A 54,456-nucleotide genomic window follows, 5' to 3' on the forward strand; every position below is an offset into this window, starting at 1 on the left:
TAAGTACTGATGATTGAATCTTTCTGGTTTTTCTGTTCTTCCAGTTTCTTGTCAATGTTGTTCAGTTCGTCTTTTTCGCTTGTTGGAATTTCTTCGTCTTTTTTGCCTTCATGTGCTTTGTGCAACTCGCTTTGACGCAGTTTCAACATCGCAATTTCCGATTCAACAGGAACCAACTGTTCAGAACAAGAACTTTCTGCATTTTCCAGTACTTGTTTAATCAGTTTGTGGTCGCTGTTCAATACAAGGTTGAACATATCCGGCATTTCTCCATAGAAACTCATACCTGGCTGTATAGAAGCCATTTCTTTCATACGTCGCATATATTCGGCCTGAGTAATGATAATCGGAGCTGCAGTTTCTCCCATGGCTTGAGTTTCTACATGGAATTCTGTTTTCTGTACCTTAGGAAGTTGTCCTTTGAATACAGTTGCCAGCATTTCACGTTTATCAGCAGCCAGTTCTTCGCCTTTTTGCTCTTCTTTCACAATCAGACGGTCGATTACATCGCTGTCTACACGAGTGAAACGACTCTTTTCCAACTTCTGTTCCAACATATTAATCATAGGAACATCAAGCTGACCATCCATAATTAATACGTTGTAGCCTTTGTTCTTTGCACTATCAATGTAAGTATACTGGTCGTCTTTATTGGTTGCATACAAATAAATAAGGTTTCCTTCTTTATCTGTCTGGTTGTCTTTAATCAGCGTCTGATACTCTTCGAATGTATAATATTTTCCGTCTGTATCCTTGAGTAGGGCAAACTTGTTTGCTTTCTCATAGAAATCTTCCTGAGTAAGCATTCCGTAGTTGATGAAAATCTTTAAGTCATCCCATTTTGATTCAAACTCATTGCGGTCGTTCTTAAAGATAGACTGCAAGCGGTCTGCTACTTTTTTAGTGATATAGGTAGAGATTTTCTTCACATTCGAATCGCTTTGCAGGTAAGAACGTGATACGTTCAGCGGAATATCCGGAGAATCGATTACTCCATGAAGCAGTGTCAGGAAGTCGGGTACAATACCTTCTACAGAATCAGTTACATATACTTGATTGCAGTACAATTGGATTTTGTTCTTCTGTAAATCAATATTGCTCTTGATTTTCGGGAAGTACAGCACTCCAGTCAGGTTGAATGGATAGTCTACATTCAGATGAATCCAGAACAAAGGTTCGTCCGACATTGGATACAAGTCACGGTAGAACTTTTTGTAGTCTTCGTCTTGCAGTTCGCTTGGCTTTTTAGTCCAAATAGGGCATGTATCGTTTATCAGATTATCTTCTTCTGTTTCTACCTGCTTTCCGTCTTTCCATTCCTTCTTCTTTCCAAATGCTACCGGTACGGCTAAGAAACGGCAGTATTTATTCAGCAATCCCTGAATACGAGATTCTTCAAGGAATTCTTTGCAATCATCGTCAATATACAGGATAATATCTGTACCTCGGTCTGCCTTTTCGGTTTCTTCCAGTGTAAACTCAGGACTTCCGTCACAAGTCCATTTTACAGCTTGTGCCCCTTCTTTATAAGATTTAGTTACGATTTCTACTTTTTTGGCTACCATGAATGCTGAGTAGAATCCCAAACCAAAGTGTCCGATAATGGCATTGGCATCGTCTTTATATTTTTCAAGGAAATCGTTGGCACCTGAGAATGCAATCTGGTTGATGTATTTTTCGATTTCTTCAGCTGTCAGACCAATACCTCTATCCGAAATGGTAATTGTTTCCTTGTCTACCTTTACATGGATGGTAAGATTGCCCATTTCTCCTTTGAATTCACCTTTAGAAGCATATGTTTTCAACTTTTGGGTTGCATCTACGGCATTTGATACTAATTCGCGAAGAAATATTTCATGATCGCTGTACAAGAACTTTTTGATGATGGGGAATATGTTTTCAGTAGTAACCCCAATGTTACCTTTCTGCATATCTTTAATAAGTTTTAATTATTATGTTTTCTAATTTACGTGGTATTTATCGCAAAAAAAATGCCAGACGAATATCGTCTGACATTTTGTCTGTATTCAAGCCAATAAAACTTATTTCTCTACCTTCATGCGGATTTCTTTTCCGTTTTCATCCATGTAAACATGTAATGTATCACCGCTTTGAGGGTCTTCATTCAGTATCAGTTCGGCCAAACCATCTTCCAGATTGTTTTGGATAGACCGTTTCAAAGGACGTGCACCAAATTGTACATCATATCCTTGAGAAGCTACGTAGCGCTTTGCTTCTTCGTCGATAGAAAGCTTATATCCCAGATTTTCAATACGTTTATATAGCCCTTTTAATTCAATTTCGACAATTTTCTGGAGTGCTTCTATATCCAGCTGGTCGAAAGTGATGATTTCGTCCAAACGATTGATGAATTCCGGAGCAAACGATTTATTGAGTGCTTTGGTGATTACGCTGCGTGAATGCTCTTTTTCGTCGATGCGTGTTTGGGCTGCAAATCCAATACCTTTTCCAAACTCCTTAAGTTGACGGGTGCCAATGTTGGAAGTCATAATAATAACTGTATTTTTAAAATCCACTGTCCGTCCGTAACTGTCGGTCAGTCTTCCTTCATCCATTACCTGAAGTAGAAGATTGAATACATCGGAGTGCGCTTTCTCTATTTCATCCAGCAATACGATGGAGTAGGGTTTGCGTCGTACTTTCTCTGTCAGTTGTCCACCTTCTTCGTAGCCTACGTATCCCGGAGGAGCTCCTACAAGACGAGACACTGTAAATTTTTCCATGTACTCGCTCATATCGATACGAATCAGTGCATCGGCAGAGCCAAACATAAGTTTAGATAATTCCTTGGCCAAGTGTGTCTTACCTACACCGGTAGGTCCTAAGAACAAAAATGTTCCTATAGGCTTGTTAGGGTCTTTCAGTCCAACACGGCTTCGGCGGATAGCTTTCACCAGGGTGTCTACGGCTTTATCCTGTGCAATGACTTTAGACAGCAACTCCTCTTTCATTCCACGAAGCTTGATTCCTTCGGCTTGTGCCATGCGTTGTACCGGGATACCAGACATCATTGAAACAACATCTGCTATCTGTGTTTCGTCTACTGTTTCTCGGTTTCCCTTCAAGCTCTCTTCCCACGCATGCTTCATCTCCTCCAGTTTCTCTATATATTTCTTTTCCTGATCCCGGAAACTGGCAGCTAATTCGAAGTTCTGTAAACGTACTGCCTCGTTTTTATGGTTACGGGTTTCTTCAATCAGCTTTTCCTGCTCTTCCAGTTCTTTGGGCGCGGTGATATTGGTCAGATGCACACGTGAACCTGCTTCATCCAAAGCATCAATCGCTTTGTCGGGGAAGTTGCGGTCGGTTATATAGCGGTCTGCCAATTTGACACATGCCTCAAGGGCTTCCTCTGTATAGTTTACGTTGTGATGCTCTTCGTATTTTTCCTTAATATTTTTCAGAATCTGCAATGTCTCTTCGGGAGTAGTAGGCTCTACTAATACTTTTTGGAAGCGTCGCTCTAAAGCTCCGTCTTTTTCGATATTTTGTCTGTATTCGTCCAATGTAGTAGCACCGATACATTGTATTTCTCCTCGGGCTAACGCCGGTTTCAGCATATTGGCTGCATCCATAGAACCGGCAGCAGATCCTGCACCTACAATATTGTGGATTTCGTCGATAAACAAGATGATATCCGGGTTCTTTTTCAACTCATTAAGGATAGAACGGATTCGCTCTTCAAACTGTCCGCGGTATTTGGTTCCTGCTACAACGGCAGTCATATCAAGGGCTATCACGCGTTTGTCGAACAGGATACGTGATACTTTCTTTTCCACAATGCGTAATGCCAGTCCTTCTACAATGGCAGATTTACCGACTCCCGGTTCGCCTATCAGAATAGGGTTGTTTTTCTTTCTTCGGCTTAGAATCTGTGCTAAACGTTCAATTTCCTTTTCGCGTCCTACTACCGGATCTAGTTTGCCTTCTGAAGCGGCTTTTGTCATGTCGGTACCGAATGAATCGAGTACAGGGGTGTCGTTAGTAGGTTTTTGTTGGCGGGTACGGGTAGTTTGTTGTGTATCAGATTCAAAAGGGGAGTTGTTCTCGTTTCCATGTCGGCGGATTCCTTCCTCTTCTTCCTCTTCTTCTCCAAAATCAAGACCACTTTGAGGTTCTGATTTAGGAATAAGACGATCTCTTATTTTCTGATAAGTAACTTCATGTTCTTCTAATATTTGACATGCTTTGCTTTGGCTTTCTCTCATAATTGCTAATAAAATATGTTCTGTGTCAGCGAACTTACATTTCATAAGGCGAGACTCCAATAGACTCATTTTAAGCAGCTTGGCTGTAAGATCGTTGAAACCAATGTTCTCGTTGTATGTATCTGTTTCATCAACTTCTTCGCGCAAAGAGGCTTCAAGTTCCTTCTTTACAGTTTTCAAATCAATGTATAAATCTTGTAAAATTTCAATAGCCTTTCCTGTACCTTCACGTATTACACCTAGTAACAAATGTTCTGGGGTGATATACTTGTTACGTAGTCGGTTGGCTTCCTCTTTGCTGTATACTATGATATCGGATACTCGTGGCGTAAATTGATTTTGATTGTCCATAAAATTCATGTTTCTCCAATGTGCAAATATACATTATAAATATAGAACCAAAGTTCTATTATTTGTATTTAACAAATAGTGTGCCATTTTGTTGTTTTTTTTGCTGTAATTTGAAAATTGCGTTTTTATGTTCTGAAAGTTAATTTTTTGATTGTTTAATCTTCGTGTAGTGGCTCTTTTGTTTACTTTCTATGTGTAGATGTTTAAATGATTTAGAATGAAGTGGTTTGTTATGCAACGAGATTTTCGGGGTAGGAAAGAATGTGTATATTGTACGTGTTTTTTATGGTGGAAGTTCTTTTTTATGTTCGTAAACAGTGTTTTTCTTTCTTCTTTTGAAAAATAGAATGCTTCTTAAAACTTGGAGCTTTTGTTTTGCCAATTCAATAAAAAGTCGTACTTTAGCATGGTTTTTAACAATCGAACTAAAGAGATATAATAATAAATTTAATTTAAATGCAAGAGCAAGACAGAATTATAAAAATCAACATCGAAGAGGAAATGAAGTCGTCGTACATCGACTACTCTATGTCTGTAATCGTAGCACGCGCCCTCCCAGATGTAAGAGATGGTTTTAAGCCTGTGCATCGCCGTATTTTGTACGGAATGATGGAACTGGGAAATACTTCAGACAAACCATATAAAAAGTCTGCGAGAATCGTAGGTGAGGTATTAGGTAAATATCATCCGCATGGAGACTCTTCTGTGTACGGTGCATTGGTACGTATGGCTCAGGATTGGGCAATGCGTTATCCGTTGGTAGATGGACAGGGTAACTTCGGCTCGGTTGATGGTGATAGTCCTGCTGCCATGCGTTATACGGAAGCTCGTCTGAAAAAAATAGGTGAAGAGATGATGCAGGATCTTTATAAAGAAACTGTGGACTTCCAGAATAACTTTGATGATACCTTACAGGAACCAACTGTGATGCCAACCCGTATTCCGAATCTTTTGGTAAATGGAGCATCTGGAATTGCTGTGGGTATGGCTACCAATATGCCTACACATAATTTGGCAGAGGTTATTGACGCTTGTGTTGCTTATATCGATAATAATGAAATAGATGTAGACGGCCTGATGCAATATGTAAAAGCACCGGACTTCCCGACTGGAGGATACATTTATGGAATCAGTGGGGTACGTGATGCATACGAAACCGGTAGGGGACGTGTGGTGATGCGTGCCAAAACAGATATAGAATCACACCCTACACACGATAAAATTATCGTTAATGAAATACCTTATAACGTAAATAAGAAGGAGCTGATTGAAAATATTGCTTCTTTGGTAAACGAAAAGAAAATTGAAGGTATTTCGTATGTAAACGATGAATCCGACCGTGAAGGTATGCGCATCGTAATTGATGTAAAACGTGATGCCAACGCTAGTGTAGTATTGAACAAATTGTTCAAGATGACTGCATTGCAGACCTCATTTGGTGTAAACAATATTGCATTAGTACACGGACGGCCTAAGCTGCTGAATCTGAAGGATTTAATTCGTCTGTTTGTAGAACACCGCCATGAAGTGGTTATTCGTCGTACACAGTTTGATTTGCGTAAGGCGAAGGAACGCGCTCATATTTTGGAAGGTTTGATTATTGCATCGGATAATATTGATGAAGTAATTCGTATTATTCGTGCGGCCAAAACTCCTAATGAGGCTATATCTAATTTGATGGCACGCTTCCAGTTGTCTGAAATTCAGGCACGTGCTATCGTAGAAATGCGTTTGCGCCAGTTGACTGGTTTGATGCAGGATCAGTTGCATGCTGAATATGAGGAACTGATGAAGCAAATTCAATATTACGAAGAAATCTTGACTAATGATGAGTTGTGTAAGAAAGTCATTAAGGATGAATTGATAGAAGTGAAAGAAAAGTACGGTGACAAACGTCGTTCGGAAATTGTCTATGCTTCGGAAGAATTTAATCCGGAAGATTTCTATGCAGATGATGAGATGGTTATTACAATTTCTCATTTGGGATACATCAAACGTACACCACTTTCTGAATTCCGTGCCCAAAATCGTGGGGGAGTAGGTTCGAAAGGTAGTGAAACTCGTGACGAGGATTTCATCGAACACATCTATCCTGCTACAATGCATAATACGATGATGTTCTTTACGCAGAAAGGTAGATGTTACTGGCTGAAGGTATATGAAATTCCGGAGGGCAATAAGACATCGAAGGGACGTGCTATTCAGAACTTGCTGAATATTGATGCTGATGATATGGTAACAGCTTATCTGCGTGTGAAGAATTTGAATGATACAGAGTTTATCAATAGTCATTATGTATTGTTCTGTACAAAGAATGGTGTTATTAAGAAAACACTGTTGGAACAATATTCTCGTCCACGTCAGAATGGAGTTAATGCAATTACTATACGTGAAGACGACCGCGTAATTGAAGTTCGTATGACAAACGGTAACAATGAAATTGTAATTGCGAACCGCAATGGTCGTGCCATCCGTTTCCATGAAAGTGCAGTGCGTGAAATGGGACGTACAGCTACTGGTGTACGTGGTATTACACTGGATGAGGATGGAAAAGACGAGGTAATAGGAATGATTTGTATTAAAGATCCTCAGAAAGAAACAATTATGGTTGTTTCTGAGAATGGATATGGAAAACGTTCTGATATTGAAGATTACCGTAAAACGAATCGAGGTGGTAAGGGCGTGAAAACTCTGAATATTACGGATAAGACAGGTGAATTGGTTGCCATTAAATCAGTAACAGATGAAAATGATTTGATGATTATCAACAAGTCTGGTATTACTATTCGTCTGAAAGTAGCCGAAGTTCGTATAATGGGTCGTGCTACTCAAGGAGTTCGTCTGATTGACCTTGAAAAGCGAAATGATCAGATAGGTTCTGTTTGTAAGGTTACTTCTGAAGCTGAGGAAGAAAGTGTTGCTGAATCTTCTTCGGAACAGGTATTACCAGAACAGAATGAAGAGCATATAGACAAAAACTAAAACGAAAAATTGTATTACTAAATTAAAAACACAATTATGAAAAAAGTATTATTAAGTGCAGCTGCTTTATTGTTTTCTGTATATGCAGCCAACGCTCAGGAAAGCGTTGTGAAGGAAGCGAAATCTGCAAAGAGTGACCCCGTAAAAGCAGCTGAAATTTTGGAACCAGCTTTGGTTGATCCATCTACTGCTAATGATCCAGAAACTTGGAAGTTGGCTGGTGATTTTCAGAAATCTATTTATGATGGAGAAAATCAAAAATTGTATTTCTTGAGAAATGGTTTGCCAAGCGACAGCCCAGTAGATACATTGAAATTGGGAAATAGTATTGCTAAAATGTACGAATACTATTTGAAGTGTGATGAAATTGAGCAGGCTAAAGTAAAAAGCGGTGAACAAAAGAAACCTAAATTGAGAAAGAAAATTATAAAGGTTTTGGCCGATCCTAGCGTACGTGAAAATATGTATGTATTGGGTGGTACTGCTTTGAATAATGGCGATTATGCTAATGCAGTGAAAATCTTGGGATTGTATATTGACACTTCTAAGAATCCTATTTTCGAAACAGAAGATGCCGTAAAAAATGATACTTTAGTTCCTTTCTATGCTGCATACGCTACATATGCTGCTTACTCAATCAAGGATAAAGATGCAGTAATCAAATATGCAGCTGTAGGTAAAGAGCACAAGGAAGAAGGTTTCAGAGCATTGTGGGCTTTGGCTGAGTTGTATAAGAGTGAAGAAGCTGCTGATTCAGTACAGTGGTTGGCTACAATCAAAGAAGGTGTAGAAAAATTCCCAACTCAGGAATATTTCGTAGCAAACTTGATGGATTACTATATTCAGAAGAATAAAGTAGATGAAGGTTTGACTCAGATTGACGCAATTCTTGCTAAAAATCCAAGCCCATATTTCTTGTATGTAAAAGGTGTACTGCAGTATACAAAACAGGATTATGAAGCTGCTATCAAAACATTTAATGAAATAATTGCTCAGGAAAGTGATTATAAGGCAGAAGCTTATTCTAAGATTGGAGATTGTTATTTCTTCCCAGCACAGGTTATCGTAGAAGAAAATTCTAAACTGTCTATGGATGATCCTAAATATGCTACAAATGAAGCTAAAATTAAGGAATTGTACGAAAAAGCTAAACCTTTCTATGAAAAAGCAAAAGAATTGAAACCGGATAACAAACAATTATGGGGTCAGTTCTTGTTGAATATCTATTGGAAGTTGAATAAAGCAGAATACGATGCTTTGGAAAAAGAATTAGGTTATTAATATGAATTAAAGCTATCTCATTATGAGAGTAGCAATAATATAAATATCCCTTTTAGAGGTTATAGGTGACGGTAATTTGCTTCCTATAACCTTTTAAAAGGGATATTTTTGTTTATTACTGGTGGTGCTTTTGTGAATATTAATGTAGCATCAATTATTGGGTAATAAATGTAATGATACCAGATGGATATTTGGCAAACTATATGAATGTAGATGGAAATTAAACTTGATGATCTGCAAATAGAAGAAAATAGAGTTACATTTCGAGTCCTGTTTTTATTTTTACATTTATGTCTCAATAATATTAAGTTATAATTGGTATTATGTTTAATTATTGTTATCAGTATTTCCATTAATATCTTCCCTTTTCAAAAGAAAATTAAGATTAAAAATGAAGTGAACGGAAATTTCCAAATAAATAAGAAAGCCAGAATTTCAGAAAAAATTCTGGCTTTCTTATATTAAAAGTGAATTGCTTTAGCATTTGATTTTTAGTTCATCCAAAATTCTACGCATTTCTTCGAAAGTTGTAATTCGTGTAGGAACTAATGGTAAACGAAGACGGTTCTTAATCATTCCCATCATGTTTAGCATGGCTTTTACTCCGGCAGGATTACCATCAACGAATAAAAGCTTAAACAGCTCTGTAAATTTATGGTGAATAGTTAGGGCATTCGCATAATCACCAGCTAAAGCTAAACGTGTCATACGGCTGAATTCGCGTGGAAAAGCATTTCCGATAACTGAGATTACTCCTACAGCTCCCAATGTGATTAATGGGAAGGTAATACCATCATCACCAGAGATAACATCAAAATTTTCAGGTTTGTTCTTAATGATATCATCCATTTGTGTAATGTCTCCAGAAGCCTCCTTAATTGCTACAATGTTTTGAAAATCACGTGCAAGGCGAAGGGTTGTAGCAGCTGTCATGTTTACCCCTGTACGACCTGGTACATTATAAAGCACGATCGGTAATTGGGTCGCTTCTGCAATCGCTTTATAATGCTGGTAAATACCTTCTTGTGAGGGCTTATTATAATAAGGTACAGAAACCAAAACTGCATCTACCCCTGTAAAATCATCGTTTTTCAATGTGTCTACTACAGTTTGCGTACAATTACTTCCGATACCTAATAAAATAGGTACACGCCCATTAACGCGTTCAATAATGACCTGCTTTATTTTCTTTTTCTCATCAGCGGTAAGTGTCGGGGTTTCGGCTGTAGTTCCCAATACGCAGAGAAAGTCTATGCCGTTTTGAACTTGATATTCTACTAATCTGATAAGTGCGTCGTAGTCTACACTTCCGTCTTCATTGAAAGGAGTTATCAGAGCTACTCCCATTCCGCTAAGTCTTCTTCGTATCATAAATGAATTATAAACTCTTGTACAAAATGCAAAAATACGAATATTTTCTATTGAATTATTATTTTTATTATCTTTTTGCTTTTAAAAAGCCTGCTTTTAGTTAATCATGGCTAAAAATTCATCTTCATTGAGAATTGTTATGCCTAATTTCTGAGCTTTTTCTAGCTTACTGGGACCCATATTCTCTCCCGCCAACACGAAACTAGTTTTCTTGGAAATGCTTCCAACATTTTTTCCTCCATGTTTTTCAATCATCTCTTTGTATTCATCACGTGAATGATGAGCAAAAACTCCACTGATAACTATAGATTTACCTTGTAGCTTATCTGTGTAGCCTGAATAGTCTGTTTCATCAGCTTCCAGTTTCAGACCAGCTTCGCGAAGGCGTTCGATCAAAGCACGATTCTTCTCATTTGTAAAATATAGCAAGATACTTTGGGCTATCTTTTCTCCTATTTCATCCACATGAATTAAGTCGTCAAGAGTTGCAGACATCAATGCATCAATAGACCGGAAGGCTTTGGCAATTTTCTTTGCTACAGTTTCGCCTACAAAGCGAATGCCAAGAGCAAACAAAACTCTTTCGAAAGGTACTTCCTTTGAACGTAAGATACCTTGTATAATGTTTTCTGCTGATTTTTCGCCCATTCTTTCCAATCGGCAGATATCTGTAGCCTGCAGATGATAAAGGTCAGCTACATTGTGTATCATTCCTTCCTGGTAAAACAGGTCTACAGTTTCCGGTCCAAGTCCTTCTATATTCATCGCTTTGCGACTGATGAAATGCTCTATTTTCCCTTTGATTTGTGGAGGGCAAGCCGTTTCGTTTGTACAATAATGAGCTGCTTCGTCTTCATAACGTACCAATTTGCTTCCACATTCCGGACAGTGAGTAATGAAAGTTATCTTTTCACTATCAGGTTTGCGTGAAGCTGCATCTACCCCTGTAATCTTAGGGATGATCTCTCCTCCTTTTTCTACATATACCATATCGCCTACATGTAAGTCTAGCGAAGCAATAATATCTGCATTGTGCAAAGAAGCCCGGCGCACTACAGTTCCTGAGAGTTGTACAGGCTCAAGGTTAGCTACTGGTGTGATAGCACCTGTACGTCCTACCTGATACGTTACCTTGATGAGTTTTGTAAGAGCCTGTTCGGCCTGAAACTTGTAGGCAATAGCCCATCGGGGCGATTTGGCTGTATATCCCAAATTCCGTTGTTGACGCAGAGAGTTTACCTTTAAGACAATACCGTCGGTTGCAACAGGTAAATTCTTTCGTTCTATATCCCAGTATTTGATAAATTCGAAGACCTCATCCAAAGTCCGTACTTTACGAGTGATATGAGATATTTTAAATCCCCATTCGGCCGCTTTTTGAAGGTTTTCATAATGTCCGTCACAAGGCAGATTCTCGCCTAACAGATAGTAAAGATAAGCATCCAATTGCCGGCTAGCCACTACTGCAGAGTTTTGAGATTTTAAAGTACCCGATGCAGCATTGCGAGGATTGGCAAAAAGCGGTTCTTCACGTGCTTCACGTTCGCGGTTTAATTTCTCGAATACATCCCATGGCATCAGAATTTCACCGCGTATTTCAAAGTTTTGAGGATAATCATTACCATGTAATACCAAAGGGATGCTGCGGATGGTTTTAACGTTGTCTGTGACATCGTCTCCTTTCACTCCATCACCACGTGTTACGGCACGTACCAACTTTCCGTTTTCATAGGTTAAAGAAATAGAAGTCCCGTCGAATTTCATTTCGCAACAGATTTCAAATTCTTCATTCAAAGATTTGCTGACCCGTTCATAAAAGTCGGTTACTTCGGCTTCCGAATATGTATTTCCCAATGATAACATCGGATACTTGTGCTCCACCTGGGTGAAATTTTTATTGATATCACTTCCTACGCGCATGCTCGGAGAGTTCTCATCGGAATGCTCCGGATGTTTGGCTTCCAGATCCTGTAGCTCTCGCATCAGTTTATCGAATTCGATATCTGAAATTTCCGGGGCGTTCAAAACATAGTAATTGTAGTTATGAAGATGCAACTCTTCGCGTAGTTGGTCTATTCTTTCTATTTCAGTCATGATGTTTTTGAATGATGTTTCGTGCAAAAATAGCAAAAATGTAGTTTGGGGAGATGTGGGTACGCCGGAATATTCTTACTTTTGCAAAAAATAACAAGACATTATGAGAATAGATATTATAACGGTTTTGCCGGAAATGATAGAAGGTTTTTTCAATTATTCTATCATGAGCCGGGCGCAGAAGAAAGGTATTGCCGAAATTCATATTCACAATTTGCGTGATTATGCTTACGACCGCTATCGGAAAGTAGATGATTATCCCTTTGGCGGATGTGCAGGTATGGTGATGAAGATAGAGCCTATCGACCGATGTATTTCGGCATTGAAGGCAGAGCGTCATTACGATGAGGTGATTTTTACTACTCCCGATGGAGAGCAGTTTAATCAGAAGATGGCAAACACGTTATCGATGACTCAGAATCTGATAATTCTCTGCGGGCATTTCAAAGGAATTGATTATCGTATCCGCGAACATTTTATTACGAAAGAAATCAGTATTGGCGATTACGTGCTCACGGGAGGAGAACTGGCAGCTGCTGTGATTGCCGATTCGATTGTACGTATTATCCCGGGTGTAATATCCGATGAGCAGTCGGCTTTGTCTGATTCTTTTCAGGATAATTTACTGGCTCCTCCAGTCTATACCCGTCCGGCGGAGTACAATGGCTGGAAAGTGCCTGATATTCTTTTATCCGGTCATGAAGCAAAAATACGTGAGTGGGAATTTCAGCAATCCTTAGAGCGTACACAGCGTTTGCGTCCGGACTTGCTGGAAGGGAAATAATCTTTACAAAAATAAGAGGTTGTCAAAATGAAGATGCAGAGCTTTCTTCTTTTGGCCATAAAAAGTAAGCTCTGCATCCTGTCATAAAAGCGGATGCAGAGCTTATTCTTTTATAAAGCAAATATTGTAAAATATTTTCTTATACTTCTAATGCTCCGATAATGTCGCGTACTGATGAATATCCATGACGGTTCAGGTAATCATCGATACCTTCTGCTACCTTTACTGTGATAGCCGGATCGATAAAGTTAGCTGTACCAATCTGAATAGCCGATGCACCAGCCAAAAGGAATTCTACTGCATCTTTCCAATTCATGATACCTCCCAAACCGACAACTGGAATTTTCACTGCTTTTGCTACCTGCCATACCATTCGTAAAGCAATAGGTTTCACAGCGGCTCCACTCATACCACCGGTAACGGTAGAAAGAATAGGCTTGCGTTTTTCTGCATCAATAGCCATACCCAAAAGTGTATTGATAAGCGATACGCTATCTGCTCCGGCGCCTTCTGCAGCACGGGCAATTTCGGTAATATCAGTAACGTTGGGAGACAGTTTTACAATGAGGGTCTTATTGTATACTTTTCGTACAGCACTGACTACTTCTGCAGCTCCATGAGCTGTTACTCCGAAGGCCATACCACCTTGCTTAACGTTCGGGCATGAGATGTTTAATTCAATAGCCGGTATATTTTCCAGCTCGTTGATGATACGTGCAGTTTCAGCATAATCTTCTACCTGAGATCCCGATACATTGACAATCATGTTAGTCTTGATATCTTTGATTTGCGGGTAGATGTGATCTACGAAATAATGTACACCTTTGTTCTGTAATCCTACCGCATTGAGCATTCCCATTGGGGTTTCTGCCATACGAGGATACGGATTTCCTTCACGGTGGTGTAAGGTAGTACCTTTTACAATGATACCTCCAATTTTTTCCAAGTCTACAAAATCCTGGAACTCAAGTCCATATCCAAATGTACCCGATGCAGTCATGACCGGGTTCGACATTTTCAAATTACCGATGTTTACGCTTAAATCTGCCATAATAGTTTCTTTATATTAAATACCGGACCTTCTTTACATACACACACGTGTCCTTCATCTGTTTTTTCTACACAGCAAAGGCAAGCACCTACGCCACATGCCATAGTGTTTTCCAAAGATACTTCACATTCAATATCGTTGGATTTGGCATACTTGGCAACGGCCATCATCATAGGTTTTGGTCCACAAGTGTAAATCATATCAAACTTGTTGTTTGCCAGTACACTATGCTGAGTGACGTATCCTTTTTCTCCCATACTCCCATCTTCGGTAGTGGTGTATACGTCACCAAATGCAGCAAATTCATCCAATTGTAACAGGTCATTTTTGGAACGGGCACCTAACAAGAAAGTTGGTTTGCAGCCCATTTTAAGAAGGGCCTCTCCTAAATATAACATAGGAGCTGTGCCTACACCGCCTCCAATCAGTAAGACTTTCTTTTCTGGTGTTTCTGGCATTGAGAATCCGTTTCCTAAAGGCAAAACAACATTTACAGTATCACCTTGTTTTACAGTTGCTAATTTACGGGTACCATCGCCAACCAATTGTACGAGGAACCAAACTTCATTAGTACGACGGTCTACGTAGTTGATGGAAATAGGACGGCGTAAGAAGGTAGTGTTAGAGCCGTCTATACGGATTTCAGCAAATTGTCCCGGCAACATTTCGGGCAATGGATCTGACTGGGTTAATTTAATGAGGACATAGTTGGCATGCAAACGTATGTTCTCTGTAACCGTTAAATCTAAGATGTATTTTTTCATAAAAAATTAGGGTAAGTTCGTTTTACTTGCAAAGATAGCGAATTTACCCTAAATACATATAGAGAAAACAAAAACGATACTTGTATCGTGAGCTATCGATACAAGTATCGTTTCCTTTCGTGACTTGTATCGTTAGCTTGCGATACAGGTCACGTTTTTCAGCTGTCTTTTTCTTATTTATCAGGCTTGAAGACTTCGTACGTTCCGTTATCGAAGAAAATCCTGATTTCTGTAATTTTTGGATGTGGCTTTTCAATATACTTAATTTCCTCACGTACAATCTCTTTAGTGGGATAAATGGGGTTGTTACCCCCGTTTTTTTGCCCAAAATCGGAAGCGTCTGATGGATTGGCCGCAATTTCGGGCTTTTCTGAGGTGTTATCCCACATGAAATCTATTCCGCTAATAGCCTCTGGTTTTTCTTCTTGCGATTCTTCCGTCATCGGACCCTCTCCATAAAGCAGCCAATTGAGGTTTATATGTGGATATGCCTTATGTATACGCATTACTACTTCCAAACTCGGCTTATTGCGCCCGTTGAATATATGTGATAAAGAAGAAGTTGAAATGCCAATCTTTTCTGCAAATTCAACGTTACTTAGTCCTTCTTTTTGCATTATTTGAGCGATACGGTCTTTCATTTACAAATGGAATTAGAAGAATTTCGATATACAAAAGTAATTGATAGATTTTAATATTGCAAATTATACGTTTATAAAATTAAATAAAGTTGTAATTTAGTAATGTAAACTTCATATTAACAAGTGTAATTTATATATGTAAACAGAGAAGGCTATATATTGGAATAAACTTTAATGATTTACATTAACAATTTGGCATATAGATGTATTAATAATTGACTGGGTTTAATTTCTATTTTATAGTATAAATACAGACATAATAAATGTTAATTCGTGTATATAAGCTTTACTTTATTTTTGTAAGATATTGGTTCATAGAATATAAATATAGTTATGCGTCATGGAATAAATATACATGTACAATAATAAAGTAATACAAATATACATGTATATAAAAAGGTATCCCCTACTCTATTATTGTGAAATAATAAAGAAATATACAATTATATATACGTTTGTATAGCATAATACTATATTTGTATATCATTACAAATGTAATATTGATTAATGTGTATTACATTTGTATTGTGAGGTGAAAGGATTAGCAGTTTTATATCCTATGTCTACTTTAGTATTGTATGTCCATGCTCTTTTCGTTTACGAAGATATACCCTATATAAAATTGAAAATGCATGTAAGAGGATGTGTGAACTATAAGATCGGAAAACCTCATAAAACGGCCGTTTTTGTGTGGCGTAATCAAGTTGTGAGTAAATTTGCCGTATTTTTGATGGTCTATATGATACATATAGTTAGTTCTACTTATGAAATTCCTGCCTAAATTTCTGCAATTCGCCTTTAAATATTTTATTGTGTAATGTAAATGATGAAATATTTGCCTATATGATATTGGGGTATCTATAAATATTATAAAAAATTAGTGTATTTCCTTTTGTATTTCCGTTCTATGAATTTTAAAAGAGTTTTTAAAGGCTATTATACATGATGGATTTGCAATAGCGTAGAGAGAGAGGATTCTATCATGCAAAGACAAGAAATATGAGATGGGAAGTGTTATGTTTCTGATGTTTGTCTTATGTAAAAATCCCCCTTTCCGATTAAAAGGAAAGAGGGATCTTTGTATAGGACTTATTGTACAAAAAGGAAGATTAAAAGAGTCTTTCTTTTGTTTATTTTAGCTGTTAAAATTGCAGATCGATAACAGTGTCTAGTGGATATGAAAAGCTTTATAAAGCTTCTTTTTTTAGTTTCTTTTCGATGTCTGCTGGAAGCAACTTTAGGAGTTAGTGCAAGATCATATAGACCAGACTTCGTAGCAGTTCTCCATCGGGCGTAGAAGGATTGCCTATGCCTTTGGATTTAGCATCGCATTCGCGGATTGCCCCAATAATCTGCATTACTTTAACTCCGCTGTATTTTTGCATTGCTATCATATAATCTTTGGATTGCCAGGGTGAACGAAGGCCAAGTTGAGCTGCGATTCCCTGATCTGTTTTTTCCGGTGCATAGTAAGCGAGCATAAGATTTGCAAAGAAATTAAATAAAACAGCCAAGGTCACCTGCAATGGATTATTCTTGGGATTTTCTTCAAAATATTTTACTATCAGATTCGCTTTTAAGACGTCCTTTGCTATTAAAGCATTCCGTAATTCGAAGTTGTTGTAGTCTTTACTTATGCCAATGTTTCGTTCAATCAGCTCAGGGGTAATACGCTTTTGTCCGGCCGGAAGAGTGATAATTAATTTTTCCAATTCTCCCGCCATTCTATTTAAGTCTGCTCCTACAAATTCAGCCATCATTTCGGATGCCTTCGGCTCTATTTCTACCTGTTTTCTTTTCAGATAGGAAGAAATAAAGCCTGGCAGCTGAGCTTCCTTTAGTTTCTTCGATTCAAAGAGTACTCCGGCTTTTTCTATTTCGGCTGTAATTTTTTTTCTTCTGTCTAATGCTCCATGCTTGTAGCAAAAGACCAGAATAGTTGACGCTAAAGGTTTCTGGAGATAGTAAGTCAGCTCTTCTATATTACGTAAATGCTGAGCCTCTTTTACTACCACTACCTGGTATTTAGACATCATGGGGTAACGTTTGGCTGCATTGATAACCGTTGCAATGTCTGTGTCTGCTCCATACAGAACAGTCAGATTAAACTCCTTTTCAGTCTCTGTGAGCGCATGATTTACGAGGTAATCGGATATACGGTCGATGTAATAATCTTCTTCTCCCATCAGAAAATAGATGGGAGAATAGACTTCATTTTTTAAGTTGCGGACAATCTCTTCGTAAGTAACTTCTTTAGCCATTTACCAATCAAACTTCAAGTGTTTTACTGTTTTCTTTTCATCGATAATCATGCGTAAGGCAGCGATACCTATTTCTACATGTTCATGCACAAAACGGCGTGTAACCATAGAATCGCTTTTGTCTGTCTTTACTCCTTCCGGTATCATGGGTTGGTCGGATACCAAGAGCAGAGCCCCTGTAGGGATATGATTCGCAAATCCTGTTGTAAAAAGCGTTGCAGTTTCCATATCTACGGCCATGGCACGTGTTTTGAGAAGATACTTCTTGAAGTCATCATCATGCTCCCAGATACGTCGGTTGGTGGTATACACAGTTCCGGTCCAATAGTCGCGGGAATGGTCACGGATAGCTGATGAAACGGCACGCTGTAGCATAAATGCCGGAAGGGCCGGTACTTCAGGGGGATAATAATCGTTCGATGTACCTTCTCCCCGGATGGCTGCAATCGGCAGAATCAGGTCGCCTATCTGGTTCTTCTTGTCTATTCCTCCGCATTTTCCCAGGAACAGGCATGCTTTAGGCTTGATAGCACTTAGTAAATCCATGATAATTGCCGCATTGGGGCTTCCCATTCCGAAGTTGATTATGGTGATTCCTTCGGCATGGGCAGAAATCATATTGGCGTCACGTCCTAAGATCGGTACATTAAACTTTTCGGCAAAAATTTCGACATAATTGTTGAAGTTGGTCAGCAGAATATATTCACCAAAATCCTCTAAGTTCCGTTTGGTGTATCGGGGTAGCCAGTTTGCTACAATTTCTTCTTTTGTTTTCATAATGTTTTTGTTTTTTAGAGTAAAATAGAAAGCGATTCGGTATGGTCAAACTTGAAAAACATTGCTTTTCGTTTGCCGCTACACCCGCCTTTCACTACTTTTGTAAGAAATGTATGACCTATATATGCAAATGTACGAAATGTTGCCATTAAATTTACCACACTATTCTCATAAAGTTATCACAAAGACAGGTAAAAACTATATTTTTGATGATTTACGCAAGAAGTATGTAGCCTTGACACCTGAAGAATGGGTGCGTCAGCACTTTATTCATTTCCTGTTAGAGCAGAAAGGTTATCCCAAGGGATTATTGGCCAATGAGGTACAGATCTGCTTAAACGGGACGAAAAAACGGTGTGATACGGTGCTCTACGGGCGCAATCTGAATGCGCGGATGATTGTGGAATATAAAGCACCTTCGGTGGAGATTACGCAGGCTGTATTCGATCAGATTACCCGTTATAATATCGTATTGAAGGTAGAATACCTGATTGTGAGCAACGGGCTTCGTCATTATTGCTGTAAAGTGAACTATATGGATGGCACGTATGCGTTTTTGCCGGATATTCCTCCATACGATATGTTATAGAATAAAAAAATCCGCAATACACGGAAAAGGTAAATGCCTTTTTATGTGTATTGCGGAATATAAGGAAGAGATAAAATGCTTTTATTTAATCTTGGTATCCAAGTGCTTTTCTGTCACTACTCCTGCCAATTCCGGGTCGATCATGATACGTCCGCAGTATTCGCAAACAATAATTTTCTTACGCATACGGATATCCATCTGTTTCTGAGGCGGAATCTTGTTGAAGCAACCTCCACAAGCATCACGCTGTACATAAGTGATACCCAAACCGTTGCGTGAGTTCTTACGGATACGTTTGAATGCCTGAAGCAAACGAGGTTCGATAGTAGTTTCGAGGTTTTTGGTTTTTTCTCTCAACTTTTCTTCTTCCTGTTTGGTTTCAGAGATAATTTCGTCCAGTTCGTTTTTCTTCACTTCCAGGTCTTTCTGGCGTTCTTCCAAAGCATGAGTACTTTTTACAATTTCCTCTTCTTTTGCTGCGATAGAAGCAGTATATTCCTTGATACGTTTTTCGCACAATTCTACTTCCAATGACTGGAATTCAATTTCCTTAGTCAATACATCGTACTCGCGGTTGTTACGTACGTTGTCTTGTTGAGCTTTGTATTTTTCGATAGAAGTTTTGGCTGTTTCGATTTCGATTTTCTTTCCAGCAACATTCGATTTCAGATCTTCTATCTCACCTTTGATTTTTTCAATACGTGTTCTCAAGCCGGTTACTTCGTCTTCAAGGTCTTGCACTTCGAGAGGAAGTTCACCTCTTAAAGTTTTAATCTTGTCGATTTCCGACAGCATGGTTTGCAACTGGTACAATGTTTTCAGTTTTTCTTCCACGCTCAATTCTGTAGAATCTTTTTTTGCTTCTTTAGCCATAGTTCTTATAAATATTTAATAGGATTCGTATTTATATGGGTTATCTGAGTGTTGAGGCTTGGGAAATACTCTTTAAGGAGATTCTGGAATATTTCCGTGGTATACTGTTCACTCTCGTAATGCCCTATTTCTGCAATTAATATTCTTCCTTCGTAGTTGAAATAATCGTGATATTTCACTTCTCCGGTAATAAATACATCTGCCTGAGCAGAAACTGCGTTAGGCAAAAGGAATGCTCCTGCTCCTCCGCATAAAGCTACCTTCCGGATAGGCCGGCCTGTAAGTCGGGAATGCTTTACGCATCCTGCTCCAAATATCTGCTTTACTTGTTGGAGAAAATCACCTTCATTGATTTCTTCCGGAAGTTCGCCTATCACTCCAGCCCCGGTTTGTGTCCATTGGTTAGCCAGTGGGTAGAAATCGTATGCCGGTTCTTCATACGGATGCGCGCCGATTAATGCCCGGGTTACAGATTGCTTTAGAAAAGCCGGCAGAATAGTTTCAATTCTTGTCTCATTTTCTTCGTGCAACTCTCCTATCGCTCCACAATAAGGATTTGTTTCCTCTCCTGCACGGAAAGTTCCCTTTCCTTCTATGTTGTAGCTGCATTTGTCGTAGTTTCCTATACATCCACAGCCGGCTGCAAACAATGCTTCCCGTACTTCTCCAGCCCGTTCTGTCGGAACAAAAGTGACCAGTTTAAGTAAGGCGTTTTCTTTAGCTTCGAGTATGGATGCATGGCGTAAACCCAGTTTCTCGGCTATTTTATAGTTTACTCCCTGTGGAGCATTATCCAGATTGGTATGCATGGAAAAAATCACGATGTCGTGCTTGATTGCTTTCATCACGCAGCGTTCTACATAATCTTTCCCTGTCAGCGACTTGTAGCCTTTGAAAATAAGCGGATGATGCGATACAATCAGATTGTATCCCAATGCAATGGCTTCGTCTACTATCGCTTCGGTTACGTCCAGACACAACAATGCCCCTGTAGCTTCCACGTCTGTCAATCCAACTTGCAGTCCGGCATTATCAAATCCGTCTTGCAAAGGCAGAGGCGCGAACATCTCAAGGGCACTAATTACTTCCTTAATTTTCATATGTCGCGAAAATTTATGGCAAAGATACAAATAATTTTTAGAATATCCGTCAATCTCGTTTTAAAAAAGCAAGGTAGCGATACAACTAGAGTTGTTTCGATGGACACATGGTTTCTACTCGCGGTTCTGATTAAGAATGAAAATAAAACAAGGAGCCTGCTATGGAGGTATTATTATTTTTGCCAGTCCTTTCAAGTAAGTACTGGAGTTTTTCCTTGAAAGTATTGTAATACTTACGGGCAAAAACTGCACTCATTACAGGTAATGAGTGCTAAGAGTCCGTGTATATATACGGAAAGACTTCTGTTAATTCGCAGTCCTCTCTATTTCTGATTTGCCAGTTTTACATATCCCAACCGTGTGTATTGTACTCCCCGGCTTTCGTAGTGCGACATAATTTTGGCTGAGGCCAGATGGAGAACTTCCTGTATGGAAATTTTGCGAGTATAGCAACTCAGTATTTCAGGAGACATACTTTTCCCTTTTGCCTTTATCAGTAGGGTAAATCGGTTTCCGTCGCGGTCGGCAGCCAATACTTGCTGGTCTACATAGAAATCAGGCTTATACCGGTCTACTTGTAAGCGTACATTGAGAACAGTGAGGTATTGTTCCCTAAGGGTTTCTCCTATTTGCCCCACAAAGCGACTGACGGATGAGATTTTTCGTTTTTGTGCAGTCAGTTCAAAGTGGACGGTAGAAAATTGCTTGGCGAGTTCCACAATACGCTCATACCGTTTTGTGGAAACCTCGAATTTATTGGCTAGCCAAAGTACGTAGGAAGGGTCTATATAATAGATTTCAGCCAGTCGTTTTCCCCGGTATTTTCCGAAAGGCATCAGGTCGTCTGTCAGACCATAATAAGCTTCAAAATAAGAATTATCTACTATTTCTACTTTGACATTGCAGTTTTGTAATAAGGTGAAAGCTCTTTCGGCTGCAACATCGAAAGTCATGGCCAGAGTACGGATAAAAAGCGGTGTGGAGTTGTCGGAAAAGAGTCTCCAAAGGGCATAATATGGGCGGTACGGCGTGGCAGTACTGATAGCGTATTTCCCATTTTGAACCGTTCTCCCTTGATTAAACGAGTCAATTTTTGTCTGTATGCCCGCAATCAGTTCTGGAGGTAGTTGGTAAAATACGGGACTATTATTCATAAAATAACCTCCTTTCTTCATTATCTTTCGTGTAAGTTAAGAAGAAAGGAGGAAAAAAGCAAGTAATTTTATCAAAAATCAGAAAGCAAGTACCGGACGTACATAACAACTTTTTACTTCTTTAAAATAAGAGTTGATATAATCGTATCCAGCTCCTACACCTAATACAATATCTTGTGGTTTCTTTTCAGATTCAGAAGAAGACCAAAAATAATCATTATTACTCAATGTTGCTGTTTCTATAGTAGAGGTATTTATAATTTCTTTTTGAGAAAAAACAGCATTGCGTAGTTGACCGATAGCAGGAAGAAACCAGCCGCTACTTTTTAAAGGAGCTGGGTGACTGTTCTGATATTCTACAATTGCTTGATAGGCAGCCGGAAAACTATTTTTGAAGTTCCCTTCACTAGATTGAGCTTTTATTATCTGAGAATACTTATAACCACTCCAGTCTGTGTTGTCATTGTTTTGAGTATTTCCTTCTGCAGAGGTGCCTATACTGAATCCTTCTTCTCCCCACTGGTACAAAGTGTCATCTCCTGCATTGCTTGTGGCTATTACATAAGCATGGCATTTCGTCTGACCAATGCAGGGCACATTGTCTCCATTGGTTAAAGGTTGGGAATAATCTGAAGCATCTTTTTCATGCGGCCCAACCTTATATACAATTCCAATACAACTTTGTTTTAGTCCTTTGTTTAAGACCGTACCTGTAGGGATAATAGAACCGTTGCTCATATAAAAGTCTCCTATTTGCAAGTCTCTGGGAATAGCTTCTTCTGGATTTTTATCTTCAATAGTTAGAACTTTGCAATAACCTGTTTCCAAATTGACTCCTGTTTCGCTATGTCTCAATATTTGTTCTCCTATTTTTACTTCCATTTCTATATCGAAAGTCTGGTTCGGAGGTAAGAGGTAGCCATATGTGTTATTGTATATGTTGCAAGGAATGATGTCGTCACCATTTAATGAAAAATGAGTTTCATTGGCGGCTATATAGTATTCGTATGTTCCACTTTCCGCCTGAGTAGTACTGCATTTTTGCATAGGCACTTCGGCTCTAAACAGACTGAATAGGTGACCAAAGTCAAGTGTAAGAGTTTTTTCTTGGTCGGAAACCGGAGCAGGTGAATAAGCGGTCATCAAATCCAATGTATAGAAACTTTCGCTCTGATTTTTAGTTTGCAATAGTTTATCGGAAATTCGTTGTGTAATCTCTTCGGTGGAGATAATTTCATCGAATTCTTTTGAATATGGGTAATACGCAAAGTAAGTGGTGTTTTCTATAAAGGGTAGGTTGCCTTCCCATATTCCGTTCCTATAAGTTAATGGCAAATTCTTGCATTCTTCAATGATACTTCCATCTTCTGTTGTCAGTGCAAAAATTCCTATTTTATCTCCTTCTGTAAATTCATCTGGATAACTTTCTGTATCCGACAGTTTGAAACCATTCTTGGTGGTATGTATAGTCCATCCATTCCATGGGACTTCGGGAGTCTCTGGGTTTGTAGGGATGTCGTGTGCATTTTCGTTGCTACACCCGTAATTTACTGTCAGAAGAATCATCAAACTGAATCCTGCAATGATCTGTCTTATACTTATATTTACCATATCTTTGTTATTTTATTGGAAGAATACATCATCCAAACGGCTTGTGTTTTCTTCCTCTATTTCGGTCAACTTGTCTTTGCAAGGGTCAAAATCTTCAGGAATTTCAAAACATTCTTCCTGTGAGTATCCTAATGATTTGTCCTTATATACCTTATTCATAAATATGCCCCATACCGGAAGAGCCATAGAAGCTCCTTGTCCGTCGCGCATGGTATCGAAGTGGATGTCACGTTCTTCACCTCCTACCCAGCATCCCGATACCAACGAAGGAGTGAATCCCATAAACCATCCGTCGGAGTTGCGGTTGGTAGTTCCTGTCTTTCCACCCATGTCTGCTGTAATATTATAAAGACGGCGAACACGTCCACCTGTTCCTTCATTGATGACCGCACGGAGCATAACCAGCATTTTGTAAGCACTCGATTCGCTGATTACTTCTTCTACCTGTGGGGTGAAAGTAGCGATGGTATTGCCTTCGTTGTCTTCGATACGCGAAACAAACAAAGGTGCAGTGCGGATACCTCTGTTGGCAAAAGCAGTGTAAGCACTTACCATTTCGCCTACTGAAATTTCACAAGGACCCAGGCAGAGGGAAACAGTAGGCTGAATGTCTTTGTTCAATACTCCGAATGAGTGGATAAGGCGTGCCAATGCATATGGACTCAGTTTACTCATCAGGTAAGCCGAGATCCAGTTATTAGAGTTGGCAAGTCCCCATTTTAATGTAACAATTTCTCCGTAATGCGATTTGGAGCTGTTGCGCGGAGACCATGCTTTTCCGTTTTCATCGAATAATGTTTGTTCTACGTTACGTACTTGGTCGCATGGAGAAAAACCATTCTCCATAGCCAATGCATACAGATAGGGCTTGATAGTAGATCCTACCTGGCGGCGTCCTACCATTGCCATATCATATTGGAAATAATTATAGTTTGGTCCACCTACATAGGCTTTCACATATCCTGTAATCGGGTCCATTGACATGAAACCTGCACGAAGGAAATGTTTGTAATAACGGATAGAATCCATTGGTGTCATAATGGTATCTTTTTCTCCTTCCCAGGTAAATACAGACATTTCTTCTTTTGTATTGAAAGCTTTACGTATTTCGGCTTCTGTAGCACCGCTTGCTTTCATCAGACGATAGCGGTCTGTCTGGCGCATAGATCGGTCTAAAATCTTGTCTACCTCTTCTTTGGTAAGCTCGTTGGTATATGGGGCAGTACGGCGACCTTTTTTCTCTTTAAAGAATCGTGGCTGCAAATATTTTGCTACATGTTCGTATACAGCTTCTTCTGCATAGCGCTGCATACGGGAGTCGATGGTGGTGTAAATTTTCAGACCATCGGTATAGAGGTTATAATTAGAACCGTCTTTCTTTTTGTTTTTTGCACACCATCCATACAGAGGATTGGTTTCCCAAGCCAGTGAGTCTTCGTAATATTTCTGCATCTGCCAGCCACGATATTTGCTCCGGTCTGGTTTTTTTGCAGTCATTACTCCACGCAGATATTCGCGGAAGTAAGTTGCCAGACCATCCTTATGGTCTACAGGCTGAAATTTCAATACCAAGGGTAACTGCTGTAAAGAGTCACATTCTGCCTCGGTCAGAAAGCCTGCTTTACGCATTTGGTCCAATACGGTGTTGCGGCGTCCGCGAGAACGCTCGTTGAAACGGCGGGGATTGTACAGTGAAGGATTCTTGCACATTCCAATCAATGTAGCCGCTTCTTCTATAGTCAAATCTTTTGGATCTTTAGAAAAATAGGTCTTGGCTGCAGTTTTGACTCCCACGGCATTGTTTAGAAAGTCGAATTTGTTAAGATACATCGTAAGGATTTCTTCCTTAGTATAATATCGCTCCAATTTTACGGCAATCACCCACTCTATTGGCTTTTGCAACAAACGTTCCATTACATTGTCGGCCGTAGGCGAATAAAACTGTTTAGCCAGCTGCTGGGTAATGGTACTACCTCCTCCGGCATGTTTCTGCATGAAGATACCTCGCTTTATCAAAGCACGGAAGAAAGCCCGTATATCGATACCCGAATGTTCGCTAAAACGCACATCTTCTGTAGCTACCAAAGCATTCACCAGATGAGGGGATAAATCCTCGTAGCCTACATATACACGATTTTCCTTACTCAGCGACCAGGTGCCGAGCAACTGTCCATCGTCGGATATGATTTGGGTTGCAAACTTCAGATTTGGATTTTCAAGTTCTTCTACAGGAGGGACATAGCCTATCCATCCTTTTGAAATAGCTGTAAATACCGTAGCAACGGATAGAATACCGAGCACCATGAGTGCCCAAAGTATGTAGATGACTTTTTTTCTCATTGTTTTTGAGTTCGATACATTTGTGCAAATGTATGAAAAACTTTTTGTATGACAAAAGGTTGACGATATCGGCGTGTAGAAAAAACGTTGCTATTAGCGTAGACTGTATTATCAGTACCGCTGGTCTGCGTTTATAGCAATACAAATCTATGGTAATAGAAGTATTTGTAGTGATAATAGACTTGATGTTTTTGCTCACATTTTTTTGTAAAAATATATTTGGAATTCTTCTTTTTTCAAACGTTTGACATTCAACTGATAAAACCACAAAGTGATTCTGAAAACTGTTTTTCTTATCTATGTAAAACCTGCTTATTCGCATTTATTTTTGACAGTTCCGTTTTTTGCTGTTCCGTTTTTTTTGTTTACCTTTGAACTCCGGTTAAATAAAAACAAATATAAAACCGTTGATATGGAAAAAAGAAGCTTAGTTACTATTGCCGAACATTCCAAGGAGAAGATACTTTACTTATTGGAAATGGCAAGAGAGTTTGAAAAGAAGCCAAATCGCCGTCTGTTGGCCGAAAAAGTAGTCGCAACCCTTTTCTTTGAACCATCTACCCGTACCCGTTTGAGCTTTGAGACTGCAGCCAACCGCCTGGGGGCTCGAGTAATTGGATTTACCGATCCGAAAGTTACCAGTTCGTCGAAAGGAGAAACGCTGAAAGACACCATTATGATGGTGAGTAATTATGCTGACATTATTGTAATGCGCCATTATCTGGAAGGTGCAGCAAGATATGCCAGTGAGGTAGCGCCAGTGCCAATCGTAAATGCCGGTGATGGAGCAAACCAACATCCTTCACAAACTATGCTCGACCTTTATTCCATATACAAAACACAGGGAACACTGGAAAATCTGAATATTTATATGGTAGGTGACCTTAAATATGGTCGTACCGTACATTCTTTGCTGATGGCCATGCGCCATTTCAATCCTACATTCCATTTTATTGCTCCAGAAGAATTGAAGATGCCTGATGAATATAAATTGTACTGTAAACAGCATCATATCAATTATGTAGAGCATACTGATTTTACAGAAGAAACAATTGCCGACGCTGATATTTTGTACATGACTCGTGTACAGCGTGAACGCTTTACCGATCTGATGGAATATGAGAGAGTGAAGGATGTATATATTCTTCATAATAAAATGTTGGAACATACTCGTCCTAATCTGCGTATCCTGCATCCGCTTCCTCGTGTAAACGAAATTGCTTATGATGTGGATGATAATGAAAAAGCATATTATTTCCAGCAGGCACAAAATGGTTTGTACGCTCGTCAGGCTATTTTATGCGATGTCTTGGGTATTACCTTGGACGAAGTGAAAGCCGATACATTAAAATAAAAATAAGAAAGTCTTATGAATGAAAAGAAAGAACTGCAGGTTGCCGCTTTAAAAAACGGTACTGTGATTGACCATATACCTTCTGATAAATTATTTACAGTGGTTTCGCTGCTTGATTTACCTCATCTGGATACAAACATAACCATCGGTAATAATTTTGAGAGTGCGAAATTGGGGAAGAAAGGAATCATTAAAATTGCCGACCGTTTCTTTACTGACGAGGAAATCAGCCGTTTATCGGTTGTGGCTCCTAACGTAAAACTGAATATCATCCGCAATTATGAAGTGGTAGAGAAAAAACAGGTGGTGATGCCCGATGAGTTGAAAGGCATTGTAAAATGCAATAATCCTAAATGTATTACTAATAATGAACCCATGCAAACCTGGTTTCATGTAGTAGATAAGGAAAACGGAATATTGAAATGCCATTATTGCGAAAAAGAACAGCATAAAGACAATATAAAGCTGATTTGATGAAGCAGAACTGGAAACCCGGAACAATGATTTATCCGTTGCCTGCCGTTTTAGTTACATGCGGAAGCAATGAGAGTGAATATAATATTATTACCATAGCGTGGGTCGGTACAATTTGTACCAACCCTCCTATGTGTTATATCTCTGTGCGGCCGGAACGCCACTCCTATCCTATTTTGAAGAAAAATATGGAGTTTGTCATCAATCTGACAACGAAGGATATGGCTTATGCAACCGACTGGTGTGGGGTACGTTCCGGAAAATCTTTCAATAAGTTTGCTGAAATGGGACTTACACCTGGTAAGTGTGAGGTAGTAAGTTGTCCTCTTATTGAAGAATCGCCGCTGTGTATAGAATGTAGGGTGAAAGAGATTATTTCTTTAGGCTCGCATGATATGTTTATTGCTGATGTGGTAAATGTGAAGGCGGATGACAAGTACCTGAATACGGAAACTGGAAAATTCGAACTGGCGCAATCCAATTTGCTGGTATACGCTCACGGAGGATACTATGAATTGGGAGATAAAATTGGCAAGTTTGGATGGTCGGTAGAAAAGAATAAGATAAAAAATACCAGATAGCATGAGAAGAATAGCCTTACTTATATTACTGTGGCATTTCTTTGTGTGTGCAGACTTATGGGCACAATCGGCAAAGAATTTGCAAAGTGGTGTGCACGATGCCAAGGTTAATATAGGAGTAAAGGCAGGATTCAATTCGTCCATGTTTTTTATTGATGAATTCAAGTTGGGTGATTATTCACTTGATCATATTCAAAACAATTATAAAGTAGGATATTTTGCCTCTTTTTTCGTCCGCTTCAATCTTAAGAAGCATCATTTTCTTCAGACAGAAGCTTCCTATCATATTGCAAAAGGAAGTATTTCTATTAATCAGACTACAGAAAACATTGATTTTTTGAAAAGTAATGCATTGGTCAAGACGACAATTCATTCTGTCGATGTTCCTTTGCTTTATGGATATAAATTTGTAGATGTTTATCCTTACGGTATGGCTTTTTTCGTTGGCCCTAAAGTTGCCTATACGTGGGACAAATACACGAAATGTGAATATACCGGTTTTCATCAACAGGATATACAGGAGTCTATACGCCCATTTAATTTCAGTGCGGTAATAGGACTGGCTGTTAATGTCTCCAATATCTTTTTCGATTTCAGATATGAGATGGGGTTACATAACATGTCTGAGGGAGTTGATTTCAATCGGGGAGCTACAGAAGCCCCGTATAACGAACAGGAAATAATAATCAAACGCCGGCGGAATGTGATGAGTTTTTCTTTAGGCGTGATTTTTTAATATTCATTTATCTTTAAAAGACAGGATTATATGAAACGAGACGATTTAATTTTTGACATTATTGAGAAGGAGCATCAGCGTCAGCTTAAAGGTATTGAGTTGATTGCTTCCGAGAATTTTGTAAGTGATCAAGTGATGCAGGCAATGGGTTCTTGTCTGACAAATAAATATGCCGAAGGTTATCCGGGAAAACGTTATTATGGAGGATGTGAAGTAGTCGATCAAAGCGAACAGATTGCTATCGACCGGTTGAAACAGATCTTTGGAGCTGAATGGGCAAATGTACAGCCTCACTCTGGAGCACAGGCTAATGCTGCTGTTTTTCTCGCTGTATTAAATCCTGGTGATAAATTCATGGGCTTGAATCTGGCACATGGAGGTCATTTGTCTCATGGTTCTGCAGTTAATACATCGGGCATCATCTATCATCCGTGCGAATACAATCTGAATAAGGAAACCGGAAGAGTAGATTATGATCAGATGGAAGAAATTGCATTGCGTGAACGTCCGAAGATGATTATCGGTGGTGGTTCTGCTTATTCTCGTGAGTGGGATTATAAACGTATGCGTGAGATAGCTGATAAGGTAGGAGCTATTTTTATGGTAGACATGGCTCATCCTGCCGGATTGATTGCTGCTGGTTTGCTGGATAATCCTGTGAAATATGCACATATCGTAACTTCTACTACTCATAAGACTTTGCGTGGTCCGCGTGGTGGTGTAATTATGATGGGTAAAGACTTCCCTAACCCATGGGGAAAGACAACACCTAAAGGCGAAATTAAGATGATGTCTCAGTTGCTGGATTCTGCTGTGTTCCCGGGTATTCAGGGTGGTCCTCTGGAACATGTGATTGCTGCTAAAGCTGTGGCTTTTGGAGAATGTTTGCAGCCAGAATATAAGGAATATCAGAAACAGGTACAGAAGAATGCTGCTGTCCTGGCTCAGGCTTTGATGGATCGTGGTTTCACTATTGTATCGGGTGGTACGGACAATCATTCCATGCTGGTAGACTTGCGTAGCAAATATCCGGACTTGACTGGTAAAGTTGCAGAAAAAGCTCTTGTATCGGCTGATATTACTGTGAATAAGAATATGGTACCGTTTGATACTCGTTCGGCATTCCAGACTTCAGGTATTCGCTTAGGTACACCGGCAATTACTACACGTGGAGCAAAGGAAGACCTGATGTATGAAATTGCTGAGATGATTGAGACTGTATTGTCGAATGTAGAAAACGAAGAGGTTATTGCATCGGTACGCGCACGCGTCAATAATACAATGAAGGATTATCCTATTTTCGCGTATTGATAAAAGGAATCTGTATTTTAATTAGCGAGGAAACGCACACACGGAAATTACCCGAATGCCCGTGTGTGCGTTCTTGTTTTTAGAATATTCGTACAGAGATATAGAATCTAGAATAACTTTTCCTTTTGCTGATGAGGCATGAAGCAAGTGTAATTTCCCTTTTATCCAGCATGCAAAGCCCATGTGTACTACGTCTAATCCTTTAATGGAAGTGGTTAATGCCAGTATCTCTCCATTCTGTATAGAAAGTTCTTTTATAGGTTGGTTCAACCGTCGTTTGGGGATATAAAATATGATTTTATCTTGCCATTGAGCTTCTATTGTGCGCATCTTCTTTACCTCTAAGGGGTTGTCCTTCAATGCTGGATAAGCCTTCGGATGGCTTGTCATAAAAGACAATGTCAGTGGGTATGAAGAATGGCTCAAATCTTGGGTACGTTCATGTAAAAAGCCTTTTGATTCGTTGTTTTTTACCCAATCGCTGAAATAGTGCAAACGGGAAGAATATCCATTTATAATTCCGTTTCGGTAGCGTATACGTGTCAGGTTATGTATAAATGCCTTATAAGTCAAATTGTTCTCTTGCTCGGTCAAAACGAGAGCCAGTACAGTTTCTACGAAGGTAGTACAATCCAAAGAGTCGAGGCGTACGACCAGCCTCTCCTCTCCTTTTGTTTCTAAAGTTCCAGCTGCATAAGGTTTGTCTAAAAATGCTTGGCCGTAAAAAAGAGTTCGACAGCTATCACTGGGAAGTGATGCTCCGGTATGAAGCAACCTCTCTACCTTTATGCTGTCTGGGTATATAGAAGCCTGTGTGGGGAGGTTAAATATAAAAGCACTCCATATCAGGAAAAAGCTAAGCTTCATTTTCATGCTCAGGATCGCCTTTTAATATAGGAAGAGTAATATGATATTTTACAGCCAGTACACGAGTCAGAAATACGGTAGAACCACTTACGATTTGAGAAATATATGATTCTACACCTGCCAAGGCACAAATCCAGTAAGCAATGCCGCCTACTACACAAGCCATAGCATAAATCTCCTTGCGGAAAATAAGAGGAATCTCATTGATGAATACATCGCGGATAACTCCACCGGCTGCTCCGGTCATACTGCCCATAATAATGGCTACCCAAAACGGATATCCTGCAGCTATACTTCGTTCTACACCTACGACGGTGAAAAGGGCTAAACCAATGGTGTCGAATATGAAGAACGTATTGTTTAGATGAATAAGGTGTTTGCTAAATAAAATAACGAATAACATGGCAAAAGCCGTACATATTACATAGAACGGGTCCTGCATCCAAGCTGGAGGTACATCTAAAAGGACATCACGCAAAGTTCCACCACCAATAGCGGTTACCAATCCTACAACATAAGCTCCAAACCAGTCGAAACGTTTGGCAGAAGCCAAACGAATTCCACTGATAGCGAATGCAAAAGTTCCGATAAAGTCTAATACTTGTACAAATGAGGGCATTGTGTTTATGTTTCTTTTGGGTTAGAAGTATTGTATTGTTTAGAGATTACCATGCATAGCTGAATCCCAGACTCAAAAGTTCCTGTAATTGGAAGTAGCTATCTCCTTCAGCTCTTGTTACTGAATCGTCGAAACGAGTGTGTACAAAGAGTTTGGTTGAGAAAAAGCGATTGAACACGAAAGTGAAAGTGTTTTCCCAGCCGGACAATACTTTTTCGTAGTTAGTGGTATATGAGAATTTTGAATCCCACATCAAATTAGAAAGAATTTTATAGTTCAATGTTACTTCCAAACGAGAACCCAACTGATTTTCTACTTTCTTTCCTGCTTTAATGTTATACTTTGTCGGGTCTACCTTGCTGCTTGCTACACTGTATCGGGTGTAGTTGAAAGGGTTGACCAGTACAGATAAATTGCAAACGCCATCTTTATTATATTTATAGTCCATACCAAGACCGAGGTTCAATTCGGCCGGAGAGAATAAAGCTGCAATCAGATTATCTGAATTGGTGACATAGTTGGAGAATAATTGAGTCTTGAATTCTCCAGACAAAGTATAATACCAGTTGGAAATGGCTTTGTATCCTAACTTGGAGCTTAAACGAACCATATCGTTATTGGGCTTGAACTTATGTACGGTATCAGAAGGAGTGGTAACAAATCCCATCTTCCACTCTATCTTGTTTTCAAACTGAACCTTTTGACGATCATCGTAATTGAACTGCCATAACAAGTTTCCCAACAAAGTTTTTACACTCTCACCTCCGTTATACCAGTTATCAGATACATAATTTTGAGAGAACTGCACGTCTGCATTACCAGCAATCTTCCAAAAATTAGGTTTGACAACAGATAAATTCTGTTCTTGTACTCCATGTACGCGTGTCGGGGTAGTCAGAAGGCCATATACATATTCTCTTCTTGGTCTTTTTATGATTAGTTCTTCCGACAGCGGTTCTAAATCTTTTAATTGCATTTCGTTTTTATTTACCAAGTTTGGGTATTGTAAATAAAAACTAAGTAATTGTTTATTGATTGCACGGTCAATATCAGCTGAAGTCGTTACATGAGGAACTTGAAACAAGGAATCGTGTTCCACATTTTCTTTGATGAACGGAATTTTCGGTGTCCATCCTTCTATACTCATAGCTTGTTCTATGGGAGCGCTATAATAAGTTGCCGGCATAGACAGTTTATAATAGTCTGCATTCGAGCGGATATTAGGGGCTGGTAAATAAATGTCATCCCAGCGTTCGCACCACTCTTTCCGGTCGCTACGGTATTTGTACAGAAAACGGTTAAATTGTAAAACGATAGGATTTATTTCTACAATATTCTTTTTTCGCGAAGAAAGCGAGTCTGCTGCTATACTCTTGGAGGGAGCTGCTATTGTATCTGCCAATAGTATTTGAATAACTCTATGCATAGAATCAATGGCAACAGTATCTCGTACAAAAATGTCGCTTTGAGCATCTGTGACACTGTCTTTTGTTGTTATACTATCTTTTGTTGTTATACTATCTTTTGTTGTTATACTATCTTTTACAAGAGTAGTATTTGTTGATATTGTATCATTGACAAGTAGATTGTCTGTAGATGTTTGTGAGTATCCTTTGCTGTATAGAGTAAGGATTATAAGAAAAATGCCTATTTTTTTCATCGTTTTTTATGTATGTAATTTCTGCAAAAATACAATTATTTTTTAAGAATTATTTTAAAAAAACAAAGTTTGTATATGTTTTGTTGACGATTCTGCCAATTTAATATACGAAGAGGTTATTTTTATCTCTCAGCTCTTATTTGAACACTATGAGAAATAAAGAAGGAAAAGCAAAATGAACTCTAACATTCGTATGTTTTCACGTTATCATGCTATGAGTTTCGGCATTTTTTTATAATTTTGCATCTTTGAATAATAGTTTTAAGAAAACAAATCATTTAAAAATATTCGATTGTGGCAGAAACAAAGTACATTTTCGTAACAGGTGGTGTTGCCTCTTCATTGGGTAAAGGTATTATTTCATCATCTATTGGTAAATTGCTTCAAGCAAGAGGCTATAGCGTTACCATCCAGAAGTTTGACCCGTATATCAATATCGATCCGGGAACCTTGAATCCTTACGAACACGGAGAGTGTTATGTAACGGTAGACGGACATGAAGCCGACCTCGACCTTGGTCACTATGAACGCTTTTTGGGCATTCAGACAACAAAGGCAAACAACATTACCACCGGACGTATCTACAAGAGTGTAATCGACAAGGAACGCCGTGGTGATTATTTGGGTAAGACAATCCAGATTATCCCTCACATTACGGATGAAATCAAACGCAATGTGAAGTTGCTTGGTAATAAATACAAGTTCGACTTCGTAATTACCGAAATCGGAGGTACTGTAGGCGATATTGAATCATTGCCTTACTTGGAAAGTATCCGTCAGTTGAAATGGGAATTGGGTAAGAATGCTTTGTGTGTACACCTTACTTATGTACCTTATTTGGCTGCGGCTGGTGAATTGAAGACTAAACCTACTCAGCATTCTGTAAAAGAATTGCAGTCTGTAGGTATTCAGCCGGATATCCTGGTATTGCGTACAGAACATGAATTGAGTACAAATCTGAAGAAGAAGGTTGCTCTGTTCTGTAATGTAGACGAGAATGCCGTTATTCAGTCAATGGATATGCCGACTATTTACGAAGTTCCTTTGCGTATGCAGGAGCAGAACCTGGATGTAACTATTCTTCAAAAGATGGGATTGCCTGTAGGCGAAACTCCTTCTTTAGGTCCGTGGAGAGATTTCTTGAACCGTCGTAATAAAGCAACGGAAAAAGTGAAAATCGGTTTGGTGGGTAAATATGATTTGCAGGATGCATACAAATCTATTCTTGAGGCTTTGTCGCAGGCTGCTACTTACAACGACCGTAAAGCTGATATTCATTTCATCAATAGCGAGAAATTGACCGACGAGAATGTAGAGGAACAATTGAAGGATATGGATGGAATTATTATCTGTCCGGGATTTGGCCAGCGTGGTATTGAAGGTAAGTTTGTTGCTATCAAGTATTGCCGTACACACGATGTACCGACATTCGGTATTTGTCTGGGTATGCAATGTATCGCTATCGAATTTGCCCGCAATGTATTGGGATATGCAGATGCCAACAGCCGTGAAATGGATGAAAAGACTCCACACAATGTGATTGACATTATGGAAGAACAGAAATCAATCACCAATATGGGTGGAACAATGCGTTTGGGAGCTTATGAATGTGTGCTTGATCCTACTTCTAAAGCTTATCAGGCATACCAGAGTGAGCATATCCAGGAACGTCACCGTCATCGTTATGAATTCAATAACGACTATAAGAAAGAATTCGAAAATGCCGGTATGAAATGTGTAGGTATCAATCCTGAATCAGATTTGGTGGAAATCGTAGAAATACCGACCTTGAAATGGTTCATCGGTACTCAGTTCCATCCTGAATACAGTAGTACAGTACTGAAACCGCATCCTCTGTTCTTGTCGTTCATAAAAGCAGCTATTGAAAAATAATAGGTATTAATTATATAAATAGAAAAAATGGATAAAAACACGTTAGTGGGATTCGCACTGATTGGAGTGGTCATTGTCGGATTTGGCATTTGGAATCGCCCCAGCCAGGAGGAAATGGAGCGTGCAAGACACTATCAGGACTCTATTCAGGCGGTAGCCCAAAAACAAGAAGAAATACGCAAAGCACAAGAAGAAGCAGCGGCAAAAACCATTCAGATAGATTCAACTTCTGCTCTGTTTTCTGCGACACAAGGAACAGAACAGTTTACTACACTGGAAAACAATCTGGTAAAACTCACTCTTACAAATAAAGGAGGACGAGTATGCAAGGCCATGCTGAAAGAGTATAATGACCAGAAACATGAACCGCTGGTTTTGTTTGATGGTACAGATGCTTCTTTAAACTTTGGATTTGCCGGAAAGAATGAAAATATTCTGACCGAACAGATGTTTTTTGAAACTACTCAGGTAACCGATTCTACTGTTACTATGCGTCTGAATGCCGGAAATGGAGGACATTTGGACTTTACATATAAATTGTTGCCCGAGTCGTATGTAGTCGACTTTACTGTGCAGGCAACCGGTATGCAGAACTTCTTCTCTCCTTCCTCTCGTAGCATGAGCATCAACTGGAAGCAGCGTGCGCGTCAGATGGAGAAAGGATATACATTCGAGCAGCGTTATACGTCGCTTACCTATAAGCCTAATGGAGATAGTTTCGATTATCTGAGTGAAACAAAAGATGAGAAAGAAACAATTCCTGAAGTACTGGATTGGGTAGCATTCAAGAATCAGTATTTCTCTTGCGTATTTATGGCAGAGAAAAACTTTGAAAATGCAACTCTCGAGTCAAGAATGGAACAGAAAGGTAGTGGCTACATGAAGAATTATCAGGCAGATATGGAAACTGCATTCGACCCTACAGGAGCTACTCCAAGTCGTTTCCAGTTCTATTTCGGTCCGAATCACTTCAAGACACTGCTGGCTACCAATGATTTGAGTTTTAAAGACAAAGATCAGGAATTGGAAGACTTGGTTTATCTGGGATGGCCTATTATCCGTCTGATTAACCGTTGGTTTACAATCAACCTGTTCGACTGGTTGTCGAGCTGGGGACTTAGCATGGGACTTGTTATCTTGCTGATGACTATCATTGTGAAAGTATTGGTATTGCCTACCACTTACAAGTCGTTTATGTCGTCGGCTAAGATGCGTGCTCTGAAACCCTACATCGATAAAATCAGTGCCAAATATCCGAACAAGGAAGATGCATTGAAAAAACAGCAGGAAACAATGGCACTTTATAGCCAGTATGGAGTGAGCCCAATGGGAGGATGTCTTCCGATGCTGATTCAGACTCCGGTGTTTATGGCATTGTTCTTCTTTGTTCCGAATGCAATTGAACTACGTCAGCAAAGTTTCCTATGGGCAGACGATTTGTCTTCATACGATGATTTAATCAGTTGGAGTACCAATATTCCTTTGCTGGGAAATCACCTGAGCTTGTTCTGTTTGCTGTTTAGTGTGGCTACTGTATTGAATCAGATTATCATGATGAAACAGCAGGATATGGGCAACAATCCGCAGATGGCAGCTATGAAATGGATGATGTATATCATGCCGGTGATGTTCTTCTTTATCTTTAACGAATATGCATCGGGATTGAGCTACTACTACTTCATTTCAAGTTTGATTGGTATTCTTACCATGTGGATTATGCGCCGTATGACAGATGAGAAGAAGTTATTGGCTCAGTTGGAAGCCAACAAGAAAGCGCCTTCTCAGAAGAAAACCAGTGGCCTGATGGCAAAACTGGAAGCTTTGCAGAAAGAGCAGGAACGTCTTCAGAAAGAACGTCAAGACCGTCTGAATAAAAAATAAATTCTTTCGCAGAAATAGATATTAAGAGCGATTTACTTAAAAGTAAGTCGCTCTTTTCTTTTCTATACGCTCTTTTTCGTACATTTGTGAAACAAGAAAAAGTATTCAACTTTAAAACGAGAAATAGATGAATAAGAATTTTATGACCATGACGGCTGCTATGATGTTGGCCGCATCGTCGGCACATATCGAACCCTGTGTAGCCGCAGAAGTTATCGGTAAGCAGGAAGTTGCACTCAAGGAAGGACGCCTTACTCCTGAGGCGCTGTGGGCAATGGGGCGTATCGGCAGTTCGAGTGTCTCCCCAGATGGTAAACGGATTGCTTATACTGTGTCTTACTATAGCGTAAAGGCAAACAAGAGCCGTACTGTGATTTATGTAATGAATGCGGATGGATCAGAAAACACTTTGCTAACCGCTGGAGCTGCCAGTGAGATGGAACCTGCATGGATTAAAGGAGGTCAGAAGATTGCTTTCCTTACTTCGGAAGGGGGAAGTTCTCAGATATGGGAGATGAATGCAGATGGTTCCGGACGTAAACAACTTTCAAATTACGAAGGAAATATAGAAGGTTTCCGCTTTTCGCCCGATGGAAGCAAAGTGGTTTTTATCTCTCAGGTAAAATATGGTAAACGTACTACAGATTTGTATCCCGACCTGGATAAAGCCAGCGGTATGGTTATAGATGACCTGATGTACAAGCACTGGGATGAATGGGTACAGTCTGTACCTCATCCGTTTGTAGCTTTGTTCGACGGCAATAAAGTAGGACAGGCAACCGATATTCTGCAAGGTGAGCCTTATGAGTCGCCTATGAAACCTTTCGGAGGTATCGAACAGATAGCATGGAGCACTGATTCAAAGCAGATTGCTTATACGTGCCGTAAAAAAACTGGAAAAGAATATTCTGTATCTACCGATTCGGATATTTATCTCTATGATATAGAAAGCAAGCAGACACGCAATCTGTGTAAAGAGGATGCTACAGATAAGAATATGGGTTATGATACCAACCCTAAGTTCTCGCCAGATGGTAAACGGATTGCATGGCAAAGCATGGAGCGCGACGGATATGAAAGCGACCGTAACCGCTTGTGTGTAATGGATTTGAAGAGCGGTCAGAAAACCTATGTAACTGAATCATTCCAGTCGGGAGTAGACGATTATTGCTGGGCACCGGATGGAAAGACTTTGTATTTTACCGGTGTGTGGCATGCTACCAGCATGATTCATAGCACAAACCTTAAGGGCGAGGTAAAGCAGCTGACAGACGGTATGTACGACTATGCTTCGGTGGCAGTGTTGAACGATAAGCAGTTGCTTACCAAGCGCCATTCTTTGAGTGCAGCCGATGAACTTTTTACCGTAAGCCTGAAGAAAAAGCCGGAGGTGGTGCGTATCACTAAAGAAAACGACCATATTTTCAGTCAGTTGAACTTGGGTAAGGTTGAGCCACGTTGGACGAAGACTGTAGATGGAAAAGATATGCTTTCCTGGGTGATTTATCCTGTCAATTTCGATCCGAATAAGAAATACCCTACTCTCCTCTTCTGCCAGGGAGGTCCGCAAAGTCCTGTCAGCCAGTTCTGGAGTTATCGATGGAATTTCCAACTGATGGCAGCAAACGACTATATAATCATTGCTCCAAACCGTCGCGGATTGCCGGGATTTGGCATGGAATGGCTGGAAGATATCAGTACCAATTATGGTGGTCATTGTATGGACGATTATTTGAGTGCTATCGATGATATTGCTCAGGAACCTTATGTAGATAAAGACCGTTTAGGCTGTGTAGGAGCAAGTTTCGGCGGATATTCTGTATACTGGCTTGCCGGACATCATAACAAGCGGTTTAAAGCCTTTATTGCGCACGACGGATTCTTCAATATGGAACAGCAGTATCTGGAAACCGAAGAACTTTGGTTTGCAAACTGGGACTTGGGTGGTCCGTATTGGGACAAAGAAAATCCGGCTGTGCAGCGCAGTTATGCCAATTCTCCGCATTTGTTTGTTGACAAATGGGATACTCCTATACTTTGTATTCACGGAGAAAAAGACTACCGTATCCTTGCTTCACAAGGCATGGCTGCCTTTAATGCGGCCAAGTTGAGAGGGGTACCTGCCCAACTTCTTGTATTCCCCGATGAAAATCACTGGGTGCTGAAGCCTCAGAATGGAATTTTATGGCAAAGAACTTTCTTCAACTGGCTCGACAGATGGTTGAAGGATAAGAAATAATAATCTGATTTATAATTCTCCCTTGTCTTGTGTTTAAAATGCAGGCAAGGGAGAAAATGTTTTACTTAATAACAATACTATGGGACTTTTTAATGCTCTTTTGGGAAATGTATCCGAAATGGATGCCAATGCTTTGAAGAATGAATATCAGCCTTTGCTATGCGAGGGGGAGAAAATAGAAAAAGCATATAAACTGATACGTGATAAGTGGGTATTTACCAACAAACGTCTGATTATACAGGACACGCAGGGGGTGACGGGTAAAAAGAAGGAATATTATTCTATACCCTACCGTTCTATTGAGCGGTTCTCGGTAGAAACTGCAGGTACATTTGATATGGATGCAGAAATAAAAATCTGGGTACGGGGTTGCGATGAACCGCTGGAACAACAGTTTGGCCGTGAGTCGAATGTAGCGGAGGTGCAGAGAGTTTTGGCGCAGTATGTGTTGTAATTCCGGATACGTTTTTCGCTTTTCTGACAAAATGAAAGTTTCTGATTCTCTTCTTTCCTTGTCGACATGATAATTACAAAGTGTCAATTCTGATGCTTCTACACGGCGTTATTTGCACACGTATTCGGGAATGGTTGTGATTTTGCCGGTTTTTTGAACCTCTCCGAAAACAAGAAGACAATGAATTGGTGCGTAATAAGACTTCAAGGAAGAGAAATGCGGAGAAGAATGTCTTTTTATATGATATTTAAACTTAAACCCATCGTTTTGTTATCGGGCAAACGATGGGTTTTTTATGTACTTATGAAGGAAATTTGCTGGAAAATCGGCTTTAAGGTATTCTGTTTTTCCGCATTTAGCAAGAATCGGAAACGCGAATGGTCGCGATAGCAAACGTTATTAGTCGCGTAAGCCGATGATACTTGAATCGGAAGGCTTCGATTCAAGTCGTGATTAGGGGTCATAATGATGGGAAATTGATGCTGTAAAGCATGTTTTAAGCGCTATTTTCGGCTTGAATGAGAGGATTTTTACACCGTGAGTAAAGATTTTGTCTGAAATGTGCGTTAGCAGAAAAAGCCTTTTTCTCTGTTTTAAGAAAGAAAACATCCGTTTTGCTTGTTAAAATGTCAGAATAGGAAAAGAGGTAAAAGGCCGTGCAAAGAAAAGCAGGTGTATGGCTGGCATAAGCCAACGATACACCTGGTGATATAAGATAAGAATAAAAATTATTTTTCTCTATAACTGATGGTTCCGGTAGCCTGATGAGTAGGCATAACCAGTACTTCGGCTATCTGGACGTGTTCGGGGGCCGAAGCTGCATAGTAGACTACTTCGGCAATGTCATCACCCGTCAGTGGGCGGATACCCTTGTAGAAGTCGTCGGCACGCTGCTTGTCGCCACGATAACGTACTACAGTGAAATTCGTTTCCACCATACCCGGCTTAATATTCGTTACACGCAGCGGAGTATCGACCAGGTCGATCCGGAGTCCGTCCGACAAGGCTTTTACAGCAGCTTTGGTAGCACAATATACACTTCCCCCCGGATAGGCTGCATCGCCGGCAATGGAACCGATATTGATGATGTGTCCGCGTCCGCGTGCGACCATGCCCGGCACAATCATCCGTGTCATGGAGAGTAAGGCTTTTATATTGGTGTCGAGCACAATGTCCCACTCGTCAAGATTTCCTTCAAATTCTTTGTCTACCCCGATTACCAGTCCGGCATTGTTTATCAGTACATCAATCTGTTGCCACGGGCCTTGCAGGGAGTCGATGGCTGCGCGCATGGCAGCACGGTCTCTTACGTCGAAAGGCAGAGTAAGTACTTCTACTCCCAAGGCGGTGAGCTCTTCTTTCAACTGGTTGAGTTTTTCGATATTTCTGCCGTTCAGAATCAAGTTCGAGCCCATGGCTGCAAACTTACGGGCACAGCCTTCGCCAATGCCACTGGTGGCTCCGGTTATCAGTACGGTTTTTCCTTTCATGCTCTGTTCTCCTTTTTATTTGTCGAAATAGATTTTTCCGAAAAACTCGGGACAATGGAAACAGGGTTTAGGCAAGTCGATAGGACTCCACGACAGGAAGTGAGGTGTCTGCTGTAAGTCACCACACTTGTAGAAATTGGCACGTGCAGTCAGGCCATCCAGATTGAGGATAGAATGACGGAAGAATGCAGATACGGGAATTATCAGCGTTAAATCCCAAGTACATAAACCCACTTTTTCTTCGAAAGGAGTTCTTCCGAGTGAAGCCCATCGGGATACGCTGTCCAGTGCTTCGGAAGGAGCATGCATACGGTCGCCTACCCGTCCGAATTCTATCAGCAAGGTGCCGGCACAGTTGCACTCAAAGTTATAGTATACATCTTCCTTTTCGTCGGGTTGGATAAAAAACTCTGCACAGGCATCCTCCCATACCCGTCCGTTGTCTGCAGGTGCCACGGCACGTACACTTTCTTCGGTAATGTGATAATGCAAGAGAATACGGTCGCCTGTGTGGGCAACAGCAAATTTCATTTCCGGCTTGTACGGATATTCTTTCCAGTTTACGTTGTCTACAGCATGATATGCAATCTGTTCCTTTTCAAATAAAGAAGGAATCTGCTCGGGTTTTATCTCTCCGCATGCTGCCAGTTTCTTGATGTGTAATTCTTTCATGTTATTCCGATTAGGTTGATATCTGTTATTTTCCTATACAATGGTATACAAAGCCTAAATCATTCAGCTCGTTTCCATCGTATATATTTCTTCCGTCGAAGATAACCGGCGCTTTCATGGTTTTCTTGATTACTCCCCATGCCGGCAAACGGAATTCCTTCCATTCGGTCACCATCAGAAGGGCATCGGCATCGAGAAGGGCATCGTACATATCGCGTGCGTAATATATGGTATCTCCCACTCTGCGTTTGGCTTCTTCCATAGCAGCCGGATCGTATGCCCGAATCTGGCAGCCGGCTTCCTTGAGTTTTTTGATAAGTACCAGTGCAGGCGCTTCGCGCATGTCGTCTGTTTCCGGCTTGAAGGCCAGGCCCCACATGGCAATGGTTTTGCCTTCCAGATTGCCGTTGTAATATTTCTGCAGTTTACGGAACAGAATATCTTTCTGTGCTTCGTTTACTTCTTCTACCATTTTCAGTACACGCATGCTGTATCCGTTTTCTTCTGCGGTTTTGATAAGAGCTTTTACGTCTTTAGGGAAGCAGGAACCTCCATATCCACATCCCGGATAAAGGAACTTGCGTCCGATGCGGCTGTCGGAACCGATACCGCTGCGTACCATGTTTACATCGGCTCCTACCAGTTCGCACAAATTGGCGATATCGTTCATAAAACTGATACGGGTAGCCAGCATGGAATTTGCAGCATATTTTGTCATCTCAGCCGATGGAATATCCATGAAAATTACACGGAAATTATTGAGCAGGAACGGACGGTAAAGCTTGGTCATCAGTTCTTTAGCCTTATCTGATTCAACCCCTACTACAACGCGGTCCGGAGTCATGAAGTCGCTGATGGCATTGCCCTCCTTCAGAAATTCCGGATTCGAAGCAACATCGAACTCGATGGAGCATCCTCTTTTTTCCAGTTCTTCGTGAATGGCTGCTTTTACTTTTTTGGCAGTACCTACCGGTACGGTACTTTTTGTAACGACCAGTACATATTGATTCATGCAGGAACCGATGGTACGGGCCACATCCAGCACATACGAAAGGTCGGCACTTCCATCTTCATTGGGAGGGGTTCCTACCGCACAGAATACGATGGTGACCTTATCCAGACATTCTTCCAGAGAAGTGGTGAAATGCAGACGTTCTGCTTTTACATTGCGCACCACCATGTCTTCCAATCCTGGTTCGTATATAGGTATAATGCCTTTTTTCAAGGCTTCTATCTTTTCTTTGTTTGTATCTACACAATACACGTTTGCTCCCGTTTCGGCGAAGCAAGTACCTGTAACCAAACCGACATATCCGGTTCCTACAATTGCGATATTCATAGTTATTTCTTCTGTTTCTATATGCGATGCAAAAGTAAAACAAAAAAAGAAGCCGACCGAGAAATGGAAACGAAAGTTTGTACGTTTCAGGAAAAAAATATTAAATTTGCAATTATGATTGAATTGTCGAAACATATCGAAGTGTTACTGCTTGAGAACGATTGTGTTATCGTTCCGGGCTTGGGTGGCTTTATTGCTCATTACCGTTCTTCTGTATATAAAGAAGATACTCAGGAGTATTGTCCTCCTGTACGTACAATAGGATTTAATCCTCAGCTGGTGATGAATGACGGCTTGCTGGTACAATCGTATATGCAGGCGTATGATACCGACTTTCCCGATGCAACCCGGCGGATAGAAAAGACCGTTGTCTCGTTGAAAGAGGAACTTTACAAGAAAGGACAGTTTTCGCTTGGAAGCGTGGGTATGCTGTATTATAATATGAACGGCGGGTATGGATTTGAACCTTGCGACGGTGGTTACTTTACTCCTTCCCTTTATGGTTTGCAACGCTTCTTCTTGCCTTTATTGCAGGAAGAGCAGAAGCTGGAGGTTCAGCTTGAAAATAGCCTGCCTGCAGATTTGCAAGTTGCAGAAATACCTCAGCAGCGTACTGCGTTGAAACCGTTGCGTCATTGGTTGCAGACAGCTGTGGCTGTAGCAGCTGCTATCCTTTTGTTCTTTGTTCTGTCTGTTCCGGTAGAAAATACGTATATGGACGAAGCAAATTATGCTTCATTGGGTTCTGCTACGTTGTTTGATGCAATCCGTAATCAATCGGTAACTACTCAGGTTATTGGCTCTCCGGTACAGCAGGAAGTTGCCCGCAAATCTTCCCCGAAGAATAATGTCAATACATTGAAACCGGTAGCTGTTAAAGTGGAAAAAGTGGCAAAGTCTTCTACTCCTTCCTCTAAACCGAAAGTAGAAAAGGCAAAACCAGTCGCAGCATCGGCTGTAACTCCTGCCGCAACAGCTTCTCCTGAAAAGGAGACAAAAACAGTTGCACAACCTAAGAAAGTCCAACCGGTGTATTATGTGATTATCGCAAGCCTTACAACCCGTACAGATGCACAGCGGGAACTGAAGAAGTTTCAGGAAGAAGGATGTGCCAAAGCTGTTATCTTAGAGTCTCAAGGTAAATATCGTATTGCTTTCGACCAATATTCTACCCAAACGGGTGCATATGGAAAAGTACAGGAGTTGAGAAAGCAAGATGCTTTCAAGAATGCCTGGGTATTTACTTCCAACAAATAATCTGAAGCATTAAAGTATGAAAAGAGTAAGATGTCCGAAATGTGACAATTATATACAATTTGATGAAACAAAATACGAAGAAGGGCAGTCGCTCGTCTTTGTGTGTGATCAGTGTAAGAAACAATTTGGAATCCGTATCGGAAAATCGAAATTGAATGCGGCTAATCGTCGGGAGGAAGTTGTGGATGAAACCGACGGTTTGCAAGACTATGGTAATATTGTAGTTGTTGAGAATGTATTCGCATTCAAGCAGGTACTTCCCTTAAAAGAGGGAGATAATGTGATAGGACGCCGTTCTAAAGGTACGGAAGTGGACATTCCGATTGAAAGTAACGATCCGAGCCTCGACCGCCGTCATTGTATTATTCATGTAAAGCGTAACAAACAGGGTGAAGTGGTGTATACTCTTCGGGATAATGACAGTGTGACGGGAACTTTTTTGATGAATGAATTGTTAGGTCCTAAGGATAGAGTCCGTATTGAAGGAGGTGCTATTATTACCTTGGGAGCTACTACATTGATTTTACGCAGTGCAGAGTCTGACTCTTAAAACAATTCGGTGTATAAAACCGTTTATTGGATACGAATAACTAACAATTTAAGGATAACTAACTAATAAACCACTTTGATTATGGCCTTTACGAATAACGTAATGATTGTACGCCACAAGTTGCTCGAGAATCTTGTCGCTTTGTGGAAAGAAAATCAACTGATAGAAAAAATAGATCGTATTCCTTTGGAATTTAGCCCTCGTCGTTCGCAGGCAGTAGGCAGATGCTGTATTCATAAAGAACGTGCGGTGACGAAGTATAAATCTTTGCCATTGCTGGGATGGGATATGACTGATGAAACGGATGAATTGACTCCTCTTTCAGAATATGCCCGCAAAGCATTGGAACGTAAAGGAAAAATCAAGGAAAATATATTGTGTGTGATTGATGAAGCTTGTTCTTCATGTGTGCAGGTAAACTATGAAGTAAGTAACTTGTGCCGTGGTTGTGTAGCACGTAGTTGCTATATGAATTGTCCGAAGGGAGCAGTTCATTTTGATAAAAAGACAGGACAGGCACATATTGATCATGATACTTGTATTAGCTGTGGTATCTGTCATAAGAGTTGTCCTTATCATGCAATCGTATACATTCCTGTTCCTTGTGAAGAAGCTTGTCCGGTGAAGGCTATTCAGAAAGATGAACACAATATCGAGCATATTGATGAAAGCAAATGTATCTATTGTGGTAAATGCTTGAATGCTTGTCCGTTTGGCGCAATTTTCGAAATTTCTCAGGTATTCGATGTGCTTGAAGCAATCCGTAATGGAGAACAGGTGATTGCTATCCCTGCTCCTTCTATTTTGGGACAGTTCAAGGCTTCTATCGAACAGGTATATGGAGCATTGAAACAAGTCGGTTTTGCGGATGTGATAGAAGTAGCGGAAGGTGCTATGCATACTACCAGCAATGAAGCTCATGAGCTGCTGGAAAAACTGGAAGAAGGACAGAAATTCATGACGACTTCCTGCTGTCCGTCGTATATTGAGCTGGTGAACAAACATATTCCTGATATGAAGAAATATGTATCTTCTACTGGTTCTCCTATGTATTATGCTTCACGCATTGCAAAACAGAAATATCCGAATGCAAAAGTAGTCTTTATCGGCCCTTGTATTGCTAAGAGAAAGGAAGCAAAACGTGACGAATGTGTGGATTATGTAATGACTTTCGACGAGTTGCATCCTCTGTTTAAGGGATTGGGAATTGAACTGGAACAGGCTAATCCGTATAAAGTAGCTTATGAATCGGTGTGCGAAGCTCATGGATTTGCTCAGGCCGGTGGAGTAGCCGGAGCTGTGAAGGCTTATTTAGGTCCTAAGGCAGATGGTATCAAGATGTTACAGTTCTCTGATTTCAATAAGAAGAATATCGGTGTATTGCGTGCTTATGCCAAGACTGGAAAGGTAGATGCACAATTTATCGAGATGATGGCTTGTGAAGGTGGATGTGTGACCGGACCAAGTGCACACAACGATCCTGTGGCTGGTAGAAGACAGTTGAATCAGGACTTGTTGAAGCGTACACTGAAATACGAAAACAGTAACGATAAATAACTCTTCTCAATGAGAAGTTTAATAGAACGTCTTCATCGGGAGCATACCTTGTCTCCCGATGAATTACGTACTCTTTTGGTTGGTTGTGATGCTGAGCATTTGGCATTGATTAACCAAAAAGCCCGTGAAGTAGCATATTCTCATTTTGGCAATCGGATTTTTATTCGAGGATTGATAGAAATCGGCAATTGCTGTCGGAATGATTGTTTTTATTGTGGTATACGCCGCAGCAACCGTAATGTAGAACGTTACCGGTTGGATAAGGAAACGATACTTTCCTGTTGTGCGCAAGGATATGAATTAGGCTTTCGTACTATTGTATTGCAAGGTGGAGAGGATAATTATATGACAGACGAACGGGTTGTGGATCTGGTTTCGTCCATTCGTAAAGCTTATCCGGATATTGCAATTACATTGTCATTAGGAGAAAAGTCAACAGAGGCATATCAGGCTTTTTATCAGGCAGGAGCCAACCGTTATCTGTTGCGCCACGAAACACATAATGAAGCACATTATCAAAGTTTGCATCCGGAAAGCATGTCGTTGCAAAACAGATTACGTTGTTTGTACGATTTGAAGAAAATTGGCTATCAGACAGGAACTGGAATTATGGTAGGAAGTCCGGGGCAAACGATTGAACATTTGGCCGAAGACATCCTTTTTATTGAAACTCTTCAGCCGGAGATGATTGGTATCGGTCCTTTCCTCCCCCATCACGATACTCCTTTTGCATCTGAACCGTCCGGAAAGATGGAACAAACATTATTATTGCTTTCTATATTCAGATTGATGCACCCCAAAGCACTTATTCCTTCAACCACAGCATTGGCTACTTTGGCTCCCGATGGACGGGAAAGAGGTATCCTGGCAGGTGCTAATGTAGTGATGCCTAATCTGTCGCCCGTATGGCAACGTAGCAAATATGCTTTGTACGATAATAAAGCTTCTATGGGAGCCGAGGCCGCAGAAGGATTGCGGTTGTTGGAAGAGAAGTTGGATGCAATAGGATATGTGATAGACAAAAGTAGAGGTGATTACGAAAACTGAACAACTAAATTGTAGAAGATTATGTATAAAATAGATTCCCCTCATGCAGAAGAGTTTATCTGTCATGATGAAATTTTGGATACATTAGCTTATGCTCAAGCGCATGCTGATGATAAAGAACTTATTCGCTCGTTGATAGAGAAAGCACGAGCTTGTAAGGGGCTTAGTCATCGTGAAGCAGCAGTACTGTTGGAGTGTACAGACTCGGATTTGCTGGAAGAGATTTACAATCTGGCCCGTGAGATAAAGAAAAAGTTTTATGGCAACCGTATAGTCATGTTTGCTCCTTTGTATTTGTCCAATTATTGTGTCAATAGTTGCGTATATTGTCCGTATCATGTGAAAAACAAGACGATAGCCCGTAAAAAGCTGACTCAAGAAGAGATTCGCCGCGAAGTAATTGCCTTGCAAGATATGGGACACAAGCGTCTGGCACTTGAAGCAGGAGAAGATCCAATACGCAATCCGATAGAATACATTCTGGAATCTATTCAGACTATCTATCAGATTAAGCATAAGAACGGAGCCATACGCAGAGTGAATGTAAACATTGCTGCTACTACAGTGGAAAATTACAGAAAGCTGCACGAGGCAGGCATTGGAACTTATATTCTCTTTCAGGAAACGTACCACAAAGAGAATTATGAAAAACTGCATCCACGTGGTCCGAAGAGCAATTATGCGTATCATACGGAAGCTATGGACCGTGCCATGCAGGGAGGTATTGATGATGTGGGATTAGGAGTTTTGTTTGGGCTCAATACATATCGTTACGATTTTGTAGGATTGCTGATGCATGCCGAACATCTGGAAGCAACCTATGGAGTAGGTCCTCATACAATCAGTGTACCTCGTATCTGCTCAGCGGACGATATTGATAAAGCCGACTTTGAAAACGCTATCTCCGATGAAATATTCCAGAAGATTGTTGCTGTGATCCGTATCAGCGTGCCTTATACCGGCATGATTATTTCTACCCGAGAGTCTCAACGCTCACGCGAAAAGGTACTCGAACTGGGAGTTTCACAGATTAGTGGTGGTTCGAAAACCAGTGTAGGAGGCTATGCAACAGAAGAAATTCCCGAAGAAAACTCTGCTCAGTTTGATGTCAGTGATACCCGTACATTGGATGAAGTTGTAGCATGGTTGCTGCGTTTGGGCTATATTCCCAGCTTCTGTACAGCCTGTTATAGAGAAGGACGAACCGGAGACCGCTTTATGTCGCTGGTAAAGACTGGCCAGATAGCCAATTGTTGTGCTCCCAATGCTTTGATGACCTTGCAGGAGTATCTGGAAGACTATGCATCTCCGGAAACTCGTGAGTTGGGTATTGATATGATACGTAAGCAAATGGAACAGATACCCAATCCGGCCATTCGCAAACGTGCCTTGGAGAACTTAGAGCGCATAAAGGAAGGTAAAAGAGATTTCAGATTTTAATGAGTATGGAAAATACACCTCGTTCAAATCGTATTCATATTGGAATTTTCGGAAAGAGAAATAGTGGAAAATCTTCGTTGATCAATGCTTTGACCGGACAGGAGATTGCAGTTGTATCCGATTTTGCCGGTACAACAACCGATCCCGTCTATAAGGCAATGGAAATACACGGTCTGGGGGCCTGTGTGTTTATTGATACTGCAGGGTTGGACGATGAAGGTGAACTGGGGGGCTTACGCATCAAACAGACAATGCGTGCAATGGAGCGCACGGATATTGCCTTGATTGTGTGTACAGACGATCAGATTGACCAGGAACTGCAATGGAGTAAATGGCTGAAGGAGAAGAACACCCCTATCCTATGGATATTAAATAAGGCCGACTTACATGCAGACAGCGAACAGATAGCCCGCAGTATAGAGAAACGATGCGGACAAATGCCTTTGATTGTCAGTGCCCGGAATCGGGAAGGAATGGAAGAGATACGCCGAAGCATGATTGGGCAGTTCCCTGATGAAACTATGGAACGCGGTATTGTAGGCAGATTGGTCTCTGCCGGGGATGTAGTGATGCTGGTTATGCCTCAAGATATTCAGGCTCCGAAAGGGAGACTGATTCTTCCGCAGGTACAGACAATCCGTGAACTGTTGGATAGAAAGTGTCTTGTAATGAGCTGTACTACAGAGAATATCACCTCTATGCTTCAAGCATTGGTAGAACCCCCTAAACTGATAATTACCGACTCACAGGCCTTCAAAACAGTATACGAACTGAAGCCCGAGGCAAGTCGTCTTACCTCGTTTTCTGTACTGTTTGCCCAGTACAAAGGCGATATAGACTATTATATTGAAGGAGCCAATGCCATCAGTCAGTTGACTGAGAAATCGAAAGTCTTGATAGCCGAAGCATGTACACATGCTCCCCTTACAGAAGATATAGGCAGGGTAAAAATACCACGTATGCTGCGCAAACGGATTGGAGAAGGATTGCAGATAGATATGGTTTCCGGTACAGATTTTCCGGAAGACCTTTCCTCTTACGATTTAGTCATACATTGTGGAGCCTGTATGTTCAACCGTAAATATGTATTGAATCGTGTTGCACAGGCACGTAACCAGCATATCCCGATGACCAACTATGGTGTAGTGATTGCTTATATAAATGGAATTTTGGATAAGATTGACTATTGATTTGGGAGTATAAGAGCGGTAAGCGGGACTCGAACCCGTGACTTTCGGCTTGGGAAGCCGACGCTCTACCAACTGAGCTACTACCGCAATTCGATAACAGACTCAAAGGTAGATTTTATTTTTGGAATAAACAAGAATAAAATCTGCCTTTTTTATTCCCAAAATTTCATGACATCCGTTTCTCCCCAATACCAATGAGTGAACCCGGCAATGACATTCTTATATCTGTAAATTGGAGTACCCACTTCTGTTCCTGCCGGTGTATAAAGTGGAGCTTCTGTTGGTAAAGCATCCGGATTGAGGACGGTTGAATAGTGAAATTCATGGCCTTTCCACTCCATATTACGGTAGTTCATTCTTCGGTAACCGGTCGTCAAACGTGAGTCGGCCGAAGTACACTCAAACGGTAATACATTGGCCATGGCATAAGCCGTACCTCCTTTCCGTACTGTGAGCGAACGGGACAGGAGTACCATTCCACCACATTCGGCCAGTAGTTTTCCTCCCTTTTCTGCATAATCCCGAAGTTGCTGCATAAGTCGTTTACGACGGTGCAATTGTCGGGCAAAAAATTCGGGATATCCTCCCGGCAGATATACCAAGTCTGCTTCAGGAAGGTCACTTCCGTATACAGGACTGAAATAGGTTATTTTTCCCAACTCTGCCAGCCGGTCTATATTCTCCCGATATAAGAAACAGAAAGCCGGATCGCGTGCAATGGCAATCTGCATCCGTTTCCCTTGAGAATAATGCATGGCTTCGATGCCAATTTCCGAAGTATAAGGCAATGTGTATCGACAGGGAAAAATACGTGTGCACAGATTCAGTATCTTATCTATATCGACATGCTTTTCAATCTGTTCGGCTACACGTGAAGATACCGATACAATAGATTGTTTTTCTACCGATGTAATGCTTTGATGGCGGGAAGGCAGATTGATATCCTCTATAGAAGGCAAATGCCCCAAACATTCTATTCCTGCGTCCGAACAAGCTTCTTTCAGCATGGCAAAATGAGCCGGAGAGACTGTTTGGTTGAATACTACTCCTGCAATTCTGACCGAAGGATTAAAATGACGGAATCCGTATAGAAGAGGAGCTACAGAGTAGGCTGTCGCTCTGGCATTGACTATTAGAATAACAGGTATGTTCAGTATCTTTGCGATTTCGGCACAACTTCCTTGCATGCGCCGGTAACCGTCGTACAGTCCCATCACTCCTTCCGTTATACAAACATCCGCATGTTCTCCGTATTTATTGTAGATGTATTGAATATGGGTGCGTGAAGCCAGGCCGAGATCCAAATTCACAGATTCCCGTTCGGATACAATAGTATGATATTGTGTATCAATATAATCTGCACCACATTTAAAAGGCTGCACCTTTACGCCGCGCTTGTGCAAGGCATGCAAAAGCCCCAGTGTGAAAGTAGTCTTTCCACTTCCCGAGGCCGGTGCGGCAATCATAAACTGTGGTTTCATATTATAGCATTACTTCTTTTTAAAACGTGGGCAAAGATACGAAGATTAAATAGAAGAATTGCTATCTTTGCACTCCTTTCGACGGATGGAAGGGTAAAAAGATAAAAAAGCATGAAAGTACGTTTTATGAGTCTGGGAAGCGGAAGTAGCGGGAATTGCTACTATCTGGGAACAGATAATGAAGGAATTTTGATAGATGCAGGCATCGGTATCCGTTCTATAAAGAAAATCTTCAAGGAAACAGGACTGAGTCTGGAAAATATACGCGCCGTATTTGTAACTCACGACCATGCCGACCACATTAAGGCTGTAGGTCATTTGGCCGGTAAGCATAACATTCCAATTTATGCTACACAGGAGGTACATTATGGTATTTCGCGCAGTTATTGCATGACGGAAAAGCTGGATAAAGAGCATACGCGTTTTATTCGGAAAGAGGAAACAATAAGACTTGGAGATTTTGAAATTACCTGTTTTGAGGTTCCGCACGACGGTACCGACAATGTAGGATACTGTGTGGTGATAGATGGTAAGACTTTTTCTTTTCTGACCGATATCGGGCATATTACAGAAACAGCCGCAAAGTATATGGCAAAAGCAAACTATCTGATACTGGAAGCCAACTATGATGAGACTATGCTGCAAATGGGCCCCTACCCTTATCATCTAAAAATGCGTATTGCAAGTCCGAACGGACATATGTGCAACCGGGAGATGGCCGACTATATTGCGTCCAATATGCCGGAAGGATTGAAATATTTATGGCTTTGCCACCTGAGCAAAGACAACAATCATCCGGAACTGGCATACAAAACGGTAGAAATGGCTTTGAAGGAAAAGAATATTATAGCCGGACAAGACTTGCAAGTTATTCCTTTAAAAAGAACCGTTCCTTCGGAATTGTACTGTTTTGAATAAGTTTATTTTTGAAAGATAGAATGAAAGCAGGGAGAATAAAATGCTGAAAAGCAAATTATTTCTCCCTGTTTGGTATCATGCTGGTTCAATCCGAACTGTATCCTGTAATCGGCGTTGTTGGCTGTACATCCGACGACGTCGGCTGTAAAATCAGCGTCGCCGTTTGCATATCCGACGCCGTCGGTCGAAAAACTCTTCTGTTATCGTTTTTTTTCAATAACTTTTGGTATTTAAAATAAAGCACGTATATTTGGGGCGCTACTTTAACTGCAAAGACAAAGTAGCTGCTATGTAAATCTTTGTATAAATCTAAAAATTGAAACACAATTATGAGTTTAGAAAGAACTTTAGTCATTTTAAAACCATCGGCAGTACAGCGTGGTTTGATTGGAGAAATAACTACCCGTTTTGAACGTAAAGGCTTGCATTTGATTGGAATGAAAATGATGCAGCTTACCGATGAAATATTGAATGAGCATTATGCTCACTTGAGTGAAAGACCGTTCTTCCAGCGTGTAAAAAATTCGATGATGGCTTCCCCTGTCGTTGTATGTTGCTATGAGGGAGTAGATGCTATTCAGATAGTTCGCTCTATGACTGGTGCTACAAATGGTCGTGTCGCAATTCCCGGAACAATTCGTGGTGATTACAGTGTCAGCTCGCAGGAAAATATCATTCATACTTCCGATTCTCCTAAAGCTGCCTTGGAAGAAATAGCACGTTTCTTTAAGCCGGAAGAACTATTCGAATATAAATCATGTGCTCAATCATTCTTGTATTATCAAGAAGAATATCAACTTATCTGATTTATAGAATATTATAGCAAATCACTATAAAAAGTTGAAAAAGTTATTCCTTTTTATTTGTTCTTTTCAAATAAAGGTTATACCTTTGCACCCGCAATCAAAAAGGCACTCTTAGCTCAGTTGGTAGAGCAACTGACTCTTAATCAGTGGGTCCAGGGTTCGAATCCCTGAGGGTGTACTTTAATTCGGGAAATTTGACAATTTATAGTGGATGCACTCTTAGCTCAGTTGGTAGAGCAACTGACTCTTAATCAGTGGGTCCAGGGTTCGAATCCCTGAGGGTGTACCAAATGGAAGAGTAGATTAAGTTGTAGATAATCAATATTTTACAAATTAATTTACTCTTTTTATTTCTACCCTATTCTTCGTTTATAGATTAAAAAAAAG

The 54,456-nt window shown here is 40.4% G+C and carries 42 protein-coding genes and 3 tRNA genes (1 of these 45 cut by a window edge); 23 read left to right on the plus strand and 22 right to left on the minus strand.

The features are described from left to right. Positions 1-1,931 carry the 5' portion of a molecular chaperone HtpG gene (gene htpG, locus WKU26_RS06265; protein WP_340321306.1) on the minus strand. Its footprint begins 115 nt before the window's first position, so only the first 1,931 of its 2,046 coding nucleotides appear in the window; the start codon lies at positions 1,929-1,931; the stop codon falls past the left edge of the window. Between the two features lie 111 nt (positions 1,932-2,042). Beyond that, a complete protein-coding gene (locus WKU26_RS06270) occupies positions 2,043-4,580 on the minus strand; it encodes an ATP-dependent Clp protease ATP-binding subunit (protein WP_340321307.1) in 2,538 nt (845 codons plus the stop codon). Positions 4,581-5,036: 456 nt separating this feature from the next. Between WKU26_RS06270 and gyrA the strand changes: the two genes are divergently transcribed. Together gyrA and WKU26_RS06280 are read left to right on the plus strand one after the other, a co-directional pair. Next, positions 5,037-7,562, plus strand: coding sequence for a DNA gyrase subunit A (gene gyrA, locus WKU26_RS06275; RefSeq protein ID WP_340321308.1), 2,526 nt, complete (start codon positions 5,037-5,039; stop codon positions 7,560-7,562). A gap of 36 nt (positions 7,563-7,598) precedes the next feature. Beyond that, positions 7,599-8,843 carry a tetratricopeptide repeat protein gene (locus WKU26_RS06280; protein ID WP_340321309.1) on the plus strand — a complete coding sequence of 415 codons (1,245 nt, stop codon included), beginning with the start codon at positions 7,599-7,601 and terminating at the stop codon, positions 8,841-8,843. Between the two features lie 477 nt (positions 8,844-9,320). Here WKU26_RS06280 and dapA read toward each other — a convergent pair whose 3' ends face one another. Next, positions 9,321-10,214: a 4-hydroxy-tetrahydrodipicolinate synthase gene (gene dapA / locus WKU26_RS06285; protein WP_340321310.1), complete on the minus strand. Its 894-nt coding sequence runs from the start codon at positions 10,212-10,214 to the stop codon at positions 9,321-9,323. Positions 10,215-10,310: 96 nt separating this feature from the next. Next, positions 10,311-12,308, minus strand: a complete 1,998-nt coding sequence (gene ligA / locus WKU26_RS06290; protein WP_340321311.1) for an NAD-dependent DNA ligase LigA — start codon at positions 12,306-12,308, stop codon at positions 10,311-10,313. Between the two features lie 103 nt (positions 12,309-12,411). Between ligA and trmD the strand changes: the two genes are divergently transcribed. After that, a complete protein-coding gene (trmD, locus tag WKU26_RS06295) occupies positions 12,412-13,092 on the plus strand; it encodes a tRNA (guanosine(37)-N1)-methyltransferase TrmD (protein WP_178266824.1) in 681 nt (226 codons plus the stop codon). 139 nt (positions 13,093-13,231) lie between these two features. On the opposite strand, the gene WKU26_RS06300 is transcribed toward trmD, so the two are convergent. The 5 genes from WKU26_RS06300 to WKU26_RS06320 form a co-directional block, all read right to left on the minus strand. Continuing rightward, positions 13,232-14,143, minus strand: coding sequence for a dihydroorotate dehydrogenase (locus WKU26_RS06300; protein WP_340321312.1), 912 nt, complete (start codon positions 14,141-14,143; stop codon positions 13,232-13,234). Then, complete coding sequence (locus WKU26_RS06305; protein WP_178266826.1) at positions 14,131-14,907, minus strand: dihydroorotate dehydrogenase electron transfer subunit; 777 nt, start codon at positions 14,905-14,907, stop codon at positions 14,131-14,133. Before WKU26_RS06305 ends, WKU26_RS06300 begins: the two co-directional genes overlap by 13 nt. A 173-nt stretch (positions 14,908-15,080) precedes the next feature. Next, the gene (locus WKU26_RS06310; protein ID WP_338158263.1) at positions 15,081-15,548 is read right to left on the minus strand and encodes a helix-turn-helix domain-containing protein; all 468 of its coding nucleotides are present in this window, start codon (positions 15,546-15,548) and stop codon (positions 15,081-15,083) included. Positions 15,549-16,792: 1,244 nt separating this feature from the next. Next, a complete protein-coding gene (gene holA / locus WKU26_RS06315) occupies positions 16,793-17,809 on the minus strand; it encodes a DNA polymerase III subunit delta (protein ID WP_340321313.1) in 1,017 nt (338 codons plus the stop codon). Next, entirely contained in the window at positions 17,810-18,586 is a 777-nt protein-coding gene (locus tag WKU26_RS06320) for an AMP nucleosidase (protein WP_178266829.1), read from the minus strand. A 139-nt stretch (positions 18,587-18,725) separates the two neighbouring features. On the opposite strand from WKU26_RS06320, the gene WKU26_RS06325 reads away from it, so the two are divergent. Continuing rightward, positions 18,726-19,175, plus strand: coding sequence for a type I restriction enzyme HsdR N-terminal domain-containing protein (locus WKU26_RS06325; protein WP_178266830.1), 450 nt, complete (start codon positions 18,726-18,728; stop codon positions 19,173-19,175). 81 nt (positions 19,176-19,256) lie between these two features. Here the strand turns inward: WKU26_RS06325 and WKU26_RS06330 are convergent, their stop codons facing one another. The 5 genes from WKU26_RS06330 to WKU26_RS06350 form a co-directional block, all read right to left on the minus strand. After that, positions 19,257-20,048: a zinc ribbon domain-containing protein gene (locus tag WKU26_RS06330; RefSeq protein WP_340321314.1), complete on the minus strand. Its 792-nt coding sequence runs from the start codon at positions 20,046-20,048 to the stop codon at positions 19,257-19,259. 5 nt (positions 20,049-20,053) lie between these two features. After that, positions 20,054-21,148 (minus strand): Nif3-like dinuclear metal center hexameric protein, encoded by a 1,095-nt coding sequence (locus WKU26_RS06335; protein ID WP_340321315.1) that lies wholly within the window; start codon positions 21,146-21,148, stop codon positions 20,054-20,056. 323 nt (positions 21,149-21,471) lie between these two features. Then, positions 21,472-22,302: an exodeoxyribonuclease X C-terminal domain-containing protein gene (locus WKU26_RS06340; protein WP_340321316.1), complete on the minus strand. Its 831-nt coding sequence runs from the start codon at positions 22,300-22,302 to the stop codon at positions 21,472-21,474. A gap of 78 nt (positions 22,303-22,380) precedes the next feature. Beyond that, a complete protein-coding gene (locus tag WKU26_RS06345) occupies positions 22,381-23,913 on the minus strand; it encodes a fimbrillin family protein (RefSeq protein WP_340321317.1) in 1,533 nt (510 codons plus the stop codon). A gap of 12 nt (positions 23,914-23,925) precedes the next feature. Beyond that, a complete protein-coding gene (locus tag WKU26_RS06350) occupies positions 23,926-26,253 on the minus strand; it encodes a transglycosylase domain-containing protein (RefSeq protein WP_340321318.1) in 2,328 nt (775 codons plus the stop codon). A gap of 412 nt (positions 26,254-26,665) precedes the next feature. Here WKU26_RS06350 and pyrB point away from each other — a divergent pair, with 412 nt between their 5' ends. The 5 genes from pyrB to glyA are packed head-to-tail and all read left to right on the plus strand — an operon-like array spanning position 26,666 to position 30,709. Then, positions 26,666-27,607, plus strand: coding sequence for an aspartate carbamoyltransferase (pyrB, locus tag WKU26_RS06355; RefSeq protein ID WP_178266835.1), 942 nt, complete (start codon positions 26,666-26,668; stop codon positions 27,605-27,607). Between the two features lie 15 nt (positions 27,608-27,622). Beyond that, the gene (gene pyrI, locus WKU26_RS06360) at positions 27,623-28,081 is read left to right on the plus strand and encodes an aspartate carbamoyltransferase regulatory subunit (RefSeq protein WP_340321319.1); all 459 of its coding nucleotides are present in this window, start codon (positions 27,623-27,625) and stop codon (positions 28,079-28,081) included. Beyond that, on the plus strand, positions 28,081-28,662 hold the full coding sequence (locus tag WKU26_RS06365) for a flavin reductase family protein (protein WP_178266837.1): 582 nt from the start codon (positions 28,081-28,083) through the stop codon (positions 28,660-28,662). Before pyrI ends, WKU26_RS06365 begins: the two co-directional genes overlap by 1 nt. A 1-nt stretch (position 28,663) precedes the next feature. Continuing rightward, complete coding sequence (locus tag WKU26_RS06370; protein WP_340321320.1) at positions 28,664-29,398, plus strand: porin family protein; 735 nt, start codon at positions 28,664-28,666, stop codon at positions 29,396-29,398. A 30-nt stretch (positions 29,399-29,428) separates the two neighbouring features. Further along, on the plus strand, positions 29,429-30,709 hold the full coding sequence (gene glyA / locus WKU26_RS06375; RefSeq protein WP_340321321.1) for a serine hydroxymethyltransferase: 1,281 nt from the start codon (positions 29,429-29,431) through the stop codon (positions 30,707-30,709). A 21-nt stretch (positions 30,710-30,730) separates the two neighbouring features. On the opposite strand, the gene WKU26_RS06380 is transcribed toward glyA, so the two are convergent. The 3 genes from WKU26_RS06380 to WKU26_RS06390 are packed head-to-tail and all read right to left on the minus strand — an operon-like array spanning position 30,731 to position 33,621. Further along, a complete protein-coding gene (locus WKU26_RS06380) occupies positions 30,731-31,582 on the minus strand; it encodes an N-acetylmuramoyl-L-alanine amidase-like domain-containing protein (protein WP_340321322.1) in 852 nt (283 codons plus the stop codon). Then, a complete protein-coding gene (locus WKU26_RS06385; protein WP_178266840.1) occupies positions 31,566-32,195 on the minus strand; it encodes a TRIC cation channel family protein in 630 nt (209 codons plus the stop codon). The genes WKU26_RS06380 and WKU26_RS06385 overlap by 17 nt, the downstream gene beginning before the upstream one ends. Positions 32,196-32,241: 46 nt before the next feature. Further along, a complete protein-coding gene (locus WKU26_RS06390) occupies positions 32,242-33,621 on the minus strand; it encodes a DUF3078 domain-containing protein (RefSeq protein ID WP_340321323.1) in 1,380 nt (459 codons plus the stop codon). Positions 33,622-34,149: 528 nt separating this feature from the next. Between WKU26_RS06390 and WKU26_RS06395 the strand changes: the two genes are divergently transcribed. The 4 genes from WKU26_RS06395 to WKU26_RS06410 all read left to right on the plus strand — a co-directional run bounded on the left by WKU26_RS06395 (position 34,150) and on the right by WKU26_RS06410 (position 40,322). Further along, a complete protein-coding gene (locus WKU26_RS06395; RefSeq protein WP_340321324.1) occupies positions 34,150-35,748 on the plus strand; it encodes a CTP synthase in 1,599 nt (532 codons plus the stop codon). A gap of 27 nt (positions 35,749-35,775) precedes the next feature. Further along, on the plus strand, positions 35,776-37,629 hold the full coding sequence (yidC, locus tag WKU26_RS06400; RefSeq protein WP_340321325.1) for a membrane protein insertase YidC: 1,854 nt from the start codon (positions 35,776-35,778) through the stop codon (positions 37,627-37,629). Positions 37,630-37,756: 127 nt separating this feature from the next. Continuing rightward, on the plus strand, positions 37,757-39,868 hold the full coding sequence (locus WKU26_RS06405; RefSeq protein ID WP_340321326.1) for a S9 family peptidase: 2,112 nt from the start codon (positions 37,757-37,759) through the stop codon (positions 39,866-39,868). Positions 39,869-39,947: 79 nt separating this feature from the next. After that, positions 39,948-40,322, plus strand: a complete 375-nt coding sequence (locus WKU26_RS06410) for a PH domain-containing protein (protein WP_178266845.1) — start codon at positions 39,948-39,950, stop codon at positions 40,320-40,322. Between the two features lie 728 nt (positions 40,323-41,050). Here the strand turns inward: WKU26_RS06410 and WKU26_RS06415 are convergent. Genes WKU26_RS06415 through WKU26_RS06425 form a run of 3 tightly spaced genes read right to left on the minus strand, consistent with a single transcriptional unit; the run spans position 41,051 to position 43,823 of the window. Beyond that, complete coding sequence (locus WKU26_RS06415) at positions 41,051-41,812, minus strand: SDR family NAD(P)-dependent oxidoreductase (protein ID WP_338158783.1); 762 nt, start codon at positions 41,810-41,812, stop codon at positions 41,051-41,053. Positions 41,813-41,827: 15 nt separating this feature from the next. Then, on the minus strand, positions 41,828-42,484 hold the full coding sequence (locus tag WKU26_RS06420; protein WP_340321327.1) for a carbohydrate-binding family 9-like protein: 657 nt from the start codon (positions 42,482-42,484) through the stop codon (positions 41,828-41,830). A gap of 25 nt (positions 42,485-42,509) precedes the next feature. After that, the gene (locus WKU26_RS06425; RefSeq protein WP_340321328.1) at positions 42,510-43,823 is read right to left on the minus strand and encodes a UDP-glucose dehydrogenase family protein; all 1,314 of its coding nucleotides are present in this window, start codon (positions 43,821-43,823) and stop codon (positions 42,510-42,512) included. A 114-nt stretch (positions 43,824-43,937) separates the two neighbouring features. On the opposite strand from WKU26_RS06425, the gene WKU26_RS06430 reads away from it, so the two are divergent. The 6 genes from WKU26_RS06430 to hydF all read left to right on the plus strand — a co-directional run bounded on the left by WKU26_RS06430 (position 43,938) and on the right by hydF (position 50,864). Then, a complete protein-coding gene (locus WKU26_RS06430) occupies positions 43,938-45,080 on the plus strand; it encodes an HU domain-containing protein (protein ID WP_340321329.1) in 1,143 nt (380 codons plus the stop codon). A 16-nt stretch (positions 45,081-45,096) separates the two neighbouring features. Then, on the plus strand, positions 45,097-45,630 hold the full coding sequence (locus WKU26_RS06435) for an FHA domain-containing protein (RefSeq protein WP_178265916.1): 534 nt from the start codon (positions 45,097-45,099) through the stop codon (positions 45,628-45,630). A gap of 81 nt (positions 45,631-45,711) precedes the next feature. Continuing rightward, entirely contained in the window at positions 45,712-47,187 is a 1,476-nt protein-coding gene (locus WKU26_RS06440) for a 4Fe-4S dicluster domain-containing protein (protein WP_340321330.1), read from the plus strand. 9 nt (positions 47,188-47,196) lie between these two features. After that, entirely contained in the window at positions 47,197-48,234 is a 1,038-nt protein-coding gene (gene hydE, locus WKU26_RS06445; RefSeq protein WP_340321331.1) for a [FeFe] hydrogenase H-cluster radical SAM maturase HydE, read from the plus strand. 21 nt (positions 48,235-48,255) lie between these two features. Continuing rightward, positions 48,256-49,674 carry a [FeFe] hydrogenase H-cluster radical SAM maturase HydG gene (gene hydG / locus WKU26_RS06450; protein ID WP_340321332.1) on the plus strand — a complete coding sequence of 473 codons (1,419 nt, stop codon included), beginning with the start codon at positions 48,256-48,258 and terminating at the stop codon, positions 49,672-49,674. A 5-nt stretch (positions 49,675-49,679) separates the two neighbouring features. Beyond that, positions 49,680-50,864 carry a [FeFe] hydrogenase H-cluster maturation GTPase HydF gene (hydF, locus tag WKU26_RS06455; protein ID WP_445323221.1) on the plus strand — a complete coding sequence of 395 codons (1,185 nt, stop codon included), beginning with the start codon at positions 49,680-49,682 and terminating at the stop codon, positions 50,862-50,864. 14 nt (positions 50,865-50,878) lie between these two features. Here hydF and WKU26_RS06460 read toward each other — a convergent pair. Further along, positions 50,879-50,951 (minus strand) — tRNA-Gly (locus WKU26_RS06460). Positions 50,952-51,016: 65 nt separating this feature from the next. Then, entirely contained in the window at positions 51,017-52,345 is a 1,329-nt protein-coding gene (locus tag WKU26_RS06465; RefSeq protein ID WP_340321334.1) for a cobyrinate a,c-diamide synthase, read from the minus strand. 111 nt (positions 52,346-52,456) lie between these two features. Here WKU26_RS06465 and WKU26_RS06470 point away from each other — a divergent pair, with 111 nt between their 5' ends. The 4 genes from WKU26_RS06470 (at position 52,457) to WKU26_RS06485 (ending at position 54,358) form a co-directional block, all read left to right on the plus strand. Then, positions 52,457-53,263: an MBL fold metallo-hydrolase gene (locus WKU26_RS06470; protein ID WP_340321335.1), complete on the plus strand. Its 807-nt coding sequence runs from the start codon at positions 52,457-52,459 to the stop codon at positions 53,261-53,263. Between the two features lie 329 nt (positions 53,264-53,592). After that, entirely contained in the window at positions 53,593-54,069 is a 477-nt protein-coding gene (ndk, locus tag WKU26_RS06475) for a nucleoside-diphosphate kinase (RefSeq protein WP_178265909.1), read from the plus strand. 105 nt (positions 54,070-54,174) lie between these two features. Further along, positions 54,175-54,247, plus strand: a tRNA-Lys gene (locus WKU26_RS06480). Between the two features lie 35 nt (positions 54,248-54,282). Continuing rightward, positions 54,283-54,358, plus strand: a tRNA-Lys gene (locus WKU26_RS06485). The last annotated feature ends 98 nt before the right edge of the window (positions 54,359-54,456 follow it).

It is taken from the genome of Phocaeicola sp. HCN-40430 (assembly GCF_037890285.1).
Lineage (GTDB): Bacteria > Bacteroidota > Bacteroidia > Bacteroidales > Bacteroidaceae > Phocaeicola > Phocaeicola acetigenes.

Excerpts from the sequence above, each read along its gene's own strand:
- WKU26_RS06270 (WP_340321307.1), bottom strand. The coding sequence starts at position 4,580 with ATGGACAATCAAAATCAATTTACGCCACGAGTATCCGATATCATAGTA.
- gyrA (WP_340321308.1), top strand. The coding sequence starts at position 5,037 with ATGCAAGAGCAAGACAGAATTATAAAAATCAACATCGAAGAGGAAATG.
- WKU26_RS06280 (WP_340321309.1), top strand. The coding sequence starts at position 7,599 with ATGAAAAAAGTATTATTAAGTGCAGCTGCTTTATTGTTTTCTGTATAT.
- dapA (WP_340321310.1), bottom strand. The coding sequence starts at position 10,214 with ATGATACGAAGAAGACTTAGCGGAATGGGAGTAGCTCTGATAACTCCT.
- ligA (WP_340321311.1), bottom strand. The coding sequence starts at position 12,308 with ATGACTGAAATAGAAAGAATAGACCAACTACGCGAAGAGTTGCATCTT.
- trmD (WP_178266824.1), top strand. The coding sequence starts at position 12,412 with ATGAGAATAGATATTATAACGGTTTTGCCGGAAATGATAGAAGGTTTT.
- WKU26_RS06300 (WP_340321312.1), bottom strand. The coding sequence starts at position 14,143 with ATGGCAGATTTAAGCGTAAACATCGGTAATTTGAAAATGTCGAACCCG.
- WKU26_RS06305 (WP_178266826.1), bottom strand. The coding sequence starts at position 14,907 with ATGAAAAAATACATCTTAGATTTAACGGTTACAGAGAACATACGTTTG.
- WKU26_RS06310 (WP_338158263.1), bottom strand. The coding sequence starts at position 15,548 with ATGAAAGACCGTATCGCTCAAATAATGCAAAAAGAAGGACTAAGTAAC.
- holA (WP_340321313.1), bottom strand. The coding sequence starts at position 17,809 with ATGGCTAAAGAAGTTACTTACGAAGAGATTGTCCGCAACTTAAAAAAT.
- WKU26_RS06320 (WP_178266829.1), bottom strand. The coding sequence starts at position 18,586 with ATGAAAACAAAAGAAGAAATTGTAGCAAACTGGCTACCCCGATACACC.
- WKU26_RS06325 (WP_178266830.1), top strand. The coding sequence starts at position 18,726 with ATGTTGCCATTAAATTTACCACACTATTCTCATAAAGTTATCACAAAG.
- WKU26_RS06330 (WP_340321314.1), bottom strand. The coding sequence starts at position 20,048 with ATGGCTAAAGAAGCAAAAAAAGATTCTACAGAATTGAGCGTGGAAGAA.
- WKU26_RS06335 (WP_340321315.1), bottom strand. The coding sequence starts at position 21,148 with ATGAAAATTAAGGAAGTAATTAGTGCCCTTGAGATGTTCGCGCCTCTG.
- WKU26_RS06340 (WP_340321316.1), bottom strand. The coding sequence starts at position 22,302 with ATGAATAATAGTCCCGTATTTTACCAACTACCTCCAGAACTGATTGCG.
- WKU26_RS06345 (WP_340321317.1), bottom strand. The coding sequence starts at position 23,913 with ATGGTAAATATAAGTATAAGACAGATCATTGCAGGATTCAGTTTGATG.
- WKU26_RS06350 (WP_340321318.1), bottom strand. The coding sequence starts at position 26,253 with ATGAGAAAAAAAGTCATCTACATACTTTGGGCACTCATGGTGCTCGGT.
- pyrB (WP_178266835.1), top strand. The coding sequence starts at position 26,666 with ATGGAAAAAAGAAGCTTAGTTACTATTGCCGAACATTCCAAGGAGAAG.
- pyrI (WP_340321319.1), top strand. The coding sequence starts at position 27,623 with ATGAATGAAAAGAAAGAACTGCAGGTTGCCGCTTTAAAAAACGGTACT.
- WKU26_RS06365 (WP_178266837.1), top strand. The coding sequence starts at position 28,081 with ATGAAGCAGAACTGGAAACCCGGAACAATGATTTATCCGTTGCCTGCC.
- WKU26_RS06370 (WP_340321320.1), top strand. The coding sequence starts at position 28,664 with ATGAGAAGAATAGCCTTACTTATATTACTGTGGCATTTCTTTGTGTGT.
- glyA (WP_340321321.1), top strand. The coding sequence starts at position 29,429 with ATGAAACGAGACGATTTAATTTTTGACATTATTGAGAAGGAGCATCAG.
- WKU26_RS06380 (WP_340321322.1), bottom strand. The coding sequence starts at position 31,582 with ATGAAAATGAAGCTTAGCTTTTTCCTGATATGGAGTGCTTTTATATTT.
- WKU26_RS06385 (WP_178266840.1), bottom strand. The coding sequence starts at position 32,195 with ATGCCCTCATTTGTACAAGTATTAGACTTTATCGGAACTTTTGCATTC.
- WKU26_RS06390 (WP_340321323.1), bottom strand. The coding sequence starts at position 33,621 with ATGCATAGAGTTATTCAAATACTATTGGCAGATACAATAGCAGCTCCC.
- yidC (WP_340321325.1), top strand. The coding sequence starts at position 35,776 with ATGGATAAAAACACGTTAGTGGGATTCGCACTGATTGGAGTGGTCATT.
- WKU26_RS06405 (WP_340321326.1), top strand. The coding sequence starts at position 37,757 with ATGAATAAGAATTTTATGACCATGACGGCTGCTATGATGTTGGCCGCA.
- WKU26_RS06410 (WP_178266845.1), top strand. The coding sequence starts at position 39,948 with ATGGGACTTTTTAATGCTCTTTTGGGAAATGTATCCGAAATGGATGCC.
- WKU26_RS06415 (WP_338158783.1), bottom strand. The coding sequence starts at position 41,812 with ATGAAAGGAAAAACCGTACTGATAACCGGAGCCACCAGTGGCATTGGC.
- WKU26_RS06420 (WP_340321327.1), bottom strand. The coding sequence starts at position 42,484 with ATGAAAGAATTACACATCAAGAAACTGGCAGCATGCGGAGAGATAAAA.
- WKU26_RS06425 (WP_340321328.1), bottom strand. The coding sequence starts at position 43,823 with ATGAATATCGCAATTGTAGGAACCGGATATGTCGGTTTGGTTACAGGT.
- WKU26_RS06430 (WP_340321329.1), top strand. The coding sequence starts at position 43,938 with ATGATTGAATTGTCGAAACATATCGAAGTGTTACTGCTTGAGAACGAT.
- WKU26_RS06435 (WP_178265916.1), top strand. The coding sequence starts at position 45,097 with ATGAAAAGAGTAAGATGTCCGAAATGTGACAATTATATACAATTTGAT.
- WKU26_RS06440 (WP_340321330.1), top strand. The coding sequence starts at position 45,712 with ATGGCCTTTACGAATAACGTAATGATTGTACGCCACAAGTTGCTCGAG.
- hydE (WP_340321331.1), top strand. The coding sequence starts at position 47,197 with ATGAGAAGTTTAATAGAACGTCTTCATCGGGAGCATACCTTGTCTCCC.
- hydG (WP_340321332.1), top strand. The coding sequence starts at position 48,256 with ATGTATAAAATAGATTCCCCTCATGCAGAAGAGTTTATCTGTCATGAT.
- hydF (WP_445323221.1), top strand. The coding sequence starts at position 49,680 with ATGGAAAATACACCTCGTTCAAATCGTATTCATATTGGAATTTTCGGA.
- WKU26_RS06465 (WP_340321334.1), bottom strand. The coding sequence starts at position 52,345 with ATGAAACCACAGTTTATGATTGCCGCACCGGCCTCGGGAAGTGGAAAG.
- WKU26_RS06470 (WP_340321335.1), top strand. The coding sequence starts at position 52,457 with ATGAAAGTACGTTTTATGAGTCTGGGAAGCGGAAGTAGCGGGAATTGC.
- ndk (WP_178265909.1), top strand. The coding sequence starts at position 53,593 with ATGAGTTTAGAAAGAACTTTAGTCATTTTAAAACCATCGGCAGTACAG.